This is a genomic window from Flavobacterium sp. (assembly GCF_035456225.1).
In the GTDB taxonomy this organism is placed as follows: domain Bacteria; phylum Bacteroidota; class Bacteroidia; order Flavobacteriales; family Flavobacteriaceae; genus Flavobacterium.
Genome location: NZ_DATIDM010000161.1, coordinates 1 through 57,671, shown reverse-complemented (window position 1 = coordinate 57,671; position 57,671 = coordinate 1). Strand labels below are relative to the sequence as shown.

Here is a 57,671-nt window from a genome sequence, read left to right as displayed (position 1 = left end):
CAGGTCTTTTAATCCGGATTCGGAACAACATAAGAAGTTTTTGGAAAATCTGAATCAGAAAATAAAGGCTCTTCAATTTCAATTGCCTCATATTTCATTTTAAAACGAGGCTTTATTTGCATTTATGTAGTTTTTGTTATTGTACAAGCTTTGATGTTAACTTCAGACAGATAAAATAGTATTATCGATGGGATTTCATTTGCTACCGAGAAAAAAATATTTGATGTACATTTCTTTAAACAACGAGAAATGTCATTATGAAGTTATATGCTCAATTATGTCTTTCAAGAAGACAAACAGATTTTTTTTCGGTAAAATCATTATTTATACGGATGACATTATTTTCTTTAAGGAAAACATGCCTTGCTTTGATAATGTTGTATTTGAATTTGTTGACTCAACTTTAGTAAACGAAGTTCTTATTAAATATCAAAATATCTTCAGGTTGAAAATAATTTTGATAATTGAATTTTTAAAGAAATATAAAACAATTGTGTTGTTTCTGGATTCGGATACTTTTTTTATTAAGAATTCAAATGAATTATTTAGGTCTGTCAAAAAAGGAAATTGCGTTTTACATTGTCAGGAATACAATTTGAACAGTGGAGTTAATTCTAATTTTGAGAACTTATTGATAAACGAAAATCTTTTGAAATTTTTTAGGGATAATGGCACTCCTATATCTGGAGATACAGTTGTATGGAATTCAGGTGTTATTGGAGTTTGTTTCAAAAATATTGATTTGCTGACCAATGCTTTAAAGATATTTGACATGCTCGATGAAAATGCTGTTAAAGACAAAACAGTAGAGCAATTATCTTTGTCTGTTTCTTTTTCAAGAACAGTTATTGTTCCTGCATATGATTTTATTTTTCATTATTGGTTTATAAGGGTTTTTAGATGTTTATTGTGGAAATATTTTTTTAAAGATCATGATTTTTTAGTCTTAAACAATGAAGAAAAGATCTTCGTGAATACTCAATTTGTAAAGGGGTTGATAAAGGCTGAAAAATTAACTTTCAACAATTTAATCAATATTATATTCACAGTTGTCAATAATTACTATTCTAAAGAAACAAGGGGGAATGTGAAAAAAAATTTTTACAAAAATACTTACATATACAAGAAGATTTTTTTATAATTTGTCGGCTAATTCTAAATTTAAAAAAATATGTTTACTTATTTAGTTACATTGGTGTCTTGTCTTTTTGGTGTTCAAAGTAATGATGTTTCTACTGAAGACCAATCGAATGGAGTAGAAGTTAATTACAATGTTGAGCAAACAGAGGTGGATGCTTTCTATCATTCTTAAAATAGTATAAATTGTTTTTATCAGTTTGTATTATTACAAAAAACGAAGAGTCAAGTATTGAGAAATGTCTCAAGTCTGTAAGTGAAATTGCAGATGAGATTGTCATACTTGATTCTTTTTCCACTGACAGAACTACGGTATTAGCCCAAAAGTACACGGATAAAATTTATTACAGTGATTGGATTGATGATTTTTCATATGCCAGAAATTTATGCATTTCCAAAGCTAAAGGTAAGTGGATACTTATAATTGACGCAGATGAAGTTTTTCATTACGATAGGACATTTCTTGATTTTTTAAAAAAAGCCAAGGAAGAAGCTTATTTGGTTTTCCGAAATGAGATATACAGAAATAAATCGGATAATAAATTGGTAAGTTATCCGGTTGGAATATTGAGGCTTTTTGTTAATTCGGGACATGTCAAATTTCAATATCCTATTCATGAACGTCTTGACAATTATTTTATTGAAAATAATATTAAAATTGGAGTATTGCAAAATGCATTCTTAAATCACAATATATTTGAAACGGATGACGATAAGATTATTCTCAAACAAAAATATTATTTAGAGATAATACATCGGCAACTTGAAGACATACCAAATGATCAATGGCTACTTTTTCAGAAGGCAAAAACTAATTTTTTTCTTAAAAAAAAGCAAGAGTCGGAAAGTGATCTGAAAAGACTTATATCGGATAAGTCAACAGACAAAAAAATAAGGATTGCAGCATTTGTGTTCTTGTCCAATTTGTATAAAGACCAAAATGAAATCCTTAAGAGTGTCGACTTATTAAAGCAAGGGTTAGATTACAAGAAATGCACTTTGCTTTATTTGTTTTTGGGAGATGCATTTTATAGTGATAAACTTTATTGGAGGGCTTTAGGTTGTTATTTGCGAATGAAGACTTCTCCTTCGCGCATGTCTTATAATGACAGTATGTACTTAATAAGCTATGTTGAACCAAAGGATAAGATTTTTAAAATAGCAAGTTCAATTTACTCTTTAGGTTATTTGTGGCTGTCAAAATTTTATCTTTTATCTTTTAAATCTAAATTGGGAGCCGATTCATTTTTTTTAATGGGCTTAATCTATCTCAAAAAAAATCAAACTATAAAAGGATTAAGAAGTCTCGAAGAGTCCATAAGAATGGATTCCCAATGGAAAAAGCCTGTTGATTTGTATGGAAGTCTGCAAAAAAATAAAGGACAATAATCTGATTTAACTTTTCACTACCTTTATAGGTAAATTAATAAGCTATGGCTACCAGAAGAGGTTCGTCTGCAGAAACCGACATAAAAAATATGCTTGTCCCTTTGATTCAGACTATTGGGCGTTCCGGTAAAATCATCTGGCTGATTGTTTTGGTGATTGTCGGGGTGGTTCTGTTTAAGTATTTTACTTCCGAAAAGCCAACAGAAACAACCGAATACAACACCGATTTAATCGAACAGCAGATAAAAAACGTTGGGAAATTGGTTGTTACCGAAGGACATTATTCCCAGGTTATGACCTATAAGGATCAGCAGAAATATATGATGAACCTGCTATCCTTTGAAAAAAAAGCACTTATCATCATCAACGCCGATGTTACTGTTGCTTATGATTTGAGCAAGGTGAAATACGATATTGATGAAAAAAACAAAACCATCAACATTGTCAGCATTCCGAAAGAAGAAATTAAAATCAGTCCGGACATTCAGTTTTATGATGTTGACCAAAGTACCCTGAATCCTTTTACGGGTGACGATTACAATAAAATCAATAAAAAGGTAAAAGCCGATCTGGCAAGAAAAATCGAAAAGTCAAAACTGAAATCCAATGCCGAAAACCGATTAGTAAGCGAATTGGCTAAAATACTGATCGTAACCAACGCATTAGGCTGGAAACTGGAATACAAAAATCAGGTAATCCAAACGGAAAATCAGTTGGGTAAGACGATTAAATTATAAAAGAAAATCCCGCCATTGAAGCGGGATTTTTTTGAAATTCTAAAGCTTGCGTTGTAAACTTTCCCAGCCACCACCATTTAAGGCTTCGATCCCGTTTTGTTTTAGAATGGAAGTCGCTTGTGCACTTCGCATTCCGGAACGGCAACAGGCAATTACCGGCTTATTCAATTTTTTGATTTCTTCTATTTTTGATGCGATTGTGTCTAACGGCATGTTTTTAGAACCTTTGATATGTCCCGAAGAAAATTCACCAACAGTTCTCACATCGATAATCACTGCTCCCTTGGCGGCAAATTCCTGAATAGCATCCGATTTGCTTCCCAATCCTAAAAGATCTAATAATCCCATGTTGTATTAATTTTAAGCAAATGTACGACCGGGAGCCGAATTAATTTGTAGCAAATGTTACCAAAGCTGAAATAAATTCTATTTTTGCAACCGATGAAATCATTAGACAGAAAAACCGAAATAATAACTATAGCGGCCAAGCTTTTTAAGGAAAAAGGCTATAGCGCCGTAACCATGCGTGATATTGCGCAGGCAATGGATATTAAAGCGGCTAGTTTGTACAACCACATCAGGTCCAAACAGGAAATTCTGGCGTTAATTGTCATCGAAATTGCAGAGGAGTTCACCAATGGGATGAACGAAATCATGCTGTCAAACGTTACCTGCATTCAGAAAATCGAAAAAGTGATTCAACTGCATATTGACATCACGGTCAGGGACACGGACGCTTTGGCTTCCCTGAACTCCGACTGGATGCATCTTGTAGACGCCGAGTTGGCATATTTCATCAAAATGCGTGAAGAATATGAAGAGAATTTCCGCAAAATTATAATGAAAGGAATTGCAGACGGTGAGTTGAAAGACTTAAATACCGAAGTGATTATTTTTTCACTACATTCCACATTGCGAACACTTTACCTTTGGTACGGAAAGAAAAAAGGTTTCAATGCCGCTGTTTTAAAATCGAACATGACGCAGGTTTTACTGCACGGAATTGTTTAGATTTTATTCTGAATTTATTTTTTGAATACGACTTCTGTTAATATTTCCCAGCAAATTCATTTTTTTTAAATCATAGAGGCATACGTATTGAAATATTACTTATTTTTGCACTGCAAACTAACAATTGTTAGTTAAAATTAACAGCTATTGCAATGAGTAAATTTCACAGTATAAAGGTTTCGGATATTTATAAGGAAACCAAGGATTGTTCTGTTATCGAGTTTGAAATTCCGGAAGCGTTAAAACCTGAATTTATATTCAAGCAAGGACAGCACCTAAACGTAAGAACAATGATTGATGGTGCCGAAGTGCGCCGTTCATATTCACTATGTTCCAGCCCAATAGAAAATAAGTGGCAGGTGGCGGTTAAACAAATCGACGGCGGTTTATTTTCAGGTTTTGTAAATAATACCTTGAAAAAAGGGGATGTTCTGGAAATAATGTCGCCAAGCGGTGTTTTTTTCAAGGATGTTAATCCGAAAGTTGCTAAAAACTATGTTGTTTTTGCGGCGGGAAGCGGAATTACGCCGATACTTTCCATTATCAAAACGCATTTGGCTTTAGAGCCGGAAAGTACTTTTCAATTGTTTTATTTGAACAGAACAGTAAAATCAATTATCTTTAAGGAGGAAATTGAGGCATTGAAAAACAGATATTTAGGTCGTTTTGAGGTGTTTTTCTTCTTAAGTAAAGAACATAGAAATGTTGAATTGTTCAACGGAAGGTTCACTAAAGAAAAATTACAGATACTGACCCAGAAAATCATCGATGTTCCTTCGGTTGATGAATGTTTCATCTGTGGTCCGGAAGAAATGATTTTCCTGATTCGCGATGAAATGACAGCGGCCGGATTACCGAAAGAAAAAATACACTTTGAGTTGTTCCATACAGGAAATTCGGAAGCAGACAAGCAACGTGTAAGCAAAATATTGGAGAAAAAAGTGGAAGGCACAGAAGTGACTATCCTGGATGGCGGAAAAGAATTCCACTTTGTTATGGGAGAGGATTTTGATAATATCCTGGACGGTGCCATCGCAGCCGGTGCCGATTTGCCTTATGCCTGTAAAGGCGGGGTGTGCAGTACCTGTCGTTGTAAAGTGGTGGAAGGGACTGTAGAAATGAAACTCAACTATTCTCTTGAAGAGGAAGAGCTGGCGAAAAACTACACGTTGAGCTGTCAGGCAGTGCCGACTTCCAAAAAAGTGGTGGTGGACTTCGGATTGTAAATGAGCAAAATAGTGTCCGGTAATCCGTTTCAGTAGAGGATTACAGATGTACACAAACAGTATATTTAGTACAGAAATAGTTAATCAAAGTCGGGGTAAAACTGAATACTGCGACAGAACACTGAATACTAAAAGTTATGTCAGAAAATGAAATAAAAAGTTTAGAGGAAATGTTCGAGGCACGCATCGCAAGAGATGAGAAAATCGAACCGAAAGACTGGATGCCGGAGAAATACAGAAAAACACATATCCGTCAGATTTCACAACATGCTCATTCCGAAATTGTTGGAATGTTGCCTGAAGGGAACTGGATAACACGTGCTCCTTCTTTACGAAGAAAAGTGGCTTTGTTGGCTAAAATCCAAGATGAAGGCGGACACGGGCTTTATTTGTACAGTGCGTGCGAAACATTGGGAATTTCCCGCGATGAGTTGTTCGAACAGCTGCATTCAGGCGAAGCGAAATATTCCAGTATTTTCAACTATCCGACCTTAACATGGGCCGATATGGGTTCTGTGGGATGGTTAGTAGATGGTGCGGCGATTATCAATCAGGTGGCACTTATGGGTACCTCTTACGGTCCTTATTCCCGTGCCATGGTCAGAATCTGTAAGGAGGAAAGTTTTCATCAGCGTCAGGGATACGAAATTTTGCTGACACTTTGTAACGGAACTCCTGAACAAAAAGCTATGGCTCAGGATTCCTTAAATCGTTGGTGGTGGCCTTCTTTGATGATGTTCGGTCCAAGAGATGCCGAGTCACCTAACACGGAACAATCGGTAAAATGGAAACTGAAACGTAAAACCAACGACGAACTTCGTCAGCAGTTTATCGACCAAACAGTTCCTCAAGCAGAAATTTTAGGATTGACCATTCCGGATCCGCAACTGAAATGGAACGAGGAAAGAAAACATTATGATTTCGGGGAAATTGACTGGAATGAATTCTGGCAGGTGGTTAAAGGACACGGGCCTTGCAACAAGCAACGAATTGCCGCAAGAGTAAATGCCCATGAAAACGGGAAGTGGGTTCGTGACGCCGCTATGGCTTACGCCGAAAAACAAGAAGAAAAGAAATTAGAACAAGCAATTTAAAATTTAGTTTTTCAATCGCGGTTTACAGTTTTCAGACTGTGACTGCGACTGTAAACTGTAAACTATAAGATTATGAAAAACTGGCCACTTTGGGAAGTATTTATAAGAAGTAAAAACGGATTGGAACATCGTCATTGCGGAAGTCTTCACGCAAGTGATGCTACCATGGCACTGGAAAATGCACGCGATGTGTATACCCGCAGAATGGAAGGGGTAAGTATTTGGGTTGTGCCAACAAGCCAGATCATGGCGTCTAATCCGGATCAAAATGGAGAAACGTTTGAACCGGCGATGGACAAAGCCTACCGTCATCCCACTTTTTACGAACTTCCTGACGAACTAAAACACATGTAATATGAATAAGGATTTGATTCAATATATTCTTGGAATTGCGGATAATTCTCTGATTTTAGGACAACGTCTGGGAGAATTATGCGGTCACGGACCAAGTCTTGAAACGGATATCGCATTGACGAATATTTCGCTTGATTTGTTCGGGCAAACACGCAGTTATTATCAGTACGCTGCCAAATTGCAGGGAGGTGATGCCACAGAAGATACGATTGCTTTTCTTCGTTTGGAAAGAGAGTATAAGAACGTACTTTTGGCCGAGCAGCCTAACACGGATTTCGCCTACGTAATTGGCAGACAGTTTTTGTTTGACGTTTACCATCTGGCATTTTTGGAGGAATTGCAGAACAGTACTGATGAGATGCTTTCCGCTATCGCCAAAAAAAGTATCAAAGAGGTTTTATATCATGTGCGTTTCACATCCGACTGGATTAAACGTTTAGGTGACGGAACAGAAGAAAGTCACACTAGAATTCAGAATGCCATCAATGATTTGTGGATTTTTACCGATGAGTTATTCCATCAGACGGATGCCGATAAAGCCATGGTGGCTGAAAAAATCGGAGTTGATGTAACGCTTCTTAAAACAGCATATTACGAAAAAGTGAGTGCGGTTTTAAACGAAGCAACCTTACAAACTCCGGAAATGGAATATTTCCAGAAAGGCGGTAAAAATGGAGTTCACAGCGAGCATATGGGGTACATTCTGACCGAAATGCAGTATATGCAACGTACTTATCCGAACATGACCTGGTAAAGGAAAGCATTGTATTCTTTACAGTTAAGTTATGACAGAACAGCTTCAACATATCGATAAAAAAATACTGGATATTCTTGCTTCGGTTTCCGATCCTGAAATTCCTGTACTTTCCATCATGGATATGGGAGTGGTTCGTGCTGTAAATGTTGAAAATGACATCTTCGAAATAGCAATTACACCTACTTACAGCGGCTGTCCTGCCATGGATGTTATCGGCGACGATATCAAAAAAGCATTCAGGGAAAATGGATTGGAAGCCAAAGTGAGTTTAGTGCTTTCACCCGCCTGGACCACCGATTGGATTACACCAAAAGGAAGAACCGAGCTGGAGAAATACGGTATCGCTGCACCGCTAAGTGCAGAAGCCGATAAGGAAGCACTGCTGGGAAATAAAAAATTGGTTAAATGCCCGCAATGCGGTTCGTTTAACACGAAACTGGTCAGCCAATTTGGTTCGACAGCCTGTAAGGCACTTTTTCAGTGTCAGGACTGTCTCGAGCCTTTTGACTATTTTAAATGTTTAAAATAAAATCAACCCGCGGGGTTTCCCTGTGGGTTTTTAAATAAAATTAGGTATGAGCTCAAACTCTATTGAGGTTAAGATTGAAAATAATGTTGCGTGGATCGCACTAAACAGACCGGAAGTGTTCAACAGTTTCAACAGAGAAATGGCATTGTCACTTCAGGATGTGCTTGAAAACTGCGCAGCCGATTCAAATATTCGCGCTATGGTGCTTACCGGAAACGGAAAGGCATTCTGCGCCGGACAAGATTTAAAAGAAGTAACCACTCCGGAAATCAATCCCGGATTCAGAAGAATTCTTGAAGAGCATTACAATCCGATTATCCAAAAAATCAGAAACATCGAAAAACCGATTGTGGCTGCCGTAAACGGTGTGGCTGCAGGTGCAGGAGCCAATATTGCTTTGGCTTGCGATATCGTTGTGGCGGTAGAATCGGCGAGTTTCATTCAGGCTTTCAGTAAAATTGGTTTGGTTCCTGACAGTGCCGGAACATTCTTTTTACCGCGTCTAATCGGATTCCAAAAAGCATCGGCCTTAATGATGCTTGGCGATAAGGTTTCTGCCGAAGAAGCCATGAGCCTAGGGATGATTTACAAAGTTTTTTCTGCCGATTCTTTCGAAGCTGAAGTGAAAAAAGTGGCCGAAAATTTAGCACAGATGCCAACAAAGGCATTAGGTCTGACAAAAAGACTACTGAATCAATCGATGACGAATTCATTGGAAGAACAATTGGCATTGGAAAGCGATTTACAGATTGAAGCCAGTTCTTCTTACGATTACAACGAAGGGGTTACCGCATTCGTAGAAAAAAGAGTACCGGAATTTAAAGGGAATTAATTCAGATTATTAGAAAGTCTGAAATTCAAGAAATCTAAATGAAGAAAGTAGCAGTTATAGGCTCAGGAACGATGGGAAGTGGTATTGCACAAGTGGCAGCCACCGCAGGATGTTCCGTAAAATTATATGATACCAATCAGGAGGCGCTTAACAGAAGTAAAGCAGCTCTTGAAAATACCTTATCCAAATTAGTGGAGAAGGCAAAAATAGACGAAGCCGAGAAAGCAAGGATTTTGAACGCCACTTCGTATGTAACCACATTGCAGGATTTATCGGATTCTGATTTGGTTATCGAAGCTATCGTCGAAAATATTGACATCAAACGAAAAGTATTTTCGGAATTGGAAACTTTAGTTTCAGCAGAAACGGTTTTAGCGTCCAACACGTCCTCATTATCGATTGCATCCATCGCAGCGTCGTGCCAGAAACCGGAGCGTGTAATCGGAATTCACTTTTTCAATCCGGCGCCGTTAATGCAGTTAGTTGAGGTAATTCCCGCGGTTCAGACAAGTGCTGAAGTGCTTCAGAAAACAACACAAACGATCTCCGACTGGAAAAAAGTTGTGGCAGTTGCAAAAGATACACCCGGATTTATTGTAAACCGAGTGGCGCGTCCTTTCTATAGCGAGGCTTTACGCGTTTATGAGGAAGGTTATGCCGATTTTGCGACCATCGATTGGAGCATGAAAACCATCGGTAATTTCCGAATGGGACCTTTCGAACTGATGGATTTCATCGGACACGATGTGAATTACACTGTTACAGAAACCGTTTTTACCTCGTTCTATTTCGACCCGAGATACAAACCGTCATTCACACAAAAACGATTGACCGAAGCCGGATTCTTGGGAAGAAAATCAGGAAGAGGTTTTTACAATTACAGCGAAGAAATGCCGAAACCGACAGAAGATACAACGTTGGCTAAAACCATTTTCGACCGCGTAATCGTAATGTTGATAAATGAAGCTGCCGATGCCTTGTTCTTAAACATCGCTTCTGCCAAAGATATAGACAATGCCATGACCAAAGGGGTAAATTATCCAAAAGGATTACTGGCTTGGGCAAACGAATTGGGAATCCAATGGTGCATTGAAAAGTTAGACGAGCTGTACAACGAATATCACGAAGACCGTTACCGTTGCAGCCCTATTTTACGCAAAATGAACAGAGAAAACAAAGTGTTTGAAGTGTAATGAAAACGGAAGAAACAGTAAATTCCAACGTAACAATGCAAGGAGAAAAAATACCTTACAAAATGCTTTCCCTGGATCCGTTCAGCCAGTGGCTCGGAATCGAAATCCTGGAATGCGAAATCGGGAACTGTAAAGTAGGGATGACCGTCCGCAAGGAAATGCTCAACAGCATGGGCAAGGCACACGGCGGAATCGCTTATTCGTTAGCCGATACCGCTTTCGGGTTTACCGCGAATACCAACGGAAGGTTTGCCGTTTCCATCGAGACCTCGATTAACCACATCGAAGCCCTGGAAGAAGGCGATTACATCGTTGCCGAAGCCAGCCTGGAAAGCTTAAAAAATAAATTAGCCTTCTACATCGTGGAGGTGAAAAAAGGAGACGTTTTGGTAGCGCTTTTTAAAGGGGTTGCTTACCGTACTCCGAAAGAATGGGAAGATTAAAATAATCCGGAGCGACCCGAGCGATAGCGAATTGGCGAAGCAATGGTTCGGGCATTTTACGAAACGCAATTCCTGCTTTCCGCGTTATCTCGTTACGAATAACGAGACTCCAATCAGGGCTAAAGAGGAAATGAATTGAATAGAAATAAGAGTTTTAAAAGAACATAAAATATAAATGACGGCGGTTTTATCTGCTGTCTGCAATCTGAAAATGGAAGCATATATCATAGACGGAGTACGTACTCCAATCGGAAGTTATCAGGGGACCCTAGCAGCGGTTCGTCCGGATGATTTAGGGGCTTTGGTAATCAAAGCGGTAACAGAGAAAAATCCAAACATCCCAACAGACGCTTATGACGATGTGATCATGGGATGTGCCAACCAGGCGGGAGAAGACAATCGCAACGTAGCGCGTATGTCATTGCTTTTGGCGGGATTGCCATATACCGTTCCGGGAGAAACCGTAAACCGTTTGTGCAGTTCAGGTCTTTCGGCGATTATCGGTGCAAACCGTGCTATCAAAGCCGGAGACGGACACGTTTTTATTGCGGGTGGAATTGAAAATATGACACGCGGACCTTTAGTGGTGTCGAAACCGTCAGCAGCTTATGGAACCGACAGTAAAATGTACGACAGCAGTTTCGGATGGCGTTTCGTAAACCCGAAAATGCATGCCATGTTTGGTACGGAAGCCATGGGGGAAACCGCTGAAAACCTGGTTGAAAAATATGGTATTTCCAGAGAAGATCAGGACGCTTTTGCCTTGAACAGCCAGCAAAAAGCAGCAGCAGCCCAAAATTCAGGCCGATTGGCAAAAGAAATCGTAACCGTTGAAATCCCGCAGCGAAAAGGAGACCCAATTCAGTTTTCAAAAGATGAGTTCGTGAAACCTTCAACTTCCATGGAAGGTTTGTCAAAACTACGTCCGGCTTTCAAAAAAGACGGAAGCGTAACGGCAGGAAATGCCTCGGGATTGAACGATGGTGCTGCTGCCACGATTATTGCATCGGAAGAAGCGGTTAAGAAATATAACTTAAAACCGCTAGCCCGAATCGTAAGTTCTGCCGTAGTGGGAGTTGAACCAAGAATCATGGGGATCGGACCGGTTGATGCGACCAAAAAGGCTCTTGAAAAAGCAGGTCTTACTTTGGATCGAATCGACATTATAGAACTAAACGAAGCTTTCGCGGCACAAAGTATCGCGTGTATCCGTGAGTTGGGATTAAAGGACAATGATCCGAGAATCAATCCTAACGGAGGCGCTATTGCTATCGGGCATCCACTGGGTGTTACCGGTGCAAGAATCGCATATTCTGCAGCATTGGAATTACAGCTAACCGGAAAACGTTACGCTTTAATTACCATGTGTATCGGAGTAGGACAAGGGTACGCCGTGATTATTGAAAGAGTATAACCCAACAAGTACGCAAGACGTATTTGTAATAGCCCTGATGGGAGTGGAAATCCTGGCGTTGGGAGATTGCATCGCAAGCTCGCAATGACAGATTGTAACGGACAGCAGGAATAGGGATTGCAGATAAAGACCAAACCATTCGCTTCTAACCCTAAAAAGAAATTAGGATTGAAGCTTAAACGATAAATTAAAAACTTTGCGAACCTCGCGAAATTACTTTGCGGGCTTTGCGGTTAAAAATAAAGGTATGAGCAAAATAGAAAATTACATTTTAGGAAATTGGACATCCGGTGCCGGAGAAGGTGTTCCGTTATTTGACTCGGTAACCGGGGAAATAATCGGTAACGCTTCTACACAAGGAATTGATTTTGCCGAAGTGCTTCATTACGGAAGAACCAAAGGAGGCGAAAAACTTCGTAAAATGACCTTCCAGGAGCGTGGAAACATGATAAAAAGTCTGGCATTGTATTTAAACAAACGCAAAGAGCATTTCTACGAAATAAGTTACAGAACCGGAGCGACCCGAGTAGACAGCTGGATTGACATTGAAGGAGGTTTCGGAAACCTGTTTGCCAATGCATCGCTTCGAAAATTGTTTCCAAACCAATCTTATCATGTAGAAGGAGATCCAATCGATTTGTCACGCGGCGGCCGATTCATGGCGCACCACATCCTTGTTCCGAAAAGAGGAGTTGCGGTTCACATCAATGCGTTCAACTTCCCGATTTGGGGAATGTTGGAAAAATGTGCTGTTAACTGGATGGCGGGAGTTCCTGCAGTGGTAAAACCGGCAACGTCGACTTCGTATTTAACGGAAGCTGTTGTTAGAGAAATCATCAAATCCAATATTTTGCCGGAAGGTGCGATTCAGTTAATTTGTGGTTCTGCTCATACATTAATCGACTCGATTGAAAGTCAGGATGTAGTTACTTTTACAGGCTCGGCTTCAACCGGACGTATGTTGAAATCGCATCCGAGAATCATCAGCGAAGCAGTTCCGTTCAATATGGAAGCTGATTCATTAAACGCTTCCATTTTAGGAGAAGATGCGGTTCCGGGTACTCCTGAATTTGATTTGTTCATTAGTCAGGCGAGAAGTGAAATTACCGTGAAGTGCGGACAAAAATGTACGGCTATCCGTCGTATGATTGTTCCTGAAAACTTGGTAGAGGATGTTCAAATCGCCCTTGGAAAAGCCTTGGATAAAGTAACCATCGGAGATCCGAGACTGAAAGAGGTTCGCATGGGCTCATTGGTAAGCAAAGACCAGGTGGAGGAAGTGAAAAACAGGGTGAAAGAAATTGCCAGAACAGCTTCGATTGTTTATGGTGATTTAGATAAATTAGACCTTGTGGGTGCCGATGCTAAAGGAGCTTTTATCAGTCCGATGCTACTTCGTGAAGACAATCCGTTTGAAAATCTTACCGTACACGAAACAGAGGCCTTTGGTCCGGTTTCAACCATAATGCCATATAAAAATTTAGATGAAGCTATTGAACTGGCCCAAATGGGTAAAGGTTCATTGGTTTCCTCTATCGTAACCAATTCCGATGAAATCGCGAAAGAATACGTAATCAATGCGGCTACCCACCACGGAAGAATTCTAGTCTTGAACAGAGAGAATGCAAAACAAAGCACAGGACACGGTTCGCCACTGCCATTATTGGTTCACGGTGGTCCTGGTCGTGCCGGAGGCGGAGAAGAAATGGGAGGTGTACGTGGAATTAAGCATTACATGCAACGTTGCGCCGTTCAGGGTTCACCAACGACACTTACTGAAATTACAGGCATTTATCAGCCAAATTCAAAATACAAAGAGACACCGCAGCATCCGTTCCAATATCACTGGGAGGATATTCAGCCGGGCATGTCGCTTAAAACACATAAACGCACGGTTACCGATACCGATATCATCAATTTTGCCAATTTAACGTGGGATCATTTCTATGCGCACACCGATATCACTTCATTGAAAGGAAGTATTTTCGAGAAACGTACGGCGCACGGTTATTTCATCCTGGCAGCTGCGGCGGGATTGTTCGTATATCCGAACAAAGGACCGGTAGCGGCAAATTACGGGTTGGAAGAGTGTAGATTCGTTCGTCCGATTTACCACAACGATACCATCTACGTTCGTTTAACGTGCAAACAGAAAATCGAGCGCGACAGTGTTGGAAAAGAATTGCCTTGCGGAATCGTGAAATGGTTCGTGGAAGTGTTTGATCAGAACGACGAATTAGTGGCTATTGCTACGATTCTGACGATGGTTCAGAAGAAATCTCCGTTCGTACAGATCAACAGAAGCAACATTGAAAGCTACTTGGCAAAATTAACCGAAAACGCTACGGCGAAGTGGGGAATGATGAAGCCACAGCATATGGTGGAGCATCTTGAAAAATCCTTGAGAATTGCCTCGGGTGAAATTCAGGATTTCGAAATTTCCACTCCAGCAGAACATTTGGCTAAAGTTAACGAAATGGTGTTCAACCATAAACCGATGCCGAAGGATTTCAAACATCCGTTGATGGAAAAAGAAAACACAGAGGTTTTGGTTCACGCTGATTTAGCAACCGCGAAACAAAAATTCATTGAAGCTTACGATGCTTTTGAATTGTATTTCAAAGAAAATCCGGAAGCAACAACGAAAAACGCCGTATTCGGAATCTTGGATAAATTCGAATGGGATTTGATGAATGTGAAGCATTTTAATCACCATTTTGAACAATTCGGAATTTTGTAATAGGTCACAGATTGTCACGGATTAAACGGATTAACACAAAAGAATCCGTGAAAATCTGCTTAATCCGCGTCATCTGCGTGCCATTTTAATGAAAAAATATTATGACAGAAGCATACGTAAAACACGACATACAAAACGGAATAGCAACAATAGAGTTTTTCCACCCCGAACAAAATTCATTGCCGGGAACCATTTTAGCACAGTTAGCTGAAACCATTACCACTGTTGGGAATAAAGAAGAGGTAAAAGTAATTATCTTAAAAAGTGGTGGTGACAGAACCTTCTGTGCCGGAGCCAGCTTTAAAGAATTAATCACCATCAACGACGACCAAACCGGGAAAGTATTTTTCTCTGGTTTTGCCAACGTAATCAACGCCATGCGCAAATGCCCAAAATTCATCATCGGAAGAATTCAGGGTAAAACTGTTGGAGGTGGAGTTGGTATCGCTGCTTCAACCGACTATTGTATGGCGACTCAATTCGCAGCTATAAAACTAAGCGAACTGAATGTAGGTATCGGTCCGTTTGTGGTGAGCCCGGCTATCGAAAGAAAAATGGGAGTTTCGGCTATGTCGCAAATCGCTATCGATGCGAATACTTTCTATGAAGCTTCATGGGCAAAAGAGAAAGGTTTATATGCTAACGTATTTGAAAGTATTGAGGTAATGGATGAAGCAGTTCAGAAGTTTGCAGAACACCTGTGCACTTACAATCCGGAAGCGATGCTGGAAATGAAGAAAATATTCTGGAGAGGTACAGATGATTGGGATACGTTATTAGCTGAAAGAGCAGCCATCAGCGGAAGATTGGTGTTGTCAGATTTTACGAAAGAAACACTGAAGAAGTTTAAATAATAGTTTGCAGTTTACAGTCGCAGTTTACAGTGTAGCTGAGATTGAGACTGAAAACTGAGACTGAAAACTATAAATATGGTCTACGAATTCAAAGGTTTTATACCGGTTGTTCACGAAAGCAGTTTTATCCATCCGCAAGCCGCGGTTACGGGTAACGTGATTATTGGGAAAAATGTATATGTGGGTCCGGGAGCTGCCATCCGTGGTGACTGGGGCGAGATTATAATCGAAGACGGTTGTAATATACAGGAAAACTGTACGATTCACATGTTTCCGGGCAAAAGCATGGTCTTGAAAGCCGGAGCGCATATTGGTCACGGAGCCATTATTCACGGAGCCAATATCGGAGCCAACTGTCTGGTTGGTATGAATGCCGTAATCATGGATAACGTGGAATTGGGCGACGAATGCATCGTGGGGGCTTTGTCGTTTATCAAAGCCGATATGAAGATTCCTAACCGAAAAATGGTTGTTGGAAATCCCGCAACTATTATTAAAGACGTGAGCGATGAAATGATTGAATGGAAAACCAAAGGAACGGCTTTGTACCAACAATTGCCTAAAGAGTGTTACGAGACTTTACGAGCCGTAGAACCTTTGCGCGAAATTCCTGCGAATCGTCCGACTCAAGAAGAGTTTTATAAAACATTAAATGAATTTAAAAAGAAGTAAACAGTACCCAGTCGCAGTTAACAGTAACTGTGCGACTGAAAACTGTGACTGAAAACTATAAAAAATGTCAATAGTAGAGTTCAAAATGCCCAAAATGGGTGAGAGTATTTCGGAGGCGACAATCATCAACTGGCTGAAAAATGTCGGAGATACGGTTGAAGCCGAAGAAACCCTGCTGGAAGTGGCTACCGATAAAGTAGATAGCGAAGTTCCGGCACCTTGTTCGGGTGTTATAACCGAAATCCGTTATCAAAAGGACGATGTGGTGGCTGTTGGCGAAGTACTTGCGCTAATCGCATCGGACGGGGCATCGGAAGTGAAAACCCAAAAGACGGAAGCAGTAAAAGTAAATGCACCGAAGCCATCGGTTTCTCAAACTGAAAGCGCTCCAAAACCGGTACAATTAAAAAGCAATCCGGACGCATTTTTGTCTCCGCTAATCATCAGCATTGCACAGAAAGAAAACCTGTCATTGGAAGAAGTGCAAAGCATTCCGGGTTCGGGTGCAGAAGGAAGAATCCAGAAAAGCGATGTCTTCAACTATCTGAAAACGAGAAAATATCCGCTTCAGCGTAACCCGCAATTTGCAGCTCCAACTACGCCGGCTTCTACCTATCCGAAACCGGTAATCAATTTTGTGGAGGGCAAAGACCGTATTGTGGAAATGGACCGCATGCGTAAGATGATTGCCGACCACATGGTGTATTCGAAACAGACGTCGCCTCACGTAACTTCATATATCGAAGTCGATGTGACGAATCTGGTGAACTGGAGAAATGAAATGAAAGACAAATTCCAGGAAAAATACAACGAGAAGTTGACCTTCACGCCGATTTTCGTGGATGCAGTAGCGAAAGCGATTCAGGATTTTCCAATGATCAATGTTTCGGTAGACGAGAAAAAAATCATCGTTCACAATGATATCAATATCGGAATGGCTACAGCGCTGCCGACAGGAAACCTTATTGTTCCGGTGGTGAGAAATGCTAATGAGAAGAGCTTATCTGAATTGGCGTCGTCCGTAAATCATTTAGCGGAAAGTGCACGTAACAACAAACTGAAACCAGATGAGGTTGGGGGAAGTACATTCACGATTTCCAACGTTGGAACCTTCGGAAGTTTAATGGGAACACCGATCATCAACCAGCCTGAAGTGGCTATTTTGGCGCTTGGAATCATCAAAAAACGTCCGGAAGTAATTACGACTCCAAAAGGAGATGAAATTGCCATCCGAAGCATGATGTACTTATCGCTCTCGTTTGACCATCGTGTGGTAGATGGTTTTCTGGGAGGTTCGTTCCTGCGAAGGGTAGGCGATTATTTAGAAAAATTTGACAGCAACACAGCAATATAATCTTAAGAAAAACAGACTATGTCTTACAATATAAAAATCAATCAAGTTCAGTCCTCAAGAGTAAGCGAGGTTGATATCAACAATATCGCGATGGGGAATGCTTTTACCGATCACATGTTTATCTGTGATTACGAAAACGGAGCATGGATCAATCCGAGAATCGAGCCTTTAACAGCGATTCCAACACATCCTGCGGCTATGGCTTTGCATTACGGTCAGGCTATTTTCGAAGGTATGAAAGCGACTTTAGGTAACGATAATGTGCCTTTGTTGTTCCGCCCGATGGAAAATGCAAAACGTTTGAATTTCAGTGCGGATCGTATGGGTATGCCTTCTTTTCCTGAAGATTTATTCGTGGAATCATTGCAGAAATTGGTAGCCCTTGAAAAAAACTGGATACCATCCGATGAAGGAGCTGCTTTGTACCTGCGTCCGTTCATGTATGCGGATGAAGCGTTCATCGGAATGCGTGCAGCTACGAGATATAAGTTCATCGTTATAGCATCGCCCGCAGGTCCGTTTTTCAGCAAGCCAATCAGATTGTATGCAGAAACAAAATACATCCGTGCAGCCATTGGAGGTACAGGTGAAGCAAAAGCAGCCGGAAATTATGCTGGAGCTATCCGTCCGACGGAATTGGCCAAAGCAAGAGGATACGATCAGGTACTTTGGCTGGATGCCAACGAATTCGAATACATCCAGGAAGTGGGAACGATGAATGTGTTTTTCAAAATAGGCGGAAAGTTCATTACTCCGGATTTAAGCGGTTCTATTTTGGCCGGAATCACGAGGATGTCGGTAATCGATTTGCTTCGTGATAAAGGTTTCGAAGTAACAGAAAGACCGATAAAAATTTCGGAAATCATCGAAGCATCACAAAACGGTACGTTGGAAGAAGCATTCGGTGCTGGGACAGCGGTTGGAATTGCCATGATTGAAGAAATCGGCTATAAAGAGATGAAAATAACCTTGCCAAAAGAAAATCCGGTTTCTCACGATGTAAATGATACCTTGAACGCGATTAAAACACAAAAAGTAGCCGATAAGTTCGGATGGCTTGTACCGGCGGTTTAATAACCTGCCTTAATAAATAATGCCGGGCCTTCCGATAATTTTACGGGGCTCTTTAAGAAAGAAATAATGAATACGATAGATATGCCAGTACTTGTAGATAGATCAATCCTTAAAAAAGCGTTTTCAACAATGGCGGCCGCCAAGGCAATGGCCACTTTGTATGAAGATAATTTTAAAGTGGTTTCTAAATATGTTCACGCGACTTCCCGCGGTCATGAAGCGATTCAGATTGCGGTAGGGATGCAATTGTTGCCGCAGGATTATGCTTTTCCTTATTACAGGGATGATGCGATGATGTTGGGAATCGGAATGCAGCCTTACGATATGATGTTGCAGCTGATGGCAAAGAAAGACGACCCGTTTTCGGGAGGAAGAACTTATTACTGTCACCCAAGTTTGCGTGATGCGGACAAGCCGAAAATTCCGCATCAGTCTTCAGCGACCGGAATGCAGGCGATTCCGGCAACAGGAGCAGCGATGGGATTCTGGTATAAAGAAAATGTTAGTCTTGACGATACTACTGTAAGTGAAAAACCGGTTGTGGTTTGCTCACTTGGAGATGCATCGGTAACCGAAGGTGAAATTGCAGAAGCCTTCCAGATGGCAGCGTTAAAGCAATTGCCTATTCTATATTTGGTTCAGGATAACGGATGGGATATTTCAGCGAATGCGGCAGAAACCCGTTCGCAAAATGCCTTTGAATATGCAAAAGGGTTCCACGGGCTTGAAGCAATTACAATTGACGGAGCTAATTTCACGGAAAGTTACTTGGCGATTCAAAAAGTACTGAAAACGATACGTGAAGAGCGCCGACCGTTTTTGGTTCATGCTAAAGTTCCATTGTTGAACCACCATACATCGGGCGTTCGAATGGAATGGTACCGTGATGATTTGGAAGAAGCACATTCCAGAGATCCGTATCCAGTTTTATTGAAACAACTGATTGATGCCGAATTTACTTTGGATGAAATCGCAGAAATCGAACATGCAGCGACAGAGCAAGTAAAAAGAGATTACGAAAGAGCCTTAAAAGCTGAAGATCCGAAGCCGGAAGATTTGTTTACTCATGATTTTGCTCCGACACCTATTACAGAAGAGGCAGGTGAAAGAAATCCGGAGCGCGAAGACAAAGTAGTGATGGTAGATTGTGCTTTGTTTGCGGTTGAAGAACTGATGCGAAAACATAAAGAATGTCTGCTGTACGGACAGGATGTTGGTGGGCGATTGGGAGGCGTTTTCCGGGAAGCAGCGACATTAGCGCAGAAGTTCGGAGACGAGCGTGTATTTAATACCCCAATTCAGGAAGCGTTCATTGTTGGTTCTACCGTGGGGATGTCGGCCGTTGGTTTAAAACCGATTGTTGAGGTTCAGTTTGCTGATTACATTTGGCCGGGATTGAACCAGTTGTTTACCGAAGTGAGCCGCTCGTGCTACCTGTCCAACGGAAAATGGCCGGTAAGCATGATTTTACGTGTGCCGATTGGTGCTTACGGAAGCGGTGGCCCTTACCATTCTTCTTCGGTGGAAAGTGTATTGGCAAACATACGCGGGATTAAAATCGCTTACCCAAGTAACGGAGCCGATTTGAAAGGATTATTGAAAGCAGCTTATTACGACCCGAATCCGGTAGTAATTTTAGAACACAAAGGTTTGTACTGGTCAAAAGTGAAAGGAACCGATGAAGCGCGTACGAATGAGCCAAGCGAGGATTATGTTTTACCTTTCGGAAAAGCGAATGTCGTTCAGGAGATTTGGGAGCAGGAAACCAAAGAAACGATTTCGGTAATCACTTACGGAATGGGAGTACACTGGGCCTTAAACGCTTCTTCAAAAATCAAAGATCAGGTGGAAATCATCGATTTGAGAACAATCAATCCGTTGGATGAAGAAACGATTCTGAAATCGGTTAAAAAGACCAAAAAATGTCTTGTGGTTACAGAAGAATCCATCAATAATTCCTTTGCAAGAAGTTTGGCCGGAATGATTCAGGAGAAATGTTTCAAATATCTCGATGCGCCGGTGATGACGATTGGTTCGGAAAATATGCCAGCCATTCCTTTAAACAGCACTTTGGAGCAGACCATGATTCCTTCTGCCGAAAAAGTAAAAGCGAAGATAGAAGAGCTGTTAGCGTACTAATACTTTTCAACATAGATAAAAAAAGAACCGTAGTATTTGCTACGGTTCTTTTTTTTAGTGGTTTTCGGCTACCAGTTGTTCTTTTTTGGCAATTCGGTCTTTCAGGATGTTGAGGTAACGTAAAGCGAGTTTATCTCCATAATCACTATAGGATTTCGAAGCCCAATTTACCGCTTCATCCAGATTTCCGTTGATTTCATTGATGATGGCCATGTTGTAGCAGGCTCTTCCGGCAATGGTCGGATCGGGATTGTTGACTTCCTTCGCCCAAAGTTCGGCCGCACGGTCCCAGTTTCCAGTTTGGGCACGACGCATTCCGATTTCAAAATTAGGAGTCCCTTTTACGTAGTAATCACGGGAAACCCTGATTTTATAAGGCAATGTTTTTAAAGCATAATCGACTCCCAAACGGTTGCTGATTTTTAAAACATTTTGTTTTCTTCCCATCACGGCCTCGGCTGCCTTTACCGGATTGATTCCTCTTCCGGAGGAGTTAATCACATTGTTGGAGGCTATTTCATCTAAAATCTCCCTGTTTTTTACATCGTAAATGCGCCAGCCGTTTTTAATCATCGTGGCAATATCTATCTGATGTTCAATCATCGGGATTTTAACGCCCACCACGTTTGCTTTTTCCACCGTAGCGGTTTTGTAATCCACTTTGGCGTCGGTATCATAAAAAGAGAGTTCAAAAAGGTAGTCCACCTGATTTTTTTGGGCAATTTTTTCCACGTCTTCCCATTGGAGGGCGGCTGGAAAGACGCCAAGGCCTACGCTTTTCAGATTGGCATCATCTATCAGTTTTACGGTAGCAAAACCGTTGTTTTTAGTCAGTTCGTTTTGAAGTCCTAAAACCGATTCGGTAGCGCCGTCTTTATCTAAATCTTTTCCTTCCACCGACAGGATCTTGTCGATGACATCGATGGGTTCGTTTTGTTTGTTGGGTAAGCTTCGGTTAATGATGCCTACTGATTTGCCTTGAGAAGGAATATATATAGGCGCGGGTTCCGTAACGCTTAACGTTAGGAGATTGGTTGAACTGCACGAAAACAAAAAACCTGAAAGCAGTACGCCCAATGCAATTTTAGAGTAGTTTTTCATCATGATTTGCAATTAGTTAGATTGGGTTTTAAAATAAACTAACTGCAAAATAGTTAAAAAAAGAATGTGAAATACTTATGTAAGCGGTTTTTGATTGGCGTTTCGGAAATACTCAATTTTATAGTTGAACATTTCAGCCATTTTCCCGGCGCGCCACTTGGCTTCATCGGCTATGGGGCCCGCAAATTGCTCGTCGATGTTTTGCGTGAAAATAGTCATCCATCGGTCGAAATGTTCTTTTTGGATTGGAAGTCGGGCATGAGGGGGAAACGGGCTGCCAGAGTAGGCGTGAACATCCAACAAAACCGTTTGCCAGAATCCGTACATTTTTTCAAGATGCACCTGCCAACGATCTTGGATTTGTTCATTGAAAATAGGTCCGATAAACTCATCCTGTCTTACTTTGTCGTAAAAAGAATTGACCATTTGTTTGATATCGTCGAGGTTTTGAATGTCTTGCATCGCGCTTTAATTTTAGCAAAAATACAGTTATTGTGTATTTTTTGACATGATAATTATTAGGATTATGGAAAAGGAAAAAAGTAGCCGGTTATGACTACTTTTTATCTTTTTTATCCTTTTTAACTTCCGGAGGGAACTGTATTAGGATTCTGTTGACAAATTCGTTGATTCGTTGTTCTTTTTCGCTCATTTTCTCAGCTAAAACACCAGCGCCAACTCCTTGCCAAACCAGTTCTTTTTTCTTTGCGTCGATCAGATCGATATACAGTGTGCCTTCTGTTGTGGTATAGGCATAGGGATAACCATAATATGGATACCATCCCCAGCCATAACCCCAATAACCATAGTAGCTGCTTACATTAACGTAATCCATTTCTTTGGTGAAAAAGTTTACCATTAAATCGGGGGTCTCGCTTTTTGTATAGCCTTTTGCCAGCATTTCATTGTCAATGGCATTGAGAATCCTTTTCTTGTCCAAATCAGAAATCTCCACTTTGGCAATGCCGTCTTTCAGAAAGTTATAGGTCTTATACTGACTAAAATCCGTGGCTTTGTCATAATCGGCGTCTACTTGTATCGGACTACAGGCTCCTACTGTGATAAGCAGCAAAAGCAAAAATATTTTAAACGTTTTCATAGTAGTACAATTTCAGGTTTAAAAACATTAGTTTTAAATCTCCCTCCTTGTACTGCCTGAAATTTAAAACTACTCGTTTAACAACGCATCATCCACTAAATTCGGAATAGTGACTTTCAATAGAGGCTGCGTTTCCATTGCGCGTTTTATTGCGAAAACGGCACCTTCATTTCTTGCCCAGCTTCTTCGGGAAATTCCATTGTTAACATCCCAGAAAAGCATTGATTCTAAACGTCTTGAGGCATCTTTACTACCATCAAGAACCATACCAAATCCACCGTTGACAACTTCTCCCCAGCCAACACCACCACCATTGTGGATAGATACCCAAGTGGCGCCGCGGAAACTGTCACCAATTACGTTTTGAAAGGCCATGTCAGATGTGAAACGGGAACCGTCATATATGTTTGACGTTTCTCTGTATGGAGAATCGGTTCCGGAAACATCGTGATGATCACGGCCTAAAACCACATAACCTATTTCGCCGCGTGCAATAGCCTGGTTGAAAGCTTCTGCAATTTTGGTTCTTCCCTCTGCATCGGCATATAAGATACGGGCTTGTGAACCAACAACTAATTTGTTTTCCTGTGCGCCTTTGATCCATTGGATGTTATCGGCCATTTGCTGTTGGATTTCGGAAGGTGAGTTTTTCATCATTTCTTCCAATACGTCACAGGCAATTTTGTCAGTTTTTGCCAAGTCTTCAGGATTTCCAGAGGCACAAACCCATCGGAACGGACCGAAACCGTAGTCAAAACACATCGGGCCCATTATGTCCTGAACATAAGATGGGTATTTAAATTCTCTTCCTAATGTTGGATTTTCTGCCATTACATCAGCTCCGGCGCGGGAAGCCTCCAATAAGAAAGCGTTTCCATAGTCGAAGAAATAAGTTCCTTTGGATGTATGTTTGTTGATGGCAGCAGCATGTTGGCGTAATGTTTTCTGAACTTCGATTTTGAATTGATCCGGATTGTTGGCCATCATTTCATTGGATTCCTCAAAGGTAAAACCGGTAGGGTAGTAGCCGCCAGCCCAAGGGTTGTGTAATGAAGTTTGATCTGAACCTAAATCGATATGAATGTTTTCAGTGTCAAATTTTTCCCAAACGTCAACTACGTTACCCAAATAGGCAATAGAAACAACTTCTTTGTTTTCTAATGCTTTGCGAACGCGAATTACTAATTCGTTAATGTTCTCAATAACTTCATGAATCCATCCTTGTTCGTGACGGATTTTGGTGATTTTAGGGTTGACTTCAGCACAAACGGTAACACATCCTGCAATGGTTCCTGCTTTTGGTTGAGCACCACTCATTCCGCCTAAACCTGAAGTAACAAATAAATTTCCGGTTGGATTTTTCTTTATTTTTCGGAATCCGTTCAAAACGGTGATTGTAGTTCCGTGAACGATTCCCTGCGGACCGATGTACATGTAACTTCCGGCAGTCATTTGTCCGTATTGCGTTACGCCAAGCGCGTTGAATTTCTCCCAATCGTCCGGTCTGGAGTAGTTCGGGATCATCATTCCGTTGGTAACTACGACTCTTGGTGCATCCTTGTGTGATGGGAATAATCCCATTGGGTGTCCGGAATACATGACCAAAGTTTGCTCATCAGTCATTTCGGACAAGTATTTCATGGTCAGAAGATATTGAGCCCAGTTGCTGAAAACCGCTCCGTTTCCACCATAGGTAATCAGTTCGTGCGGGTGTTGTGCTACGGCATAATCCAGGTTATTCTGGATCATTAACATGATTGCTTTTGCCTGTTCGCTTTTTCCGGGATATTCTGAAATCGGACGGGCATACATTCTGTAATCCGGACGTAGTCGGTACATGTAAATCCGGCCGTATTTTTCTAATTCTTCCTTGAATTCCGGGATTAGTTCGGCGTGATGTTTTGGTTCGAAGTAACGAAGCGCGTTGCGAAGCGCTAATTTCTTTTCTTCTTCCGATAATATTTCTTTACGCTTTGGCGCGTGATTGATATTGGTTTGCTCTGCCGGTTCGGCGTTTCGCCTCGTGTCGTATGGTTTTGGTTGTGGTAAAACCGATGGAATTCCTTGTGTTATTTGTTCCTGAAAAGTCATGGTGTTTTGTTATTCGTTTATGTCGCTATTAATGAGTTAGTCTTTTCTCTTTCTTCTTTAATCTTTTCTCAATAAGGACTAGGGATAGCGAATGTCCGACCGATGGTAGGACTTGTAAATTTTGATTCGGTAATTTTGTAAATGGATGTCCATTTTATATCGTTGTCTTGTTTGTTGTCGTGACGCGTTAGGGATAGCAGCAAAGTACCATGTACTTGCGTATAGCCCGACCCGTAGGGGAACGCCCAACTATTTGTTTTTCTTATTGATTTCCCCTGTTTTTTTATCGAACCCGTAAGGGCAGTGGCGGCATCCGCTTTTGCAGCAGTACCCGCGTTTCAGGTGGTATTTTTCCGTGAAACATTTGTAGCCTTCCGGTGTGTAATAAAAATCTTCCCCCTCTTTTAAATTATTTGGGTCAATTTGGTTATTCATAAGGGCAAATTTAGGAACTTTACCGTTAATGATAATACTTGTAATCAAAAAATTAACGCCAAGAGGTTTCCGTGGAATCACCCTTTTTCCTTTTATTCTCCTGACACATAAAGAAGACAGGGAGGATAAGGTGATTATTAACCATGAAATGATTCATATCCGGCAGCAGTTGGAGTTGCTGATTATTCCTTTTTTTCTTTGGTATGGCATTGAATTTCTGTTTCGGTTGGTACAATTTAAAAACCGACATTTGGCCTATCGGAATATAAGTTTCGAAAAGGAAGCTTATGTTAATGAAAAAGACCTTTATTATTTGAAACAAAGGTCTTTTTGGAGTTTTTTGAAATATGTCTGATTATTTACGCCATTTTATGAATAAGGTAACTACAGGGTTGGTAGATTCACCGCCAGCGGCAACAGTGAATACTTTTAAAAAATCATTGGCATCAAAATCAATATTAAGAGTGTTGTTATTATAAGAGAGGGCGGTTAAATTGAATGAAAATAGGTCAGTTGATGCTGAATTTTTCCTTACAACAAACCCTTTACTTGCATCACCGCCACTCTGAAGCGCCGTTATTGCAATGATTGTTCCGGCATATGGCATCTTGAATCCGGTATTAGCTTGATTTTGTACACTAGCACAATCTAAATATGCACCCTTTAGATTTCCGTCGTGTCCCCATGCAAAAGTTATAGTTTCCGAACTCAACCATTTGGTTCTGGTTACATCATAGATATAAAGAGAATTGTCGATGACGGCTATTTGACCACCTGCAGTCCCTGTTGGAGCGGTCGTTCGCGGGACTATTTCCAAAGGTGGTGTGGTGCCTGTTGAAGCGTCAATTTCCAGTTTCGCAGTGGAATTGTTTGTATTAATACCTACGTTTCCATTGGTACCGGAGATATTTAAGCGATCTGTGTTTCCTGTTTTTACTCTCAAGTCCTGGGCATCAGTCGTTCCGATAAAGTTGGTGCCCGCCGTTGTTCCTGTATTTCCTGTTAAGGACCAACCCCCGTTTTTTTCCGTAAGTATGGCTATCCATGAACTGCCGTCCCAATAGTAATAACCGGGATTTACTCCGTTTGCTCCTCCTACTGTGGCGGTATTGTACACTAATTCTGAAACTGTAGGCGTTGTTACCGGTGCTGCTACATTATTGGCGGTAAGAGTAACACGAGGGATTAATAAACCGTCACTATTGGAAGTAACGTCCAGCGCTCCGGATGGTGTGGTTGTTCCTATTCCAACCTGCGCTGATGCAATATGAATCTGGAACAGTATTAATACTGTTGCGAAAAAGAATATTATTCGTTTCATATCTTCTGTTTTTTTAATTAGTGAAAAACTTTTGAGATACAAACGCTTTTTTGGGTTTTTGGAAAAGTAAATTTATGCCATTTTTTGCGGACTCTTTCTTTTCCGCTTAAAAAATAGTTAAACGGTAATTTGTTATCGATAATCGTTGTTTTTTTGATTTTTGAAATAAAAAGACCCTGCAATTTATGGCAGGGTCTTTCTGGAAATTAATGAAATATATTTGATTTATTTTTTCTTAGGAGCTTCTTTTTTTTGATTTTTGATATATCCTTCAGGGATTCTTTCGAATTTCACGTTTTGACCATCAAAATAAACTGGCGTGCCTTCTTTTCCAGATCCGTCATTATTCATTACGCCATCCATATTTTTATCGAAATCATTCGCTAAAATAGTTTTTGAAATTTCCACACCATTTTCGAAACCTTTTTTTGTTCCTATAGCAACCCAATTGAAATTTGCATTGCTAGTGCCTTTCATGTTTTCCTTTACGTAGAATCCTTCTTTGGTAACATTACTGATAAATACGCCGTTGGTTTCTCCAGTAGGTGTAATTGTGATGTTAATTGGTTCTTTGTCCGAAACAATGTTTTTGAAAGCTTCTTTAAAAGAAATGAAGGCTTCACCATTATTTAATTTTCCAATACCTCTTGTAGTTACATCCACTTCAGTTGACGATGGAAAATATGTTGCTGTTCTTTCGGTATTGTTGCTTTCGGTTAGCTGGACGATAGGTTGGTTTACAATCGTATTTCCCTGTACATACATCCCGAATTCTTCCCCTTTTGACATCATACCGTATTGGTTTCCTTTTACGAACCCGCCCATAAAACCACCATTGATTCCCAAACCTACGTGATTGTTCGGTTCGTTGAAAGTTCCTTTGTTTCCGGTGTTTCCTGCTGCGACGCTTCCAATTGTGCCCCCGCCGTAAACACTATAGAGGATTCCTGACAATCCGCGGTAACCTAACATTCCTATATTTCCTGAACCACCAAACCCTAGAACTCCGCCAGTTCCATCCGGTATTGTTCCGCCTACTGTAAGTATGTCTCCAACAACTCCAAACATATAGGCATTTGTACTTGCCGATGCGACTCTGGAACCAATATTTCCATAAACACCACTTACAACACCTGTACCTATTCCGTTATAAGACCCTCCTTGAAGTCCACCTCCGGTAACGATGTTGTTGTTTTCTCCTAATATACCTGTGGCCTTCCAGTTTCCTGCAGTACTTTCATCAATGATTCCATGGTTTCCAATGGGAATGCCGAGAGCAGAACCATCAGCTTGTCCTAAAATTCCTTCTCCGGTTTGTACAAAGGGTGATATCGACCCCGCTTGAGTAAGTCCGACAACTCCGTAACCAGAGCTGTTAGAATAGCCTAAAACTCCCATTCCTCCAGCATCAGAATATCCTGCGATGGCTCTTTTTCCGGTAGCACTTGGATAGCCGGTAATGTTGCTGTACGAAGAAGCGGATGTGTGGACAGAGAATTTATCTCTTGCATCTTCGCCCGATGCTTTTCCGATTACTGCCTGTCCTTCAATTCGCAATCCATTTGTCGGAGCTGCATTTGATGGGGCGTATGTTGCTCCTATGGTGGCATTGCTCGCTACGGATAAACTACTTGCAGGAGTTGTAGTGCCAAAACCGGTATTTCCGGTGCTTAAAACTCTGAAACGCTCTGTTCCGTTTGTTTTCCCGACGAAATCAACTGCGTCTGTAGTTCCGATAAAGTTTGTTCCGGCAACTGTTGCTGAATTACCTGTTGTTGTCCAGTTAGAATTGTTTCCTGAGGCAAGTCTGATCCAAAGCGAACTAGCGCCGTTCCAATAATAAAAACCAGGAGTTACCTGATTTGGCCCTGCTGCGGAAGTATTTGTGTTGTATACTAATTCAGAGGTTGTTGGGGTGGTAACTGTTGCGATATTTGTTGCTGATAACGAGATTCTTGGAATTAAGAGTCCATCAGTAGTTGATGTTACATCTAATGCTCCATTTGGTGTAGTTGTTCCAACGCCTACTTGGGCAGAGATTGTACTTGGTACCGCAGATAGTGTTAGAATTAACAATAGTTTTTTTAGATTCTTCATTTTTTTAACAAGTTTTTGGGTTATTTTAGTGGCGGTACAAAAATAAATGTTTTTATAACATATGCAATGTCAATTGTTAAAAAAATACAAAAACTTTTCAGTATAAAAAAAGCCCTGATAAACAGGGCCTTTTCTATTGTTGGGGGACAATTCTAATAGTTTACCTTTTTGGTAACCGTTGTATTATTCTCAAGTATAACCTTAACAACTAAAGTTGAATTTGTAGGAGATAAGGTTGCTGCTGTAAATTGATTTGAATTAACCTGTTTTTGGTTTACCAGCAGGCGTCCCAATATGTCGTAAATGACAACTTCTTTAATTGATTCTATCGTAGAATTAACTTTAAGTTTTTCATCCGTATAAATTACGACTGAATTTTCAAGAACCGAATTGTCTTGTGTGCCTAAATTGTTTTCAGTATAGCGAAGTACGAATCGATTGTCGAAGGTTCCTGCTGCTGATGTAAAGTCGTATCGGGCAAGTTTTAAGTCATGGATTATGTTTAACTCCCTGTCTTCAAGATAAATGGTCTGATTTTCGAATTCATCATCCAAATGGTCAATACCAATGGAGTAATTACCTTGAGCAGTAGCCTTAAATCCTAGTGGTACTATATCAGTATCGGTAAATGGCCATGGACGTCCCTGAATGGTTAGTTGTTTGTTGGCTCCTAAAGAGTAGAATTTAACTGCATTTCCGGCCAATGCTTCACCGTCAAAACCTCTGTCCCATGATAAACTGGCACCTTCTGCATAACCGACAAGAATCTGACTGAAACCGCCGTTGTTGTTCGATAAGTTTAACCAAAGTCGCTGTTTGTTGAATCCGTTGGTGTCAAAATTGTTATTTGGATTCTCCGAACGATAGAAATTATTGTTGTTGTTGGTTACACGCATGCTATTGTTGAACGTTACATTTTGGGTCGTGCCATTCGCCATAGCATCATCAGCACTGACAAAGAAGGATTGTCCCGATGCAATATAACGAGTAGGGGCAGTTCCTCCGGTAGTCGCTGTAGCTGTTGAACCCATATAATTCACTGTAGCATAGTCACTAACCGTATAATTAGCTGCGTAATTTCCGTAAAAAGGATCTACTTCCGAAGTACTTGGTAACGTGTTGTGGGTCCATAAATAAACAGTACCATCGATAATAGGTGTGTTTGCTGCCAAGTTTAAGAAAGAGACAACGTCAATAGCTGATGGATATGGGTTACCGATAAGATTCCATTCGTCATCGGCATCTAAAATAACTGTTGTATTCCCTGGAACAGTACTTCCCATATTGAAATTGGTTCCTTTTTTAATTGGCATCAGAATGTTACCGTTGTTCGGAGTACCTGTAAAATTAACAGTATAAGTTTGTTTTGTTCCTGATGAAGGGAATGTGCTTGGAGCTCGTGCAATAATACCGTAAGTTGGATCCATGGCTGTTGTTGTTGCAACTTGTGTCCAGGTTCCGTTTCCATTGGCAACCGTTGGTGTATAGCGGTAAATGTAATTCGTTCCTGAAGTTAAATTTCCGACAGGGAAATTGGATGCAACGGTTACAGGTGAGTTCCAATACGAGTAATCCAGATTATACATCGGTGAAGATGTTCTCTTAATATGAGCAGTTCCGGTGTTTGTAACATTGTTAGTTTGTACTAAACTTGCATCGTCTTCTAAAATTAAGTCGCCACCCGCGCTAATGTTTATTGCGTTTACAATGGAAAGGTTGTTGTTAGGATTTACCGTTAAAAGACCACCATTGTTGATTATTAAACTGTATCCTAAACCAACGTATCCTGAACCGCTTATTATAGGGTCGTTTGTTACGTTAGGGATAACAATACAATCAGTTGCAGTTGGTACGCCTGATGGTGTCCAGTTGTTGGCCTTTGCCCAATCCGAGTCAATAGAACCATTCCAAACTTTATTACCGGAAATAGTTACTGTAGTTGTTTCTGTTTCTTTTAGTGTGCTACCATTGCACAAAGTGTAAGTTACTTCAGCAGTATAGGTAGTTGTTGCTGTCGGACAAACATTAATAGTGTTTGTGGTTCCCACTACAGGTCCACTTGTTCCTGAACCTTCATACCACTTTATTGTAGTGATAGATGTTCCCGACGGAACAAATCTCCAGGCTTCGTTGGTTGTAGACCAATCGGTGTCCAGTCCATTTCTTCCTGGTGCTGCAGTTGCTATTGTGCCTGAGGCATCTTGAAGCCCTATTATCGCATTTCCGTCATTCCAGGTAGAACAGGTGTCTTTTCTCTGAACGTATACTTCTATGACGTTGGTGTTTTCGTAAAGTACCATCATTCCGGTATATAACATGGAATTACAAGCTGCTGAAAACATAGGGATATCTTTCCAAGAAGCTACTAAAGCCCTGCATCCTGAATTTAAAGTAATCAATTCCCAGCCAACTTCTCCTCCTTTGCTTGGATCAATGTCTTGGTAGACACCGAAAATAGTGTTTTTGAACAGTGATGTGTTAGGAAGACCGTTGGCAAAACTCCAGTTCGAAAATCCTCCTGACGTGTTGCCGGTCAGGTCGAACGACAGTACCCCGTTAGAACCGATTAAACACTGGTTGTAGTTTGATCCGTAGAAGCAAAAGTTGAAAGGAAGGTTGATAACAGGCGACCAAATGTCATCTGTATTAACACTTACCGGGTTAGCCAAACATCCATACTGATATGGAGGAGCATAAGCTATGCTTTGCGCCGTATAACTTGTTGTTTGTCCTAATTGTAAATAGGTTGCTTCCAAATCCACACAGTTTGAAGCTGATGTACAGGTAACTGTTGCCGGATCTGCACCGCTTAATCCTAAACCGCCTGATACAACGGATGGACATCCTAAAGAGGATGTGCCTAAGCCATTTCCGATGGCACAGTTAGGAACATAGAAAGTTATTGGTCCTACCCAAGCACCCTGACCTAATGCGCCACCACAATTTGAACGCACCCAAATGTAGTAGGTTGCTCCTGATGTTAATCCTGTAAGGTTTGCTGTTGTTACGCCAGCTATAGTAGTTCCTGAAGGAGTTGTGCCACTTGTTGGTGCAGTATTGCTTGTTGAATAATAATATTGATAACCATTTGCAGGTGCTGGGACTGCTGCTGTCCAGTTCACTGTTGCGGTAGTTAATGAAGTTACAGTTACCGTTATAGCGGAAGGGTTACCTGAACAAGGAAGTGGGCCTAAACAACTTATTCTGTAGTCTTCTGTTTCGCCATAATCGTGACTGCCACATGCAGGAGGAGGGTTGTTTAAATAGGCATTTCGGATTCTCATTCTGTAATTACCTACCGGAGTGCCGGCAGGAATGGTAACGGATCCTATCGAGGCAGGTGAATTTAAGTATCCGGTCGTTAGAACGCTTTCTCCACTATCTGAAAAATCACCGTCGTTATTCCAGTCAACCCATACTGTGTATCCATAAGTGCTGGATGGATGAGTTGCTGTAATACTGAAACTTAATCCAGCATTTTGTGATACATATTGCGTTGCTGTATAGTCGATATAACCACCAGGACTAAAATTGGTACCAGTGTTTGAGATATTGGCAACACCTCCAGTGGTTGTAATACCGCTAATGTAATAGGATGTGCTGTAGCTGTTGTTTGCAATACAGTAATAAAACGGTACTACGGCATTGCCAGTCGCTGGTGATGTTGTAAGGTACAATGGCCCGCCAGTACAAACGGCGTTATTTGAGAAAATAAAGAAATAATAAGTCACACCTCCGGTTAATCCTGTCAATGAGAAGGTCGTATTGTTGTCTGTATCAGCAACTATATTGCCTGCGCCTATTGTTCCTCCAATAGTATATGTTGTTCCGTTTACCGGTGAAGGCGCTACTCCAGTTGTATTGTAAATTACTAAATAGTTTGTTGGAGCAGGACTTGCAGCAGTAAATGAACCGTTGATTGAACCGCTTGCAGGTTGTGTTAGTATCAAGGCACTTGGTTGAGATGTTGGGGTTGTACATGCGGTACTGGCTATTACTCTGAAAGTATAGTCTTCGGTTTCACCGCTTGAAATTACACCACAAGAGGTTGGATCAGTAGATAAGTAATTGGCAACTACTCTCATTCTGTGATTTCCTATAGGCGCTGTACCGGGAACTGTAATTGTTCCGGTGGCGGAAGTTACATAAGCGCCTGATGCATATACTTTTTCTCCGGCATCATTAAAATCTAAATCGTCATTCCAGTCTACCCAAATATTGATTCCGTAAGTATTTGTTCCATTAAAAGTCGCGATAGAGAAGTTTACACTTGCAAACTGTTGTTGTGTAACCGTTTGTGCTGTGAAATTCCCATAGCCTGTTGCAGAATAACCAGATCCGTTATTGGTTATATTGGTAGATCCCAATGTTGTGGAGAAGTTGGTTATATAGTATGTTGAACTTGTTGAGGTAGAAGCGCAATAAAAAACCGGGGTTGTTGCATTTCCTGTTAACGGCGATGTTGTTAAGTATAATGGGCCTCCTGCACAACTATTGTTGTTGTAAGAATATATGAAGAAATAGTAAGTGATGTTCCCGCTTAATCCGGTAACGGAGAAAGTGGTGTTTGCATCGATGTCTGCAACTGTTCCTCCTGTAATTGCTCCACCAACAGCGTATGTTGTTCCGTTTGCAACTGTAGGCGGTGTTCCTGTAGTATTGTAAACAACTAAATAGTTAGATGGTGCTGGAGATGCAGCAGTAAATGAACCGTTTATTGTTCCGTTGGAGGGTTGTGTTAAAACCAAAGATGTAGGTTGTGCTGTTGGAGTTGTACATAATGTACGTGTTGAAGCACAAATACCGAAAGTTCCATTATTGTCATTACTATATTCCCATACGCGAATGTAAATAGTAGTTCCTGGGGTTAATCCTGTAACTGTTGCGCTGGACATAGCACCATTAACACTACTGTCGTCATCACAAGCGATTTGAGTCAAAGTTCCGCAAGCGCCTGTGTAAATTGCAATTCCGCTATCTAAAATTACACCTGTTTGTGTATCTATTGTTACTTCTCCAGAAGCAGGTACTACCGCTGAAAACCATACGTCACCTCCTGAATAACTTGCGCAACTTGGAGCAGGGGCTCCAGAACTGGCTGTAGCACCTGCGTTTGTATAGGTAGTATAGGAACAACTCGTATTAACAGTTAAAGCAATAGCTCCTGAACAATTATCATTCGTTGGAGCAGCTGGTGGAGTGGTGGCACAGATTCCGAAAGTTCCGTTGTTGTCGTTACCATATTCCCACACTCTGACCCATATGGTTGCTCCCGGAGTTAAGCCGGTTCGGGTTATCGATGACATGTTTCCGTTTGCGCTATCATCATCATCGCATTCCAAAAGGGTTAATGAGCCACAAGAGCCTGTATACCATGCCATACCGCTGTCTGTCATTACTCCTGTTTGTGTGTCTACAGTCACTGTGCCTCCTGCGGGCACTACGAATTTGAACCATACGTCGCCACCTGAATAAGAGGCACAGCCCGGTGCGGGTACTCCAGAGCTGGCAGTAGCGCTTGCGTTCGTATAGGTAGTGTAGGAACAGCTGGCGTTGACAGTTAAAGCAATTGCTCCTGAACAGTCATCATTTGGAGGTGTCGGGGGTGTAATACGATCATTGTTAGGTTTTTTGTCAGTCCTGTTTCTAACAGATGATGCTTTGTGTCCATTAGTAGGAAATGTTTTGTCACCATCTGAAATGGTTTTGCCTTTAGATACGATGTTGATTGATGAAAGCGTAGTTGCGGCATAATTAGTTTCCTTTGAAAAGCTAAAAAAACTTAACAATAAAAAAATAGTGGAAAAAACTATAGATTTCTCCAGTTTGTTTTTTGAATGAGAAGATTCGCAACAAGCGGAGTTTTCAAATACAGAACAGTTCGTCTGTTTGAATAATCGGTTAGTAGAGTAATTTTGTTTCACAATTTTTATGTTTTTTTCATTGTTGGTTAGGGAAGAATGAATATTGTTAACCTTATAAAATAACATAATTATAGATAAAACGATAAAAATGTCCGATTAAATGTTAACTTATTGTAAAAATGACGAAAAAAAATTACAAAAACAGCCTCTAATTGTTAAATTAACTAAATTGTTTAAAAATGTTATATTTATGATATTTTGTTAAAATATTGAATAATTTGTTTTTTTTTAAGAATGATAGAAAAGGCTTAAAAAAATGATTCGAGGATAGTTTTGCGGAGGAAAGATTATGGTATGATTGAATGATGATTGAAAATATTTCTCGGTTTTTAAACCTGCGCCAACGGACAGTTTGTTCTTTATTATGCGCTCCATTTAAATTTAACAGACCCAAAATTTTCTTTTTATATAAGATTTTGTGAAATCGTAGTAAAACGTTACTAAAGAAGCTGCTTAAGAAAGGGCATTATTCCCTGGACAATAATAGACTCCTAAAAACCTTAAAAATATCCTTTTGTTCAAAGCGTGATTATTTTGAAGAAGATTGAAAAAAGATATATTTCCACGCAATATCCTTGATTGGTCAATAGCGACAAAATTTATTATTTACTAAATGCAAAAGTGAAGTTTCGAAAACATACTTGTTGGATGCATTGTCAGTGATTGCACATCAAAAAAGAGATAGGATTTGAATGAGATTGATGTTTTGAAGATGAAACAGAGTCGGTTGAAGGTTGGTTACATTCTGTTGAATTTGTTGAGAAAAGACTCTTGGGTTGGTGAAGAATGTGTTTTTTGCAGTTAAATTAGCTATCGTTTCAAAGTTTTCTCTTTCAAAATAAATTCAAAAAAATAAGATGTTTGTGTAAAAATTCTATCGTTGCTAATTAAAAAAGGCTGTCTTTTTGAGACAGCCTTTTTTTGTTTTCGGAGGATCCTTAGAAAACTATTTTCTTGCTAACTATGGAACCATTTGCCAATTCAACTTTTACAATTAATGTTTTGGTTGAAGGGGTTAGGTTTTTAATTTCAAAATCGTTGCTGTCTACTTTTTTGTAATTGCCCAACGTTCTGCCTAACACATCAAAAACGGTAACTTCTTTAATTGTTTCCAATGTCGATTTGATATTGATTCTGCCATTGTTGTACACATATAGCGAATTTTCAATTAGACTTACTTCATCATTGCTCAATGTGTTTTCGGTGTATCGCAATACAAATCGGTTGTCAAAAGTTCCCTGATTAGAGGTGAAACTGTATGGACTGTTCTTTAAATTGTGAATTATATTTAAAGTTAAGTCTTCAAGATAGATGTCTTGGTTGTTGAATTCCTGATCAAGGTGGTCAATACCAATTGTGTAATTATCTTGAACTGTTGCTTTGAAACCTAATGGCACGACATCTTCCTGAACAAACGGATAAGGACGTCCCTGAATCGTTAATTTTTTGTCTTCCGCTAATGAGTAGAACTTAACGGAATTTCCGGCTAATGATTCACCGTCCAAACCACTGTCCCAACCAAGTGTTGCGCCTTCAGCATAACCAACTAATATTTGGCTGAATCCTCCATTGTTATTTGACAGGTTTAACCAAAATCTTTGTGAAATCGATCCGTTAGGTGTTGTCGATTGCTCCGAAGGAGTTGTTCTGAAGAAATTATTATTATTGTTGGTAACACGCATATTGTTTTTAAAAGTAGCGTTAGCTGTACTTCCGTTTGCACTTGCAAGAGCTGGTCTGATAAAGAATGATTGTCCTGCAGCAATATATCTTATTGGAGCTAATCCTCCACTAGGAGCAGTATTGGTTGAGCCTAAAGAATTGACAGTCGCATAATCATTTACGGTATAATTCAAGACATAGTTGCCATAGAACGGATCTGGAGCCGCCGCAGTAGGAGGTGTGTTGTGCGTCCAAAGGTAAACTGTTCCGTCAACTACAGGCGTATTTACCGGATTGGTTAAGAAAGATACAATGTCAATTGCCGAAGGATATGGGTTTCCGATTAAATTCCATTCGTCATCGGCATCTGTTACGACAGTTGAACCGCCACTTGGAATTGTGCTTCCGAGGTTTGCATTAGTTCCTTTGGAAATCGGTACGCTAATATCTCCGTTATTTGGAGTTCCTATGAAATTCACTGTTTGAATTTGTTTCGGACCGCTAGTTGGGAACGAAATAGGGGCTCTTGCGATGTATCCTCTGGTTGGGCTCATTACAGTTGAAGCACTCTGGTTGGTCCAAATTCCGTTTCCGCCTCCCTGGGTTGTGGTGTAGTTGAAAATGTAACCTGTCTCAGTTGTCAGATTGCCCAAAGTGAAATTTGAGGCAGCTGTAACAGGTGAATTCCAGTATGTGTAATCTAAAAGATACATTGGCTGTGTGAATCTTTCCATGTTCATGTTTCCAGAGTTGGCAACATTGTTTATTTGTAGCAAACTACCACTGTTTTTTATGTTAAAGATACCTCCTTCATTATTTACCCAATCGGTAATTGTTAAGTTGTTGGCCGATTGTAATTCAAGATTTCCTGTGTTTTTAATGGTAAGGTTTTTACCGTACGCATTATAACCACTTCCTGAAATAATGGCATTAGTAGGAATGATAACGCAATTGTCCGATGTTGGAACACCTACTGGAGACCAGTTGTTAGGGTCATTCCAATCAGTTGAAATAGTTCCTTTCCATACTTTAGATTGGTTGGTTACGTTGATTACCGCACTTGTGGTACATCCGTTGGCCAAGTTTGCATTAGCAGTAAATGAATAGCTGACTGCTTCCAATTGTGCTAAAGTTGGTTTGATGTAAACCGTTGAAGCAGGTGTTCCTGAAACATATGGAATCGTACATGCAGCATTTGTGTATGCATCGACAGGTAAGGCACTTGTCCAAGTGAAATTTGGTACTATTGCACGGTCTCCATATAGTTCAACATCATCAACTGCCACTCCGTCAGGTAACCAACCGCTTCCAGAAGCTTCAGATTGGTGTCTGATTCGGATCTTTAAATTTGTTTGATTTAAAAGCGCTGCAGGCAAGGAGTAGGATAAGGTTACGAAACGTGAACCTATACCGGTATCGGATGTAAATGTTTGTAATACAGTTGGATATGTAGCACCACCATTAGTAGAAACTTCTATGGTAAATTGTTCATTAGCAGGGTTAACACCGTCATCATAATATCTTGAATAATAGACTTTTAATTTCAATGTTAAATTTAAAAAACCAGTTGTGTTAACTGAATTAGTTAGTGCTAAATAGTTAACAACTGTAGCCGATGGATAATTTGGAGCTTTTGAATCCGAAACCGCTAAGGCAAATTTGTTAGGGCCAAAACCTGATGAAATTGCAGGGAAGAATACGTTGGTGTTCGGAATATATACACTCGTTCTGTTTTGCCATTTAGTATTGGCATCGATAGTTCCTGAATTTGTGTCGTTGTTTAGAGTGCTAAACACACCCAATGTTCCTACTTCAAAATTTTCATTTATCAGATGAGCTTCTTCGGTAGTACCGCTTGCGGTTAGTGAAATGATAGAGTTTTCTCCGCAAATTTCAGGATTCAAAGTTGTAAAACTCAAAGTAGAAACTTTTTTAACAATCGCTTTTACCTCGGTTCTGGATACTGATTCACAACTTCCATTGTATGAAGTTACCCAATACGATGTTGTTGTAGAAATAGAAGGAGTTGTCCAACTTCCTGTTGCAGTTGTGGCTAAAAGAGAACCACCAAATTCACTGTCATACCATCTGTATTGAGTTGCCCCAACACCAGATGCTGTTAGTGTAGTTGTTCCGTCTCCGCAAGTTGTTCCATTATTTATGCTGGTTATTTTTGAAGTACAGTTTGGAATTACTGTAAATAAATAATCCTCAACTTCTCCGTAGTAAGTTGTAGTTCCAGATATTGTACCGAAATTTTCACATGGGTTGAAATCAAAACCGAAGTTTTCAGAAAAGGATGTTCGTCCGTTGTTTACTCTAATTCGGATTCTGTAATCACCAGGTGGAGTTGCGGCAGGTATGGCAAAACCAAAAGTTACGTTTTTACCCGCAAATCCTTGAATATTATATACTAATTCTCCGGCATCTGTAAAATCGCCGTCTTTGTTCCAGTCTACCCATGCCTTCCATGTTCCACGTACCAGAACAGTTCCGTCACTGGTGGCTACAATGTTTACTCCTTCTCCTTGAGCTTGTATCGCTTTGTTCGGAAGGATGGTAAAATCTTGGAAGCCAATTGGAGCAACAGTGTTGTAGGTAGAGTTGTTTATGCCTGGGTCGCTTAATGTACCAATAATATTAATTTGGGAAATATAAAGACTGCTCCCTCCACTTGTAGTAGTAGGGGTGCAGTAATCCGCTCCCAATGTTGTTATGGTTCCTGTTAAAGGAGATGTTCCTAAATATAAAGGTCCTCCTGTACAGGCAGAGTTGTATGAATATACATATACATAGTATGTTGTAAATGGCGTTAAACCGGTGGCAGTGAATGATGTGTTGTTATCAATGTCTGCTACTGTTGCGCCACTTATTGTACCGCCAATTGTGTATGAAGTTCCATTTACAGGACCTGGTGAAGGTGCTGTAGCAGATGTAGAGATTAAAACAAGGTAATTGTCAGCCGCCGGGCTTGAAGCAGTGAATGATCCTGAAACGGTAGACCCGGTAGGTGTTAAGTTTAATGTAGTTGGTTGTGTTGTGGGAGTTGTACAAGGGGCAGGTGTAACCAAGGTTATGGTATAGTCTTCCGTTTCTCCATAAGTTCCTGCCATTGCGCAGCTCATAGCTGACGTTACGGTTACAATATATGCATAACGTATTCTCATTCTCGTGTTGCCCGTGCCAGCTCCTGCCGGAATAGGTATTGATATCGTTGTTGTAGTACTTGGTGTTATTGCGTTACCGATCAGGAAGAATTCTCCAGCATCGGTGAATACGCCATTTTGGTTGAAATCTATCCAGACTCCAGCACCATGTGTTCCTGTTCCTGCGCCAACCGATAGATTTAAATTATATGATGATCCTTTTAAAACTGATGTTGTTTGTGCACCAGTCGCTGGGTAAATCGTATAACCGCCAGATCCACAGGTTGTTGAATTGTTCAGTGTGTTGAAGGTGACATTTGAGATATAGTCATTCGCTGCACAGTTTAAATTTCCTGTGGGCGTACAATAAGAAAGACAGCCTGGTCCAGTTGGAGAGGTGATTACCACATCATCAGATGTTGTTCCGCAACGTCCATTATCTATAGTCCAACGTAAAGTTACTGATGTACCTGGTGTTAATCCTGTAATACCAGAAGTTGGTGAGTTTGGTGTAGTAACTGTTGCTGTCCCTGAAACAACAGACCATAAACCTGTAGTGTTTGACGGAACTGCGCTTCCTGCCAAAGTTGCTGTGGTGGAACATGCGGCCAGTGTTTGATCTATGCCTGCATTTACGGTTAGTGTAGGACAGACAAAAGTTATAACCATGTATCCGTTTGCACCTGCGATTCCATTGAACACTCTAGTTGAACCTCCTGATCCACCGCCGTAATTTGCCCCGGCTGTACCTCCACCACTAGTTGAGGTTGTACCTGCTCCGCCTGCTCCAGCGTTTCCGCCGCCACTTGCTCCTCCGGCTGTAATGCTACCATTACCACCATTGCCAGTAGAGCCGGCGCAACCGCCGCCTCCGCCAGATCCAGTTGTGTTACCTGTTCCGCCGGTACCGCCATTATTTGTCGTTATGCCTGAGCCGCCTCCTGAAACGCTTCCCGAACCACCATTCCCTCCGTTGGATCCGTTGGCAAAGCTTTTGCCTCCCAAACCACCTGTAGCGGTTATGGTTACTCCATCAAAAACAGCTGTGGTGGAAGTTCCGTTTTGTCCATCTTGGACGGTTGTGCCAGCAGCGCCTCCAGTACCTATGTTAATTGAATAAGTTACTCCCGGTGTTACGTTGATTGTGGCTTTGGCAAAACCTCCGCCTCCGCCTCCTCCGGAACCATTTCTGTTGGTAGTTTCGCTGCCTCTACCGCTACCGCCTCCGGCTCCATACGCTTCTACAGTAATGGAGGTTACGCCATTCGGGCAAACCCAGGTCCCTGAAGTTGTAAATGTTGAAGGGGATTGGGCAAAAGATTGCTGGCTGGAAAATAAAAACACTAAAACAAGAATAAAAACTTGTATTAATGGATTATTAAAGAATTTTTTAAAGTTTTGGATTTTCGATAGAAAATTTGATTGGTAGTAATTTTTCTTCATAACATTTGGGTTATCATAACATAATTGTAAATATAGTGTTAAAGTATATATGTTAAATATTGTTTAGGGTTGCGTTAATTTTGTTAAAAATTTCATTTAGTTATTTTTTAATATTCAGGAATAACGTAAAACGGCTATTAGCTTGTTATTTAGTGCTGTGTATAGGAGCTATTTTTTTTTGCTATTTCTTTCAAAAATTAAAAATAATAACAAAAAAAATAAATTATAATATTTTTAAAACTTCAATTGTAAGATTTAAATGATTAAATATTTAATAATTGTAAGGTTTTTATTATTTTAATCCTGAATAAATTAACTCTTTGCATCATATATGTGTAAATTATTGGTTTACGCAATTGAATCAACGTTTGTTTTGGTAGGTTTTTTCCTATTTTATGTGTTTTTTATCGTTTTTTTAGATATTTTATCGATTTAAAGTTTTTTTTCTGAAAGTTTTGTCAGAATAAGTTATATTTGTGAATTGTATAGTTTAATTAAGTACCCAAATACCTAAAAGTCTATGAAATCAAAATTACTCAAAGGATCATTGTTGCTTGCAGTGGCAATGTTCAATCAGTCAGAGCTTTTTGCTCAAATGTATGTTAGTCCTAACAGCTATGTGTTTGTAAACAATGAACAGTTGTTTGTTAGAGGTGATGTTGAGTTAAATTCAGCAACAAGTAATGTGTTTTTGAGAAATGAAGGGCAATTACTGCAAGGGACTACTGGCTCTGGTGCTAATAAAGGAGTCGGAGAACTTTCTGTATATCAGGAGGGAACGGCGGATGGTTTTGATTATAACTATTGGTGTTCACCTGTTGGAAACGTACTTTCGGCAACATCGGTTAACAATCCTTTCGGGATTGCTCAATTAAAAGATGTTTCGACTTTGATTAATTCGGTAAGCCCCGTAATAACTTCAGGATATAACGGATCAGCAACTCCGTTAACAATTTCCAATCAGTGGATATATAAGTTTATAACCTCCAATGCCTATTCTAATTGGGTTTATGTTGGTAGTGCAAATACTATTGATGCAGGTCAAGGGTTTACCATGAAAGGTACAGATGGTACAAGTGCTAACAATCCGGGGGCCAATCAGCGTTATGATTTCCGTGGAAAGCCTAATGATGGTAACATCGGTATAACTGTAGCTGCCGGCATGAGGACTTTAACAGGTAATCCGTATCCTTCCGCAATCAATCTTAATTTGTTTTTAAGAGATCCTGCCAATTTAGCAGTGATGAGAGGTGAGGCTTATTTTTGGGAACACAATGACGCTGTTAATTCTCATTATTTAATAGCTTATCAAGGTGGATATGGAACGTATGTGGCTAATAATGGTGATTTTGGACCGGGAAGCTATACTTCTGCAACATGGAATACGTACAATGGTGACGGAACTTTAAATACAAGTGGTGTTTCTACTGGCAGTACTTATAAAAGAATGTTCACGCCAATCGGACAAGGTTTTAAAATTGAAGGAACCGGAGCGGGTACTGTTCAGATGAAAAATTCTTATCGTGTTTTTGTGAAAGAAGGAGCAGCTAATAATTCCCAGTTTGAAAGAAATGGAGAATATGAAAGATGGCCGGAAATACAAAACGTGGCAGGAGTTGATTATACTCAATATTCTAATAGAGAATTACCTCAAATCAAAATTCATACTGTTTTGAACAATCAGTATACAAGAGAAGTTGCTTTAGCGTTTAACAGTCAGGCAACTGATGGTTTCGATTTAGGTATGGATGCGAAAATGCCGGAATACAATTTGCCTAACGATACTTATTTTCCTCTTGACGGAACTAATCAATATGTGATTTCTACAATGCCGTTCGGTATCGAAAAAAGAATTCCATTTGTTTTTAAAGCAGAAAGTCAGACTACATTCAAAGTCACTGTAGGGAATTTAATTAATTTTACAGAATCTGATAAAATCTATTTGCATGATAAAGTAACTGGTATTTATCATGATATTAAAAATAACTTCTTTGAAATTACATTGCCAGCCGGTTTAGTGAAAGACAGATTTGAAATTACTTTCAGAGACGATACATTATCGGCAGAGGAAAATTCATTGGCAGGAAGTTTGACAGTTTACCAAAACAATGGTGTTAAAAGTCTGACTGTTGCAAATCCTCAAATGATCGATTTGAAATCTTGTGCGATTTATGATATTGCAGGTAAACAAGTTTTGGCAAACAATAAATTAGGAACAAATACTGAATACTCATTCCCAACATCGAGTTTAAGTGATGGCGTGTATATTGTTAGGTTAAATACTAATGATAACAGAGAAATGGGTGTAAAAGTGTTGGTGAAAAATTAATACTTTCACAAATGAAAGAAGTAAAAGTGCAACTCAAAAGGTTGCACTTTTTTTGTTTATAATATAGTATCTTTGAGCAATGCAATCGTACAATCAACAGATTACTATTTTAGACACAAAAGGAGTTTTACTTTTTTTAAAGCGTGAAGATTTGCTTGATCCTGAAATTTCAGGCAATAAATTCCGTAAGCTAAAGTATAATCTTATTGAGGCTAAATCGAAAGGATGTAAAACGCTTCTGACTTTTGGTGGGGCATTTTCCAATCATATCGCAGCGGTTGCAGCTGCCGGTAAGAAGTATGGCTTTAATACGATAGGAGTTATTCGGGGTGAAGAACTGGCAGATAAAATAGCCGAAAATCCCACATTGTCGTTTGCAGGTCAAAATGGTATGGAGTTTGTCTTCGTTTCCCGGGAAGTTTTTCGTCAAAAAGAAACGCTAGAATTTATTGAAAAGCTAAAGTTGAAATATGGGGATTTTTACCTTTTGCCGGAAGGAGGAACCAATGATCTTGCAATAAAAGGTTGTGAAGAGATTTTGACAGATGAAGATTCCCAATTTACTCATGTTTGTTGCGCAGTAGGTACGGGAGGGACGTTGTCAGGAATAATCAATTCTTTGGGGGAAAATCAAAAAGCATTCGGATTCCCTTCATTAAAAGGAACGTTTTTATTCGATGATATTTGTAAATTTGCAAAAAATAATAATAACTGGGGATTAATCACAGAGTATCATTTTGGAGGATACGGAAAGGTGTCTGAAGAATTAATCCATTTTTTAAATGAATTCTATAGATTGTATGGAATTCCCTTGGATCCCATATATACAGGAAAAATGATGTTTGGGATTTTTGATTTAATAAAGAAGGGCTATTTTCCTGAAGGTTCCCGAATACTGGCTGTACATACCGGTGGTTTACAGGGATGTGAAGGAATGAATCTCCTTTTGGAAAAGAAACATTTGCCATTATTAAACTATATATGATATTGAGACGAATTTTTATTTTATTTCTTTTTGTAGCGTTTTATAGTTGTGGTTCGAGTTCTAAAGTTCGGACTACTACAACGACTCGCACTAATAAAACAAGAACTGCAACGGTTAAGAAGCCGGCAGTTAATGTTAATCAGGGTAGTAAATCAACTCAAGGTGAAAACAAATCTGAAGTACTGGAAGCAACTTCCAAAATTTCAGTAACACCGGAATTGGTAAGGGAGTATATTGAACAATATAAAGAAATAGCAAAAGAGAACATGCGCAAACATGGAATACCTGCGAGTATTACATTAGCGCAGGGTGTTTTGGAATCCGGTGCGGGAACAGGTGTTTTGGCTCGTAAAGCGAATAATCATTTCGGAATCAAATGTCATACAGGATGGACTGGTGAAAGTGTTCATCATGATGATGATGCAGCGCAGGAATGTTTTCGTAAATACGATCAGTCGGCTGAATCTTATCGTGATCATTCTTTGTTTCTGACTACCCGAAGCCGTTACGCTAATTTGTTCAGACTCGATAAAGGTGATTATGTGGAATGGGCAAAAGGATTGCGGGCTGCAGGTTATGCTACAGATGTAAAATATCCTGAAAAGCTCATAGGTTTGATTGAACGTTACGAACTGTATAAAGTCGATGAAGAAGTTCTGGGTTCAGGATATACACCGGTTGCAAGAACACCGGAAATAAAATTGGATGATAAATCATATAGAGTTTCGCAAGGAGATACGTTATATTCGATTTCGAAGAAATTTAATATTACCGTTGATGAGCTAATGAATATGAATAAGCTTTCGGATAATGCGTTATCCATAGGTCAAATACTTAAAATAAAATCATAATGTTATATCAGAGAAGCAGTCAGTTATTTGTTGAAGCTGCAAGAGTAATTCCTGGCGGTGTTAATTCTCCTGTAAGGGCTTTTAAAGCTGTAGGAGGGACGCCGATTTTTGTAAAAGAAGCCAAAGGCGCTTATTTGTATGATGAAGACGGAAACCGCTTGATTGATTATATTAATTCATGGGGGCCAATGCTTTTAGGGCATGCTTTTGAGCCGGTTGTAAGTGCCGTTATTGAAAAAGCAAAAAAAGGAACATCGTTTGGGATGCCAACCGCTTTGGAAACTGAAATTGCAACGCTTGCAGTTTCGATGGTTCCGAATATTGATAAAATACGTTTTGTGAATTCTGGTACCGAAGCTTGTATGAGTGCTATTCGATTGGCTCGTGGATTTACTAAAAGAGATAAGATTGTTAAGTTTTCCGGATGCTACCACGGTCACTCCGATTCGTTTTTGATACAGGCTGGAAGCGGAGCCATAACTTTTGGTTCGCCTAACAGTCCAGGAGTAACAGCCGGAACAGCTAAAGATACGCTTTTGGCTCGTTATAATGATCTTGAGAATGTAAAGCAATTGTTTGAAGCTAATAAAAATGAAATTGCGGCGATTATAATTGAACCGGTTGCCGGTAATATGGGGTGTATTCCGCCGAAAAACGGATTTTTAGAAGGTTTACGCCAGCTTTGCAGTGAAAATGGTACGTTGCTTATTTTTGATGAAGTCATGACTGGATTTCGCCTGGCTAAAGGTGGAGCACAGGAACTGTTTGGGATAGCGGCTGATATTGTTTGCTTCGGAAAAGTAATAGGTGGCGGTTTGCCTGTAGGTGCGTTTGCGGCCCGTAATGAAATTATGGATTATTTGGCACCTGTAGGACCGGTTTATCAGGCAGGGACATTGTCCGGAAATCCATTGGCAATGGCGGCCGGTTTAGCAATGCTTCAGGAAATTAATTCTGATGCAGCATTGTTTCAGCGTTTAGAGGAAAAAACGGCTTATTTGGAAAGAGGAATCGCTAAAGTTTTAACGGATAATAATATTGTGTTTACGATAAATCGTGTCGGCTCAATGATTTCGGTACACTTTGATGCAGATCCGGTTTGTGATTTTCAAACAGCAGGGAAAGGTGATAATGAAACATTTAAAAAGTTTTTCCACGGATTGTTAAGTGAAGGAATTTATATAGCGCCTTCTGCCTACGAAACATGGTTTATTACTGATGCACTAACCTATGAAGATTTGGATTTTACCATCAATGCGGTAAATAAAGTCGCAAAAGAATTATAAAAAAAAGCCACCATTTTAATGGTGGTTTTTTTATGTTTTTGTTCAAGAATTATTTTTTCTTCTTAGCGGTTGTTGTTTCGGCAGGAACTTTTGCAATCAAATGTGAATAAAGATCGTTGCTTTTTTCTAAAGCAATTATTTGGTCGTTAGTTAAAGAAGCTCTTAATTTAGCATCCATCATTGAGGTGATTTCAAGTCTTCTTGCCGGTGTCATGTTAGGAGCGTCTAATTCCTGGTATTTTTTTATGAACAAATTGAATAAAGCCACTTGCATGTTGTTATCAGGCTGAACGACTTGCATCAATTGCTCAAGATCTTTCTTGGCTCTGACTTCGGGTCCAACAGGTTTGTCTTGAGCAGAAGCATTTATTGAAAAAGCCAAAAACAAAACGAAAAGGGTAATTAATTTTTTCATAATTTTTATTGAGGTTAATAGTTATATTTCCCAAAACTAAATAAAAATGTATGAAATCCAAAATTTAAGTGAAATAATTATCTGTTTAATGATTTTTGTGATATCTCGCCTGTTTTCTTTCCTGCATTTGTTCCAACCTGTCTTCTTTTAATTCTTCCCATTTTTCCATCTGTTTTTCAGAAAGTATTTTTTTCATTTCCGATTTGAAAGCTATTTTTTCATCCAGCATTTTGCTTTTCATGGCAAATAGTTCGTCGTTGGTTGGCTTTTTGCCGGATTCTTTCATTTCCTTATGTTTGGCTCTTGCTTCATCACGTTTTTTGTTTTGTTCGGTTAAAAGCTTTTTCATGTCTTTTTGTTGCTTATCATTCAGATCTAGCTCCAGTGTCATTTTTTTAACTTGTAATTCTGCTTTTTGTTCTGCTGTGAATTCTTCCCGGTGCATTTTTCTGTCTTGTGCAAAAGTTGCCAATGAAACCATCAGGACAACTGCAATAAATACGTTTTTCATCTCTTAAGTTTTTTAGTGTTACAGTTGTTGGACAATTTAAAGTGTAAAAGGTTTAACCGGAAAATAAAAAAGGAGCTCAAAATGAGCTCCTTATATATTCATGTTGTAAATACTGTTATTCTTTTAAGACAACAATTTTGCTGTCTCCATTTACACTTACGGAAGTTAATCCGTGTTGTGCTAACGTTTTCATGGCTTTATCCCATTTCTTACTGCTAAGTGATGCTTTAATCCTTAGTTCGGACAATTCCATGGTGTTTTGGTGCGTTTGAAGCAATTCCACAATCAGTTTTTCTTCAGCTTCCAACTCAATCTGGATTACTTTTTTCTCCGGACGCATTTGCGGGAAGAACAATACTTCCTGTATTGAAGCGTTGTTGGTCAGGAACATGATCAAACGGTCCATCCCGATTCCTAAACCTGATGTAGGTGGCATTCCGTACTCAAGGGCTCTTAAGAAATCTTCGTCAATAAATTGCCCGGCCTCGTCATCACCTCTTTCAGATAACGCCAATTGGGCTTCGAAACGTTCTCTTTGGTCAATCGGGTCGTTTAATTCTGAATATGCATTTGCGATTTCTTTTCCGCATACCATCAATTCGAAACGCTCTGTTAATTCCGGATTGTCACGGTGTGATTTACATAATGGCGACATTTCTTTCGGATAATCCGTGATGAAAGTCGGCTGAATAAAATTCCCTTCACATTTAGCTCCGAAAATCTCATCAATCAGTTTCCCTTTACCCATGGTTTCATCCACTTCGATTCCCATTCCTTTGGCAGCATCAAATAATTCCGCTTCCGATTTTCCGGAAATGTCAAACCCTGTAAATTGTTTGATGGCATCAGTCATGGTAACTCTCGCGTAAGGCGCTTTGAAACTTACTTTGTGTTCGCCAAAAGTAGCTTCAGTTGTTCCGTTCACATGTAATGCACAGTATTCCAAAAGGTTTTCGGTGAATTCCATCATCCAGTTGTAGTCTTTGTAAGCTACATAGATTTCCATCGCGGTAAATTCCGGATTGTGAGTCCTGTCCATTCCTTCGTTACGGAAGTTTTTCGAAAACTCATACACGCCTTCAAAACCACCCACGATTAATCTCTTTAAGTATAATTCGTTGGCAATTCTCATATACAATGGAATATCCAATGAATTATGGTGTGTGATAAATGGTCTTGCTGATGCTCCGCCTGGAATCGATTGTAATACTGGAGTTTCCACTTCCATATAACCGGCTCCGTTGAAGAATGTACGCATTGCTGTGAACAGTTTTGTTCGCTTCATGAATACTTCTTTTACCTGTGGGTTAACCACTAAATCCACATAACGCATGCGGTAACGTAATTCCGGATCGGTAAATGCGTCGAATACATTCCCTTCTTCGTCCATTTTCGGTAAAGGCAACGGACGCAGTGTTTTGCTTAAGAAGGTGAAATTAGAAACGCGGATACATTTTGCTCCTACTTGTGTGGTGAATAATTCACCTTCAATTCCGATAAAGTCACCTAAATCGGTCAGTTTTTTAAAGACAGTATTGTAAAGCGTTTTGTCATCGCCTTCGCAAATCACATCGCGGTTAAAATAGGCCTGAATTCGGCCTTCGCTGTCCTGAAGTTCTGCAAACGAGGCTTTCCCCTGGTCGCGAACACTCATTAAACGTCCGGCTACAACAACCTTCTTGCCCTCTTCAAAAGCGTCCTTTATCTGCTTCGATGTATGGTTTACGGGAAACAAATTTGCTGGATACGGATTGATGCCAAGTTCTCTCAACTTGCCCAATTTCTCTCTTCTGATGATTTCTTGTTCTGAAAGTTGCATAATTCTTCTTTATTTTAAGGGTGCAAAGATACTATTTAAGTTGCAAAGTTACAAAGTTACTAAATGGTTGATTTGTAAAGTTTTAATGGCGAAGCGGATTTAGAGGTGTTGTTTCCTGAATACTGCGGCTGCAACTATGGCTGTAACCGTGACTGTTTGCTTTTAAGAAGCGAATGACTTGGGCTTTTTTGTTTCCCGATAGCTATCGGGACAGGGTTATTTAGGAAACTATTTTGTACTTTTGGTGAAATTTGAAAAATGAAAAAAGGGACGCTGTTGCTGCTTTTGGTTTTTGCGTTTTCACTTACCAGTTGTGTAGTCATGGAAAGTGTCAATTTTAATGCAAATAACTCTGGAAAAATAAATTACCGATTTGATATGTCCAAAGTAATGTCCGTGCTTGGAAATGAAATGGGGGGTATGGGTTCGGTTACGAAAGGAAAGTCCAAAGATATTGATACGACTTTTACAATGGCTTCCGTCTATGAAGCAAAAAAAGACAGTATTGCCAAATTGTCGAAAGAACAGCAGGAGAAGATAAAAAAGATGGAAAAGTTTACCTGTCACATGGTGATGAATGAAAAAGACGGAACCTGTTTTTTTGATATGTATGCCGATTTTAAAAACATAACCGAGTTTCAGGAAATGATTTCTCCGGTCAATGCCATGTCTGATGTTAATTCGATTGGAAATAAACAAGTACAAGGTATGACGCCAAAAAACGATGGGGTTACGCATTATAGATTTGATGGAAAAAAGTTTAGCAAAAAAGTTACGGTAAAATCCAAAGAAGAAATCAAGAAGGATTATGCAAAAGGCCTTGAGAAGGAAGGTATGGGTAAGGAAGAGGCGGATGCAATGTCAAGTCAGATGGCGCAATCGATGGAAATGATTTATCAGGAGTCAGATTATATTGTGGAAGTGGGCTTTCCAAAAAAGGTAAAAAAAGTTTCGATACCCAATGCTAAAATCAGTGAAGATGGGAAAAAGGTATTGATCACTTATCCGATGAAAGAATACATGGAAAGTAAGAATTTGGATTTTGAAGTGGAATTAGAATAGTTATGGTTAAGAATAAGAAAGTACGGGTTGAAGATTTAGGCTTTAAAGATTATAAGGAGACTTGGGATTTTCAGGAAACTTTGTTTCAGGAAATTCTGGATATTAAAATAAAAAACAAAAGAGAAGAGTCTGAGCTGGTAACCCCGAATCATTTTTTATATGTGGCGCATCCCCATGTGTATACATTAGGTAAAAGCGGAGATTTTTCGAATTTACTTCTGAATGAAAAACAACTTGAAGAAAAGGGGGCGACTTTTTATAAAATTAATAGAGGTGGTGATATTACCTATCATGGTCCCGGACAAATTGTAGGATATCCAATTTTGGATTTGGAGAATTTCTTTACCGATATCCATAAATACCTTCGTTTGTTGGAAGAGGCGATAATTCAGACATTGGCTGAATATGGTCTGCAGTCGGAAAGAAGCGAAGGAGAAACCGGAGTTTGGTTGGGAGTTGGGACACCGTTTGCCAGAAAAATTTGTGCGATGGGTGTTCGTGCTTCTCGTTGGGTGACTATGCATGGTTTTGCACTGAATGTAAATGCTGATCTGGGCTATTTCGACAATATTATTCCTTGCGGTATAAAAGGTAAGGCGGTAACTTCAATGCATGTGGAACTTGGAAGGTCGGTTGACGAAAACGAGGTGAAGCGAAAAATAGTGAATCATTTTGCAATCCTGTTTGAAGCGGAAATGATTTAGTTGTGACCTAAAAAAAACAACGGCTGATTTTTGATTATATATATAGGTAGAATTTTTTCTTGTCTCTTGTCTCTTGTTTCTTGTCTCTTGTCTCGAGTCTCTCACTTTTTAAAATTCTAGTTTCAGTTGTTCCGGCAATAAACGAAATGATATTCGGTGGTATTTGGTTACACCGTATTTAAGGATGGCTTCCCTGTGCTCTGCAGTTGGGTAGCCTTTATTTTTTTTCCAATTGTACATCGGAAATTCTTCGTGGATTCTGTCCATGTATTCGTCCCGGTAAGTCTTTGCTAAAACTGACGCGGCAGCAATACTTAAATATTTACTGTCTCCTTTAACAATACAGCTGTGGGGGATGTCGTTGACTTGTTTGAAACGGTTGCCGTCAACAATTATATATTCAGGAGTTGTGTTTAAATTAATGATGCATTCCTGCATCGCTTTTATGGAAGCGTTTAGGATGTTGATTTTATCGATAATTTTTGGCTCGAGATGAACAACATGGAAAGCAATTGCTTCGTTTTCAATGATGGGTTTGAGTTTTTCCCTTGCTTTTTCAGAAAGTTGTTTGGAATCGTTAAGCAGTTCCGATGTAAATTCTTGCGGAAGAATAACCGCAGCTGCGGTAACCGGTCCCGCCAAGCAGCCTCTTCCTGCCTCGTCAGTTCCTGCTTCCAAAATAAAATCTGAAAAATTATTGAGTAACATCTTCTTGGTTTTTTGCAAAAATATAAAAATAGAGTCTGATTATTAAGATGTTTGTCTTTTAATGAAGAGTTTGTTGTTTATTTCATTTTTATTTAGTAAATTATTTAACACTGGTTAAATAGTATAATTCTGTAGTAATATTTGGTTATTTAAGAAATTATTAAGAAGTTTGCGAAATAACTAACTCAAATAAATTTAGTATGAGATCGAAGTTTAAATGGATTTTTGCGCTATTGCTGGCGTTTTCAATGCAGTTTTCCTTCGCACAGGAGAAAACTATTACTGGTACAGTAACCGAGGGTGGTTTACCGTTACCAGGTGTAAGCGTTGTTGTTAAAGGAACAACACGTGGAACACAAACTGACATGGATGGTAATTATACCATCAAGGCAAAAACAGGTGAGGTTTTGGTGTTTTCATTTATTGGAATGAAAGATTCAAGCCAAACTGTTGGAGCGTCAAACAAAATGGATGTTGGTATGGCTGCAGAGTCTACAACATTGGAGAATGTTGTTGTTACCGCTGTTGGTATTAAGAAAAGACAAGATCAGATCACGTCTTCTAACCAAGTGGTAAAAGCAAAAGAATTAACGCAGGCTGCTAACCCGAACGTTGTTCAGTCATTAGCAGGTAAAGTAACAGGTTTGCAAATTAACACTACAAATAATGGTGTAAATGCTACAACACGTATCGTATTACGTGGTAACCGTTCAATTTCTGGTAACAACCAGGCTTTAGTTGTTATTGATAATGTTGTTTCTACGGCTAGTATCCTACAGGCTATGGCTCCAGAGATGATTGAGTCTACTAACATTTTGAAAGGTGCTCAAGGTGCTGCTCTTTACGGAGACATGGGTGTGAATGGTGTAATCGTTGTTACTACTAAAAGAGGAGCGAAAAGCGGTAAGTTGAGCGTTGCTGTTAACTCGGCTATTGACTTTGAAGAGGTGTATTTCATTCCTCAAAGACAGGAGCGTTACGGACAAGGTTGGAATGGAGAACACGTTTCTTACGAAAATGGTGGTTGGGGTGCTGAAATGGATGGTGTAGTTAGACCGGTAGGTTTGGCTCAAGCAGATGGTTCTTATATCATGTCGCCATATAGCCCAATCAAAGACAATATTAAAAAATTCTTCGGAACTGGAACAATTCTTCAAACAGGTTTTGCAATCAGTGGTGGAGATCTTGACAATGGATATGTTGCACTTTCTGCTAACAGACAGAATACTGAATTCGTTGTTGATGGTGATGAGTTAAACAGAAACTCTTTCATTTTTAAAGGAGGTAAGAGATTAGGAAAATGGACAGTTGAAGGGAACGTAAACTATATTACTTCTAAAACTTCTCAAACGTCCCCTAATTTGTTTACGGACTTATTACAAACGGCTACCAATATTCCTGTTGAGCGTTTTGCGAACTCAGGTCAGGATGGTCACTGGACTTCTTACTACAACAACCCTTACTGGTTAAGAGATAATGTACGTAATGATAACAGATTTGACTATATCAGTGGTATCGCTACATTGAACTACGAGTTGAATAAAAACATTAGCTTTACATTTACTCCAAGTATCCAGGTTACGCAACAGAATGCAAGAAGCCATACTAATGCGTGGGTAGACTTGATTCAAGTTGGTGGTGGAGATCACAACGTAACTTCTTCTTTTGATTCAGAAAATAGAAACTCAAGAAAATACTACCATGACTTCTTGATTAACTTTGATTATGATTTGACTAAAGATCTTAATTTAAAAGCTAACCTTGGTAACAACTTACAAGATACTTACAATCAGTATACTAGTGTAGGTGGTGATAACTTAACTATTCCTGGTTTGTATAACATTTCAAACGTTACAGGTGAGGTTAGAAGAGAAAACGGATATAACAGACAAAGAAGATTCGGTTTCTTTGGAAACGTCGATTTAAGTTACAGAGAATTCCTGAACTTAAACTTAACTGGAAGAAATGACTGGAACTCGGCTTTACACGGAACTGAAACAGATAATTATTTCTATCCTTCAGTTGGGGTATCGTTCATTCCTACAAAAGCATTCGATGGTTTGAAAAACAACAAAGTGTTGAATTATGCTAAATTGTACGGTTCATGGGTGAAAGTAGGTAACTCTTCTAATATTCTTGTTAATGAGGTTAATGATCTTTATGTTTCTGACGCAGCTTCACCATATGCGGTAGGTTATCCGTTCGGAAGCTTGAACTCATTCACATACGACAGAGCTCCAGCTGATTTGAAAATTAAGCCTGAGTTTATGGAGACTTTAGAAGGAGGTTTGACTTTAGGTTTCTTTGATGATAGATTAACCTTTGATGGAGCTTACTACCAAACTAATACTACTGACTTGATTACAAACAGAAGTGTTTCTCGTGCTACAGGTTTTACTAATGTTAAAGGTAACGTAGGGGAAATGACAACTAAAGGTTATGAATTAGAGTTAGGTTTCATTCCTGTTAAAACAAAAGACCTTATCTGGGAGAATAGAGTAGGTTATTCTCACTCTAAATCTGTCGTAGATAAAGCAGCACCGGATGCTAAATCTGTTGCGTTGGTTAACTTCTCTGGAACTGGTGTAGGTATCTTTGCAGAAGAAGGTGAAGAATTCCCATTAATTAAAGGTATTGCATACCAAAGAGATGATCAAGGTAGAGTAATTATCGATCCTAGTTCAGGTAACCCAGTTCGTACAACTGAGTACGTGAAATTAGGTAAAGCTACTCCTGATTATATCATCAACTATAATACTGCGGTTGAATTCAAAGGAATTCGTTTAGCTGCTGTAATGGATTACAGAACTGGTCACCAATTCTGGGCTGGAAACAAAGACTGGTTATCTTGGTCAGGTCATTTAGTAGAATCTGCTGAGAATGGTCGTTCAGGATTCATTTTCCCTAACTCTTCTGTTGATACTGATGGAGATGGTGTTTATGAGGCTAATACAACTGTTGTAACCGGAGGTAATACATACACTTCTTACTTGAACTATTTCTCTAACGAGTATAGAGCTGTTCAAGAAAATATGGTGTTAGATGCTACTGCATTTAAAGTTAGAGAGTTATCATTAAGCTACTCTTTACCTTCAAAAATGATTGATAGAGCTGGTTTAACTTCTTTACGTTTTGGAGTTAATGCAAGAAACCCATTCATGGTTTTACCGAAAGAAAACAGAAATTACCATGATCCAGAGCAATCAAGATCATCTGGAAACGATCAAGGTTTAGCTGCTACAGGACAATATCCTACTACTAGAACTTTCGGTTTCAATGTTAATCTAACTTTTTAATTGAAAAGAAATGAAGAGAATTAAATTTATATTACCGTTAATAGCAGGTTTCATGCTATTTTCATGTAGTGATTATCTAGATGTGAATAATTCATCTGATAATCCTGATGCTAACTTGGTTACCCCTAACTTATCACTTGCTGCGGCTCAATCAGATTCTTACAGAACTTTGACACAGCGTATGAATGAATATGGTAACGTATTCATGAATAACTGGGGAGCTAACGTAAACTCTTTTACAGGAGGTTATGCTGAAGAATTCGGTATCACTTTAAGTAACAACTTCTATGATGATATCTGGGATGGTGTTTACAGAGGTACTGGTGAATTTTCGAGAATTATCAACCACCCTGCTGCGAACTATGAGAATCATAAAGCAATCGCTATGATTTGTAAAGCATTCTACATGCAGTACATGGTTGATTTATACGGAGATGTTCCTTACAGCCAAGCGCATTTAGGTTTAGCTAATTTATCACCAGCTTATGATGATGATAAAGAAATCTATAGAGATTTAGTAGTTCAGTTAGAGAACGCTGTTAATATGATTGATCACCCGACTTCTACTACTAAAGCGGTTGGAGCTGAAGACGTTATTTTAGGTGGAAATATGTTAGCATGGAAAAAATTTGCCAACACATTGAAACTTAGAATTTTGTTGAGACAATCAGAATTAACAGATGCTGATACTCAAACATATCTTGCTGGTGAGTTCGCTGAATTAGCTGGTGCTGCTTTTGTTGATCAGGACGTTACTATCAACCCTGGTTATTCTAACGGAAGTGACAGCAGACAAAATCCTTTTTATACTTTAATGTATGACTTAAAAGAAGTAAATGATCCAACCAGAGCTGAAAGAACTGCTTTCCGTTTCAGAAGAGCTTCTGCATATATTGCAAATCAGTTAAATGTTAGCCCGGTAGATCCTAGAAGAGGAAGATTATTTTCTCTAATCGGTGGAGAAGTGGTTGGTGTTGAACAAGGCGCTGATAACGATACTGCTCCAGATAACATTTCTTCTTTAGGAACAGGTTTGGTTATCAGTTCTGAGCAAGACGGTTACATGATGTTATTGGCAGAAAGTTTGTTGTTACAAGCTGAAGCAGTTCACAAAGGTTATTTAGCTGTAGGAGATCCTCAAACATTGTTTGATAATGCAATCGTAGCATCGATGTTTCAATTAGGAGCTCCAGTTGGGGATATTCAGAATTATATTGATTCAGTTAACCTTATTGTGGGTAAAGGATATGGCGCTCTTGGAGCTACTCCTGAACAACAATTGGAGGCAATATTCTATCAGAAAAGTATCGCTTTGAATGGTATCAACGGAGCTGAAATTTTTATCGAGTACACAAGAGCTCGTAAAAACGGAATGCCTCTAATCGATGCAAACATCGATATGCCAATTCCTGGGGTAACCCCTGACGGAAACCACAAACCGCGCAGATTGATGTATCCGGTTTCTGAAATTTCAAATAATACAGCCAATGTGCCTGCGCAAACAGTTACAGACTGTTATACTTCTGGACCATTCTGGTTCGCACAATAAATAACATAAAAATTATAAGTTATGAAAAAGTTAATGTCTTTATTAATCTTAGCAGCTGCTACAGTTGCTTGTACTGATGATGATATCAGAACTGAGCAGGACTTTTCAAATGGTCCCAAAGTTGTAGGTTTTGCTAGTTCTTTCGAGTCTGTTGCTTATTTCGAAGATTTGGGTGCTGTGGAAAGAACTTTCCCGGTAACTATGATCGGAACAGGTAATGGACAAAATTCGGCAACTCCAATTAATGTACATTATGAAATCGATCCTGCTTCTACAGCTACTGAAGGAGTTGAATTTGATTTTGTTGACCAGTCTGGTATTGTTACAATTCAGCCTAATGCTACGTTTGGTAATTTCCCATTGTTGGTAAACACAGGACAGTTAAATCCTGATACACCAACAGAATTGATTTTGAACCTTGTTTCAGCTGACGGTGCTGTTGTTGGTAGCCAGTATCACAGATTGAGAATTGTTTTTGTTGGTTGTCAGTCACAGATAGCTGATCAGGACGGAGAAAATTATATGACAAGATGTACTCGTAATGATGGTTTTGTTAGAAACTTCCCGGCTCCGGAACCTATTTACATGGTTGATGTGAACACTTTCAAAACAACTACTACAGCTACTTATTTACCTGGTTCATTACCTGTTCCTGATCAAGGTTATAACTTTATCGATATCTGTGGTGATATCACTGTTCCTCATCAGAATTTAGCTCAAGGCTCATACGGTAATGAAGTATATGGCTTGACTGATGATGGTACAGATGGTTACTTTATTGATGCAAATACTTTCGAAATCATTTATGAAGTAACATTCGCTGCAGGTAACAGACAATATACAAGCAGATACACAAGAATCAATTAAAAAAAATGACAATGAGAAAAT

General features: G+C 39.6%; 45 protein-coding genes (1 of these 45 running past the window's edge). 31 read left to right on the top strand and 14 right to left on the bottom strand.

Annotation, left to right across the window (positions count from 1 at the left end):
• From VLB74_RS09640 to VLB74_RS09620, 5 genes are all read left to right on the top strand, one after another.
• Positions 1-103: the 3' portion of a GSCFA domain-containing protein gene (locus VLB74_RS09640; RefSeq protein WP_325203242.1), read on the top strand. Its footprint begins 854 nt before the window's first position; 103 of the gene's 957 nt are visible here — the last part of the coding sequence; its start codon lies beyond the left edge, outside the window; its stop codon occupies positions 101-103.
• Positions 104-277: 174 nt separating this feature from the next.
• A complete protein-coding gene (locus tag VLB74_RS09635; protein ID WP_325203241.1) occupies positions 278-1,141 on the top strand; it encodes a hypothetical protein in 864 nt (287 codons plus the stop codon).
• 30 nt (positions 1,142-1,171) lie between these two features.
• The gene (locus tag VLB74_RS09630) at positions 1,172-1,312 is read left to right on the top strand and encodes a hypothetical protein (protein ID WP_325203240.1); all 141 of its coding nucleotides are present in this window, start codon (positions 1,172-1,174) and stop codon (positions 1,310-1,312) included.
• An 11-nt stretch (positions 1,313-1,323) separates the two neighbouring features.
• Positions 1,324-2,526 (top strand): glycosyltransferase family 2 protein, encoded by a 1,203-nt coding sequence (locus tag VLB74_RS09625; protein WP_325203239.1) that lies wholly within the window; start codon positions 1,324-1,326, stop codon positions 2,524-2,526.
• 89 nt (positions 2,527-2,615) lie between these two features.
• A complete protein-coding gene (locus tag VLB74_RS09620) occupies positions 2,616-3,263 on the top strand; it encodes a DUF4230 domain-containing protein (protein WP_325203260.1) in 648 nt (215 codons plus the stop codon).
• A gap of 39 nt (positions 3,264-3,302) precedes the next feature.
• Here VLB74_RS09620 and VLB74_RS09615 read toward each other — a convergent pair whose 3' ends face one another.
• Complete coding sequence (locus tag VLB74_RS09615; protein WP_325203238.1) at positions 3,303-3,611, bottom strand: rhodanese-like domain-containing protein; 309 nt, start codon at positions 3,609-3,611, stop codon at positions 3,303-3,305.
• Positions 3,612-3,704: 93 nt separating this feature from the next.
• Between VLB74_RS09615 and VLB74_RS09610 the strand changes: the two genes are divergently transcribed.
• The 16 genes from VLB74_RS09610 (at position 3,705) to VLB74_RS09535 (ending at position 20,949) form a co-directional block, all read left to right on the top strand.
• Positions 3,705-4,274, top strand: coding sequence for a TetR/AcrR family transcriptional regulator (locus VLB74_RS09610; protein WP_325203237.1), 570 nt, complete (start codon positions 3,705-3,707; stop codon positions 4,272-4,274).
• Positions 4,275-4,426: 152 nt separating this feature from the next.
• A complete protein-coding gene (paaE, locus tag VLB74_RS09605) occupies positions 4,427-5,500 on the top strand; it encodes a 1,2-phenylacetyl-CoA epoxidase subunit PaaE (RefSeq protein ID WP_325203236.1) in 1,074 nt (357 codons plus the stop codon).
• Between the two features lie 137 nt (positions 5,501-5,637).
• Entirely contained in the window at positions 5,638-6,594 is a 957-nt protein-coding gene (gene paaA, locus VLB74_RS09600; RefSeq protein WP_325203235.1) for a 1,2-phenylacetyl-CoA epoxidase subunit PaaA, read from the top strand.
• A gap of 69 nt (positions 6,595-6,663) precedes the next feature.
• A complete protein-coding gene (paaB, locus tag VLB74_RS09595) occupies positions 6,664-6,948 on the top strand; it encodes a 1,2-phenylacetyl-CoA epoxidase subunit PaaB (protein ID WP_325203259.1) in 285 nt (94 codons plus the stop codon).
• Position 6,949: 1 nt separating this feature from the next.
• Positions 6,950-7,702, top strand: a complete 753-nt coding sequence (paaC, locus tag VLB74_RS09590; protein WP_325203234.1) for a 1,2-phenylacetyl-CoA epoxidase subunit PaaC — start codon at positions 6,950-6,952, stop codon at positions 7,700-7,702.
• A gap of 31 nt (positions 7,703-7,733) precedes the next feature.
• Positions 7,734-8,234 (top strand): 1,2-phenylacetyl-CoA epoxidase subunit PaaD, encoded by a 501-nt coding sequence (paaD, locus tag VLB74_RS09585; protein ID WP_325203233.1) that lies wholly within the window; start codon positions 7,734-7,736, stop codon positions 8,232-8,234.
• Between the two features lie 46 nt (positions 8,235-8,280).
• Positions 8,281-9,066 carry an enoyl-CoA hydratase-related protein gene (locus VLB74_RS09580; RefSeq protein ID WP_325203232.1) on the top strand — a complete coding sequence of 262 codons (786 nt, stop codon included), beginning with the start codon at positions 8,281-8,283 and terminating at the stop codon, positions 9,064-9,066.
• A 38-nt stretch (positions 9,067-9,104) separates the two neighbouring features.
• A complete protein-coding gene (locus VLB74_RS09575; protein ID WP_325203231.1) occupies positions 9,105-10,259 on the top strand; it encodes a 3-hydroxyacyl-CoA dehydrogenase NAD-binding domain-containing protein in 1,155 nt (384 codons plus the stop codon).
• Between the two features lie 35 nt (positions 10,260-10,294).
• Positions 10,295-10,702, top strand: a complete 408-nt coding sequence (locus VLB74_RS09570) for a PaaI family thioesterase (protein ID WP_325203258.1) — start codon at positions 10,295-10,297, stop codon at positions 10,700-10,702.
• 211 nt (positions 10,703-10,913) lie between these two features.
• The gene (gene pcaF, locus VLB74_RS09565; protein ID WP_325203257.1) at positions 10,914-12,116 is read left to right on the top strand and encodes a 3-oxoadipyl-CoA thiolase; all 1,203 of its coding nucleotides are present in this window, start codon (positions 10,914-10,916) and stop codon (positions 12,114-12,116) included.
• A gap of 247 nt (positions 12,117-12,363) precedes the next feature.
• Positions 12,364-14,856 carry a phenylacetic acid degradation bifunctional protein PaaZ gene (gene paaZ / locus VLB74_RS09560; RefSeq protein ID WP_325203230.1) on the top strand — a complete coding sequence of 831 codons (2,493 nt, stop codon included), beginning with the start codon at positions 12,364-12,366 and terminating at the stop codon, positions 14,854-14,856.
• A 101-nt stretch (positions 14,857-14,957) separates the two neighbouring features.
• Positions 14,958-15,710: an enoyl-CoA hydratase/isomerase family protein gene (locus tag VLB74_RS09555; RefSeq protein WP_325203229.1), complete on the top strand. Its 753-nt coding sequence runs from the start codon at positions 14,958-14,960 to the stop codon at positions 15,708-15,710.
• Between the two features lie 75 nt (positions 15,711-15,785).
• Positions 15,786-16,382, top strand: a complete 597-nt coding sequence (locus VLB74_RS09550) for an acyltransferase (RefSeq protein ID WP_325203228.1) — start codon at positions 15,786-15,788, stop codon at positions 16,380-16,382.
• A 64-nt stretch (positions 16,383-16,446) separates the two neighbouring features.
• Positions 16,447-17,736, top strand: coding sequence for a dihydrolipoamide acetyltransferase family protein (locus tag VLB74_RS09545; RefSeq protein WP_325203227.1), 1,290 nt, complete (start codon positions 16,447-16,449; stop codon positions 17,734-17,736).
• Between the two features lie 18 nt (positions 17,737-17,754).
• The gene (locus tag VLB74_RS09540; RefSeq protein ID WP_325203226.1) at positions 17,755-18,810 is read left to right on the top strand and encodes a branched-chain amino acid aminotransferase; all 1,056 of its coding nucleotides are present in this window, start codon (positions 17,755-17,757) and stop codon (positions 18,808-18,810) included.
• A gap of 66 nt (positions 18,811-18,876) precedes the next feature.
• Complete coding sequence (locus VLB74_RS09535; RefSeq protein ID WP_414655593.1) at positions 18,877-20,949, top strand: alpha-ketoacid dehydrogenase subunit alpha/beta; 2,073 nt, start codon at positions 18,877-18,879, stop codon at positions 20,947-20,949.
• Between the two features lie 54 nt (positions 20,950-21,003).
• Here the strand turns inward: VLB74_RS09535 and VLB74_RS09530 are convergent, their stop codons facing one another.
• The 5 genes from VLB74_RS09530 to VLB74_RS09510 form a co-directional block, all read right to left on the bottom strand.
• Positions 21,004-22,053 carry a DUF6340 family protein gene (locus tag VLB74_RS09530; RefSeq protein WP_325203225.1) on the bottom strand — a complete coding sequence of 350 codons (1,050 nt, stop codon included), beginning with the start codon at positions 22,051-22,053 and terminating at the stop codon, positions 21,004-21,006.
• Between the two features lie 72 nt (positions 22,054-22,125).
• Positions 22,126-22,512: a group III truncated hemoglobin gene (locus VLB74_RS09525; RefSeq protein ID WP_325203224.1), complete on the bottom strand. Its 387-nt coding sequence runs from the start codon at positions 22,510-22,512 to the stop codon at positions 22,126-22,128.
• A gap of 94 nt (positions 22,513-22,606) precedes the next feature.
• The gene (locus VLB74_RS09520; RefSeq protein ID WP_325203223.1) at positions 22,607-23,149 is read right to left on the bottom strand and encodes a DUF4136 domain-containing protein; all 543 of its coding nucleotides are present in this window, start codon (positions 23,147-23,149) and stop codon (positions 22,607-22,609) included.
• A 69-nt stretch (positions 23,150-23,218) separates the two neighbouring features.
• Positions 23,219-25,240, bottom strand: coding sequence for a urocanate hydratase (locus VLB74_RS09515; RefSeq protein ID WP_325203222.1), 2,022 nt, complete (start codon positions 25,238-25,240; stop codon positions 23,219-23,221).
• Between the two features lie 249 nt (positions 25,241-25,489).
• A complete protein-coding gene (locus tag VLB74_RS09510) occupies positions 25,490-25,675 on the bottom strand; it encodes a C1orf53 family protein (protein WP_325203221.1) in 186 nt (61 codons plus the stop codon).
• Between the two features lie 28 nt (positions 25,676-25,703).
• Between VLB74_RS09510 and VLB74_RS09505 the strand changes: the two genes are divergently transcribed.
• Positions 25,704-26,030, top strand: coding sequence for a hypothetical protein (locus VLB74_RS09505; protein WP_325203220.1), 327 nt, complete (start codon positions 25,704-25,706; stop codon positions 26,028-26,030).
• On the opposite strand, the gene VLB74_RS09500 is transcribed toward VLB74_RS09505, so the two are convergent.
• From VLB74_RS09500 to VLB74_RS09485, 4 genes are all read right to left on the bottom strand, one after another.
• Positions 26,031-26,996: a hypothetical protein gene (locus tag VLB74_RS09500; RefSeq protein ID WP_325203219.1), complete on the bottom strand. Its 966-nt coding sequence runs from the start codon at positions 26,994-26,996 to the stop codon at positions 26,031-26,033.
• Positions 26,997-27,221: 225 nt separating this feature from the next.
• Positions 27,222-29,093 carry a hypothetical protein gene (locus tag VLB74_RS09495; protein WP_325203218.1) on the bottom strand — a complete coding sequence of 624 codons (1,872 nt, stop codon included), beginning with the start codon at positions 29,091-29,093 and terminating at the stop codon, positions 27,222-27,224.
• A 152-nt stretch (positions 29,094-29,245) separates the two neighbouring features.
• Entirely contained in the window at positions 29,246-35,017 is a 5,772-nt protein-coding gene (locus VLB74_RS09490) for a GEVED domain-containing protein (protein WP_325203217.1), read from the bottom strand.
• A gap of 938 nt (positions 35,018-35,955) precedes the next feature.
• The gene (locus tag VLB74_RS09485) at positions 35,956-41,268 is read right to left on the bottom strand and encodes a GEVED domain-containing protein (protein WP_325203216.1); all 5,313 of its coding nucleotides are present in this window, start codon (positions 41,266-41,268) and stop codon (positions 35,956-35,958) included.
• A 520-nt stretch (positions 41,269-41,788) separates the two neighbouring features.
• On the opposite strand from VLB74_RS09485, the gene VLB74_RS09480 reads away from it, so the two are divergent.
• The 4 genes from VLB74_RS09480 (at position 41,789) to hemL (ending at position 46,719) form a co-directional block, all read left to right on the top strand.
• Positions 41,789-43,597: a T9SS type A sorting domain-containing protein gene (locus VLB74_RS09480; protein WP_325203215.1), complete on the top strand. Its 1,809-nt coding sequence runs from the start codon at positions 41,789-41,791 to the stop codon at positions 43,595-43,597.
• A gap of 79 nt (positions 43,598-43,676) precedes the next feature.
• The gene (locus VLB74_RS09475) at positions 43,677-44,582 is read left to right on the top strand and encodes a 1-aminocyclopropane-1-carboxylate deaminase/D-cysteine desulfhydrase (protein WP_325203214.1); all 906 of its coding nucleotides are present in this window, start codon (positions 43,677-43,679) and stop codon (positions 44,580-44,582) included.
• On the top strand, positions 44,579-45,433 hold the full coding sequence (locus VLB74_RS09470; RefSeq protein ID WP_325203213.1) for a glucosaminidase domain-containing protein: 855 nt from the start codon (positions 44,579-44,581) through the stop codon (positions 45,431-45,433). The genes VLB74_RS09475 and VLB74_RS09470 overlap by 4 nt, the downstream gene beginning before the upstream one ends.
• Complete coding sequence (gene hemL, locus VLB74_RS09465; RefSeq protein ID WP_325203212.1) at positions 45,433-46,719, top strand: glutamate-1-semialdehyde 2,1-aminomutase; 1,287 nt, start codon at positions 45,433-45,435, stop codon at positions 46,717-46,719. Before VLB74_RS09470 ends, hemL begins: the two co-directional genes overlap by 1 nt.
• Positions 46,720-46,768: 49 nt before the next feature.
• On the opposite strand, the gene VLB74_RS09460 is transcribed toward hemL, so the two are convergent.
• From VLB74_RS09460 to lysS, 3 genes are all read right to left on the bottom strand, one after another.
• Positions 46,769-47,134: a hypothetical protein gene (locus tag VLB74_RS09460; RefSeq protein WP_325203211.1), complete on the bottom strand. Its 366-nt coding sequence runs from the start codon at positions 47,132-47,134 to the stop codon at positions 46,769-46,771.
• 85 nt (positions 47,135-47,219) lie between these two features.
• Positions 47,220-47,645 (bottom strand): hypothetical protein, encoded by a 426-nt coding sequence (locus VLB74_RS09455; protein ID WP_325203210.1) that lies wholly within the window; start codon positions 47,643-47,645, stop codon positions 47,220-47,222.
• Positions 47,646-47,760: 115 nt separating this feature from the next.
• Positions 47,761-49,464, bottom strand: a complete 1,704-nt coding sequence (gene lysS / locus VLB74_RS09450) for a lysine--tRNA ligase (protein WP_325203209.1) — start codon at positions 49,462-49,464, stop codon at positions 47,761-47,763.
• Positions 49,465-49,722: 258 nt separating this feature from the next.
• Between lysS and VLB74_RS09445 the strand changes: the two genes are divergently transcribed.
• Together VLB74_RS09445 and lipB are read left to right on the top strand one after the other, a co-directional pair.
• Positions 49,723-50,526 carry a hypothetical protein gene (locus VLB74_RS09445; RefSeq protein ID WP_325203208.1) on the top strand — a complete coding sequence of 268 codons (804 nt, stop codon included), beginning with the start codon at positions 49,723-49,725 and terminating at the stop codon, positions 50,524-50,526.
• Positions 50,527-50,528: 2 nt separating this feature from the next.
• Positions 50,529-51,230, top strand: coding sequence for a lipoyl(octanoyl) transferase LipB (gene lipB, locus VLB74_RS09440; protein ID WP_325203207.1), 702 nt, complete (start codon positions 50,529-50,531; stop codon positions 51,228-51,230).
• A 108-nt stretch (positions 51,231-51,338) separates the two neighbouring features.
• On the opposite strand, the gene VLB74_RS09435 is transcribed toward lipB, so the two are convergent.
• Positions 51,339-51,938, bottom strand: a complete 600-nt coding sequence (locus VLB74_RS09435; RefSeq protein WP_325203206.1) for a ribonuclease HII — start codon at positions 51,936-51,938, stop codon at positions 51,339-51,341.
• A gap of 200 nt (positions 51,939-52,138) precedes the next feature.
• Here VLB74_RS09435 and VLB74_RS09430 point away from each other — a divergent pair, with 200 nt between their 5' ends.
• The 3 genes from VLB74_RS09430 to VLB74_RS09420 are packed head-to-tail and all read left to right on the top strand — an operon-like array spanning position 52,139 to position 57,650.
• Positions 52,139-55,234: a SusC/RagA family TonB-linked outer membrane protein gene (locus tag VLB74_RS09430; RefSeq protein ID WP_325203205.1), complete on the top strand. Its 3,096-nt coding sequence runs from the start codon at positions 52,139-52,141 to the stop codon at positions 55,232-55,234.
• A 10-nt stretch (positions 55,235-55,244) separates the two neighbouring features.
• Positions 55,245-56,783, top strand: coding sequence for a SusD/RagB family nutrient-binding outer membrane lipoprotein (locus VLB74_RS09425; protein ID WP_325203204.1), 1,539 nt, complete (start codon positions 55,245-55,247; stop codon positions 56,781-56,783).
• 21 nt (positions 56,784-56,804) lie between these two features.
• Positions 56,805-57,650 carry a hypothetical protein gene (locus VLB74_RS09420; protein ID WP_325203203.1) on the top strand — a complete coding sequence of 282 codons (846 nt, stop codon included), beginning with the start codon at positions 56,805-56,807 and terminating at the stop codon, positions 57,648-57,650.
• Positions 57,651-57,671: the final 21 nt, after the last annotated feature.

Bases quoted from the DNA above. Each gene is read 5' to 3' on its own strand.
- VLB74_RS09635 (WP_325203241.1), top strand. From the start codon at position 278: ATGTCTTTCAAGAAGACAAACAGATTTTTTTTCGGTAAAATCATTATT.
- VLB74_RS09630 (WP_325203240.1), top strand. From the start codon at position 1,172: ATGTTTACTTATTTAGTTACATTGGTGTCTTGTCTTTTTGGTGTTCAA.
- VLB74_RS09620 (WP_325203260.1), top strand. From the start codon at position 2,616: ATGCTTGTCCCTTTGATTCAGACTATTGGGCGTTCCGGTAAAATCATC.
- VLB74_RS09615 (WP_325203238.1), bottom strand. From the start codon at position 3,611: ATGGGATTATTAGATCTTTTAGGATTGGGAAGCAAATCGGATGCTATT.
- VLB74_RS09610 (WP_325203237.1), top strand. From the start codon at position 3,705: ATGAAATCATTAGACAGAAAAACCGAAATAATAACTATAGCGGCCAAG.
- paaE (WP_325203236.1), top strand. From the start codon at position 4,427: ATGAGTAAATTTCACAGTATAAAGGTTTCGGATATTTATAAGGAAACC.
- paaA (WP_325203235.1), top strand. From the start codon at position 5,638: ATGTCAGAAAATGAAATAAAAAGTTTAGAGGAAATGTTCGAGGCACGC.
- paaC (WP_325203234.1), top strand. From the start codon at position 6,950: ATGAATAAGGATTTGATTCAATATATTCTTGGAATTGCGGATAATTCT.
- paaD (WP_325203233.1), top strand. From the start codon at position 7,734: ATGACAGAACAGCTTCAACATATCGATAAAAAAATACTGGATATTCTT.
- VLB74_RS09580 (WP_325203232.1), top strand. From the start codon at position 8,281: ATGAGCTCAAACTCTATTGAGGTTAAGATTGAAAATAATGTTGCGTGG.
- VLB74_RS09575 (WP_325203231.1), top strand. From the start codon at position 9,105: ATGAAGAAAGTAGCAGTTATAGGCTCAGGAACGATGGGAAGTGGTATT.
- VLB74_RS09570 (WP_325203258.1), top strand. From the start codon at position 10,295: ATGCAAGGAGAAAAAATACCTTACAAAATGCTTTCCCTGGATCCGTTC.
- pcaF (WP_325203257.1), top strand. From the start codon at position 10,914: ATGGAAGCATATATCATAGACGGAGTACGTACTCCAATCGGAAGTTAT.
- paaZ (WP_325203230.1), top strand. From the start codon at position 12,364: ATGAGCAAAATAGAAAATTACATTTTAGGAAATTGGACATCCGGTGCC.
- VLB74_RS09555 (WP_325203229.1), top strand. From the start codon at position 14,958: ATGACAGAAGCATACGTAAAACACGACATACAAAACGGAATAGCAACA.
- VLB74_RS09550 (WP_325203228.1), top strand. From the start codon at position 15,786: ATGGTCTACGAATTCAAAGGTTTTATACCGGTTGTTCACGAAAGCAGT.
- VLB74_RS09545 (WP_325203227.1), top strand. From the start codon at position 16,447: ATGTCAATAGTAGAGTTCAAAATGCCCAAAATGGGTGAGAGTATTTCG.
- VLB74_RS09540 (WP_325203226.1), top strand. From the start codon at position 17,755: ATGTCTTACAATATAAAAATCAATCAAGTTCAGTCCTCAAGAGTAAGC.
- VLB74_RS09535 (WP_414655593.1), top strand. From the start codon at position 18,877: ATGAATACGATAGATATGCCAGTACTTGTAGATAGATCAATCCTTAAA.
- VLB74_RS09530 (WP_325203225.1), bottom strand. From the start codon at position 22,053: ATGATGAAAAACTACTCTAAAATTGCATTGGGCGTACTGCTTTCAGGT.
- VLB74_RS09525 (WP_325203224.1), bottom strand. From the start codon at position 22,512: ATGCAAGACATTCAAAACCTCGACGATATCAAACAAATGGTCAATTCT.
- VLB74_RS09520 (WP_325203223.1), bottom strand. From the start codon at position 23,149: ATGAAAACGTTTAAAATATTTTTGCTTTTGCTGCTTATCACAGTAGGA.
- VLB74_RS09515 (WP_325203222.1), bottom strand. From the start codon at position 25,240: ATGACTTTTCAGGAACAAATAACACAAGGAATTCCATCGGTTTTACCA.
- VLB74_RS09510 (WP_325203221.1), bottom strand. From the start codon at position 25,675: ATGAATAACCAAATTGACCCAAATAATTTAAAAGAGGGGGAAGATTTT.
- VLB74_RS09505 (WP_325203220.1), top strand. From the start codon at position 25,704: ATGATAATACTTGTAATCAAAAAATTAACGCCAAGAGGTTTCCGTGGA.
- VLB74_RS09500 (WP_325203219.1), bottom strand. From the start codon at position 26,996: ATGAAACGAATAATATTCTTTTTCGCAACAGTATTAATACTGTTCCAG.
- VLB74_RS09495 (WP_325203218.1), bottom strand. From the start codon at position 29,093: ATGAAGAATCTAAAAAAACTATTGTTAATTCTAACACTATCTGCGGTA.
- VLB74_RS09485 (WP_325203216.1), bottom strand. From the start codon at position 41,268: ATGAAGAAAAATTACTACCAATCAAATTTTCTATCGAAAATCCAAAAC.
- VLB74_RS09480 (WP_325203215.1), top strand. From the start codon at position 41,789: ATGAAATCAAAATTACTCAAAGGATCATTGTTGCTTGCAGTGGCAATG.
- VLB74_RS09475 (WP_325203214.1), top strand. From the start codon at position 43,677: ATGCAATCGTACAATCAACAGATTACTATTTTAGACACAAAAGGAGTT.
- VLB74_RS09470 (WP_325203213.1), top strand. From the start codon at position 44,579: ATGATATTGAGACGAATTTTTATTTTATTTCTTTTTGTAGCGTTTTAT.
- hemL (WP_325203212.1), top strand. From the start codon at position 45,433: ATGTTATATCAGAGAAGCAGTCAGTTATTTGTTGAAGCTGCAAGAGTA.
- VLB74_RS09460 (WP_325203211.1), bottom strand. From the start codon at position 47,134: ATGAAAAAATTAATTACCCTTTTCGTTTTGTTTTTGGCTTTTTCAATA.
- VLB74_RS09455 (WP_325203210.1), bottom strand. From the start codon at position 47,645: ATGAAAAACGTATTTATTGCAGTTGTCCTGATGGTTTCATTGGCAACT.
- lysS (WP_325203209.1), bottom strand. From the start codon at position 49,464: ATGCAACTTTCAGAACAAGAAATCATCAGAAGAGAGAAATTGGGCAAG.
- VLB74_RS09445 (WP_325203208.1), top strand. From the start codon at position 49,723: ATGAAAAAAGGGACGCTGTTGCTGCTTTTGGTTTTTGCGTTTTCACTT.
- lipB (WP_325203207.1), top strand. From the start codon at position 50,529: ATGGTTAAGAATAAGAAAGTACGGGTTGAAGATTTAGGCTTTAAAGAT.
- VLB74_RS09435 (WP_325203206.1), bottom strand. From the start codon at position 51,938: ATGTTACTCAATAATTTTTCAGATTTTATTTTGGAAGCAGGAACTGAC.
- VLB74_RS09430 (WP_325203205.1), top strand. From the start codon at position 52,139: ATGAGATCGAAGTTTAAATGGATTTTTGCGCTATTGCTGGCGTTTTCA.
- VLB74_RS09425 (WP_325203204.1), top strand. From the start codon at position 55,245: ATGAAGAGAATTAAATTTATATTACCGTTAATAGCAGGTTTCATGCTA.
- VLB74_RS09420 (WP_325203203.1), top strand. From the start codon at position 56,805: ATGAAAAAGTTAATGTCTTTATTAATCTTAGCAGCTGCTACAGTTGCT.